The sequence below is a fragment of the Phytohabitans kaempferiae genome (assembly GCF_042433955.1).
Taxonomy (GTDB): Bacteria; Actinomycetota; Actinomycetes; order Mycobacteriales; family Micromonosporaceae; genus Phytohabitans; species Phytohabitans kaempferiae.
Genome location: NZ_JBHLUH010000077.1, coordinates 1 through 57671, shown reverse-complemented (window position 1 = coordinate 57671; position 57671 = coordinate 1). Strand labels below are relative to the sequence as shown.

The window sequence follows — 57671 nt, the reverse complement described above, 5'->3', positions numbered from 1 at the left end:
GGCCAGCCACGACACCGGGGCGGCGCAGAGCGCGTACGACAAGCTCAACGCCGCCGAGGACGGCCCGCTCCGAAACCGGGCGCTCGGCGAGGTGCTGCCGCCCGGTTCGACGTTCAAGGTGATCGACGCGGCTGCCGCGCTCGAAGAGGGCCGCACCCAGCAGACCCGCATCAAGGCCGGCCCCTCGTACACGCCGCCCACCTCGGGCACACCGATCCGCAACTCGCAGCCCAGTATCTGCCCCGAGTCCGAGGTGACCCTGATCGAGGCGCTGACCGAGTCGTGCAATACGGGCTTCGCCCGGCTCGCGGTCGACCTCGGTTCCGACAAGATCAAGGAGAAGGCGCAGGCGTTCGGCTTCGAGACCACCGACCTCCGCGTGGGCAACCTCGACGGCGGTGGGCTTCCGGTCGCCGCGAGCCGTACGGGCGACATGGAAAACCCGGACGGCAGCGAAGACCCGGCCGCGCTCGCCCAGTCCGGCATCGGGCAGAACAACGTGCGGATGACGCCGCTCCAGGGCGCCATGATCGCGGCCACGGTCGCCAACGGTGGCGAGCGGATGCGGCCGTACCTGGTGCAGCAGCTCCTCGGCCCCGACCGCCGTACGATCGGCACCGCCTCGCCGAAGAAGCTCAACAACCCGGTCAGCGGCGACGTCGCCGCCGACCTCCAGCAGATGATGGTCAGCGTCGTCGAAAACGGCACCGGACGGCGGGCCCGGATCAGCGGGTACACGGTCGGTGGCAAGACCGGAACGGCACAGGATGGGGAGGATCCGCGCGACCACGGATGGTTCATTGGCTTCGTGATGCGCAACGGTGAACCGATCTCCGCGGTCTGCGTACTGCTGGAGAGGGCCGGCGAGTCGGGCGGCAGTGCCGCCGCCGCCGAGATCGGCGGCCGGATCATGCAGGCCGTGATTCGGGACCGAGGAGGCGACTGATGCTCAGTCGCGGCGTCCTGCTCGGCGGTCGTTACCGCCTCGACGAGCGCATCGCCAGTGGTGGCATGGGTGACGTGTGGCGCGGCACCGACGAGGTGCTCGGCCGCACCGTCGCCGTGAAGATCCTGCTCCCGGCCCTGCTGGAGGAGCCCGGCTTCGCCGAGCGCTTCCGTGGCGAGGCGCGCACGATGGCGACCATCAACCATCCGGGCGTCGTAGACGTGTATGACTACGGCAGCGACCAGCAGATCGCGTTCCTGGTCATGGAGTACGTCGAGGGAGATGCCCTGTCGCGCACGCTGAGCCGGGTCGGCCGGCTCACGCCGGCTCGCACCATGGCGTTGGTCGCCCAGGCCGCCGACGCGCTCCAGGCTGCCCACGAGAAGGGCATCGTGCACCGCGACGTCAAGCCGGGCAACCTGCTCGTACGCCCCAACGGCACGCTGGTGCTCACCGACTTCGGCATCGCCCGTTCGGCCATGGTGGGGCAGCTCACCGCGGCCGGCTCGGTGCTGGGCACGGCGTCGTACATCTCGCCAGAGCAGGCGGCCGGTGGCACCGCGACGGCGGCGTCCGACATCTACGCGCTTGGCGTGGTGGCCTACCAGTGCCTCTCCGGCCACCGTCCGTTCGAAGGTGACAATCCGCTCGAAATTGCCATGAAGCACGTGCGGGATCAGGCCCGCCCGCTTCCCGGCGACATCCCGCCCGCGATCCGGCGCATCGTCGACCAGTCGATGGCCAAGGACCCGGCCGCCCGCTTCCAGACCGCCGCCATGCTGGGCGCGGTCGCCCGCCAGGCCGCGGCGACGCTCGGCTCGGCGCCCCCGGCCCGCCCGGCCCCGCCCGGCCGACCCGCTTCCCCGGCGCCCACCTCGTCCCCAGGTCCCGGGAGCACCCCCGCTCCGCCGCACACCACGCCCGCGTACCCGCCGCCCGGAAGCCCGGTCGCGGCTCCGCCCGCACCGGTGTCCCAGCAGCCGTACCGGCCGGCGCCCCCGCCACCGGGCGGCTACCGGCCAGGCGCCTCGCCCGTGCCGCCCGGCCGGCCGGTGGTCCCGACAAACGCGCCGCATGCCCATCCCGCGCAGCAGTACGGCGGCTACCCGCAGGCCCAGCCCGAAGAAAGTTCCACGAATCGGCAGATCCTCATCGTGTTGGCGGTGGTGCTGGGGGTGCTGGTGCTGCTCTGTGCCGGCCTCATTTCCTACTTGCTGGGACAGCAGGAGCAGAACAATTCGAGCTCGGTTCCAACCGGGTTGCAGATGTGGGTGCGCCAAGACGCTTCGCAGGAGCGCCCCGTACCGTCGGGTGGGGCAGGTTCGGTGAGCCGCCTGGGTGACGCACAGACGAGCGAAGGACGACAGACGAGATGACTGCGCAGGCCCGCCTGCTCGGTGGCAGGTACCAGGTCGGCGAGCTGCTCGGCTACGGCGGCATGGCCGAGGTCCACCGCGGCCGCGACCTGAGGCTAGGCCGCGACGTCGCGATCAAGATGCTGCGCACCGACCTCGCTCGCGACCAGACGTTCCAGATGCGCTTCCGCCGCGAGGCGCAAAACGCCGCGTCCCTCAACCACCCGGCCATCGTCGCCGTCTACGACACCGGTGAAGAGATCGCCCCGACCGGCGAGACGCTGCCGTTCATCGTCATGGAGTTCGTCAACGGGCGCACGCTCAAGGAGGTGCTCGCCGCCGAGGGGCGGTTGATGCCCCGGCGTGCTCTGGAGATCTCCGCGGACATCTGCGCCGCGCTGGAGTTCAGCCACCGGCACGGCATCATCCACCGGGACATCAAGCCCGGAAACGTCATGCTGACCCAAAACGGTCAGGTCAAGGTCATGGACTTCGGCATCGCCCGGGCCCTGGCCAGCGGTGCCACCACGATGACGCAGACCAGCGCCGTGATCGGCACCGCGCAGTACCTGTCGCCGGAGCAGGCGCGGGGCGAGGCGGTCGACGCCCGCTCCGACGTCTACGCCGCCGGTTGCGTGATCTTCGAGCTGCTCTGCGGTCACCCGCCGTTCGTCGGCGACAGCCCGGTGAGCGTGGCCTACCAGCACGTACGGGAAGATCCGCGGGCGCCCAGCGAGATCAACCCGGAGGTCAACCCGGACATCGACGCGATCGTGCTCAAGGCGCTCGCGAAGAATCCGCTCAACCGGTACCAGAGCGCACAGGAGATGCGGGCCGACCTGCTCCGCGCCGCCGCCGGGCGCCCCGTCATGGCGACGCCGGTGCTCCGCGAGGCCGAGACCGTCGCGATGATGGGCCAGACCGCGGTCACCCGCCACATCAACGCCGCCACCCGTCCCACCGCTCGCGTCGGCGACCCGAGCCGACGGAGGGCGTCCGCCTGGGTGATCGCCGCGCTCAGCACGCTCGGTGTACTCGCGGTGATCGCTCTGGTGGCCGGCCTGTACCTCAACAACCAGGACAACGAGATACCGCAGACCACGGTGCCCAACGTAATCGGCCTCCCGAAGGCCAACGCCCTGGCCGCCCTCCGCAACGCCGAACTCGTCGCGACGGAAGGTGACCCGTACTTCGGCGACGACTGCGAGAAGGGCACGGTCGCCCAGCAGAGCCAGGCCGAGGGCGAGCGGGTCAACAACAACACCGAGGTCGTCTTCAACATCTGCCAAGGTCCACAGGAGATCTTGGTGCCTGACGACCTCGTCGGCAGCACACGCCAGGCGGCCGAAGCGCGGCTGCGCGACCTCGACCTGACGCCGCAGGTCGAGGAGGTCGACAACGAGGTGGCAAAGGACCAGGTCGTCGCGGTGCCAGACGCGAACAAGAGGGTGGCCAAGGATGCGGTGGTGGTCATCCGGGTCTCGCGCGGCAACATCGTAGCGGTCCCCAACGTGGTGGGCGACGATGCCGACAGCGCCGAAAACGAGTTGAGAGAGGCTGGTTTCGAAGTCACGCGCCGGGATGGCGACGCGGCGTCGTCCGCCAGCCAGATCGGCACTGTGCAGGCACAGAGCGAAGACGGCAAGGCGAAGAAGGGCAGCAGGATCGTGCTGACCATCTTCGTCGAGCCGGACGAGGAGCCGAGCTCGCCGCCGCCGACCTCGCCGACACCGTCGGAGTCGCCGTCGCCAGGCACCGGTGGCGGCGGGTCGGACGACGGCTGACCCGGCGCTCCGGTCGCTTCGGCTCGACCGACCCCTTGTGAACGGCCGGTTTTCATTAAGGGCATGGCCGGTCTGCGGGCGGGCCCAGACGACGACCGGCGGCACCGGCGCCGCCTCTTCTTGATCAGATCCGCCGCGTCTACAGGCATGGACAGATCAAGTTAAGTGCGATGGATAAGCCTGTGGATAACTTTGGTGGCCTGTGGATAACTCGCCCTACGCTGCGAAGGCGGCGCGCCTGCGTTCCTCCACCTCCGCAGCGAGCTCGGGCGCGCGGTCGAGCGCGCTCGGCAGGCCACAGGCGGCGAGCCAGTTTGCCAGCATGAGGTGGCCGCCCTCGGTGAGCACGGACTCGGGATGAAACTGCACGCCCTCGATCGGCAGGTCACGGTGGCGCATCGCCATGACCACGCCCGACTCGGTGCGGCCGGTCACCTCGATCTCGTCGGGCAGCGTCGACTCGACCACCGCCAGCGAGTGGTAGCGGGTCGCGGTGAACGGGTCGGGCAGCCCGGCGAGCACGCCCGCCCCCTTGTGGTGTACGTCGGAGGTCTTGCCGTGCAGCAGCTCCGGCGCCCGGTTGACGGTCGCGCCGTACGCCGCGCCGAACGCCTGGTGGCCCAGGCACACGCCGAAGATGGGCAGCTTGCCGCCGTACTCCCGGATCACGTCCATGCAGATGCCGGCGCGCTCGGGCGTACCCGGGCCGGGGGAAAGGAGGACGCCGGCGGCGCCGGCGCGGCCGACGGCGGCCAGGTCGACCTCGTCGTTGCGCCGCACGTCGCATTCGGCGCCGAGCTGGCCCAGGTACTGGACCAGGTTGAAGACGAACGAGTCGTAGTTGTCGATCACGAGGACGCGCATGCCATCACCTTGGTGTCGCGGGCTCTTCGGTGCTGTACGGAATATCGTGCTCGTCGTCGATGGAGGGCTCGTCACCGCCCCCCGGCTCGGCGGGGCCGCCGCCCGGTACGCCGGAGTCCTCGGTCACCTGCACGTCGTCGAAGGGGAGCAGCGGCTGGGCCCAGGGGAAGACGACGTACCACAGCAGGGCGCCGATCGCGGCGAGCAGCACCAGCGACGTGGCCAGCTTGGCCGGCCACGCGCGAAACGGCAGGTGGCGCCAGATCCACGCGTACACGCCCCGGCCCCTAACCCAGCTCCGCGGGCTGGCCGGCGGATCGAGCCTGCTTGCGCGTCAGCTCGCCGTGGACGATCAGCCGCTGGTAGTTGTCGAACTTCGGGTTGCACGTGGTGAGCGTGACCATGGCCTTGGTGGGCTTGGCGCCGGGCCGACCGGGCACCGGTGCCACGACCTCGACCTGCGTCGGCTTGACGATGCGGGTCTGGCTGACCTTGTAGATGTACCAGTCGGTCTTGGTCTCGACCACGATCGCGTCGCCGGGGTCGAGCTCGTCGAGCCGCCAGAAGGTGGCCCGGTTGCGGTGCCCGGCGACCGCGAAATTGCCCACTTTGCCGGGATCGGCGCTCGCCGGGTAGTGGCCCGGAGCGTACCGAATGTCCTTTTGTGTCACGCCCTCCACGACGACCCACTGCTTCTCCAGCCGGGGGATGTAGAGGCGGGCGATCGCGTTGCCGGCGAGCGGGGCGGGCGTGGCGCTCGGCGCGGCGGTGGGGCCGACGGTCGGGTCGGGCTGGTCCCACTGCTGCGCGAGCTGCTGGTCGAGCGTGTCCTGGTGGGAGCCGATGGCCGCGGTGGTGCCCCAGACCTCGTACGCCGCGAAGAGCAGCACGACCGCGCCGAACGTGATCATGATCTCGCCGGCGCCGCGGATGCCAGCGCGGATGCGGGAGCCGATCGTGGGGCGGGTCAGCTCGGAGTAGACGCTCTTGTAGCCCTCGTCGGTCTGCTCCGGCCGCAGCTTCACGACCCGCTCGCCCCGGCGCGGCTTGGGCTGCCCGGCAGTCGCGGCGCCGGCAGCCGGGTCGGGCTTGGGTGGCGCCGGCGGTATGGCCCCGAGCAGCCCAGTCGCGTCGGCCGGCACCGCCGGGATGATCGTCGTGGCCGCCTCGCTGATGTCGACCGGCGCCCGCGTGGTGGGCAGGTCGGCCGGCGGCCGTCCAGCGACGGGCCCCTGTGCCGGGCCGGGCGCGGCGCCCGGGGCCGGTGGTCGCGAGGCGGGCCGTGGTGAGGGACGCACCGCCCGCGGCGGCGGCTCGTCGCCGGTCACCCTAGGGATGATCGTCGTCGGTTCCTGCTCGTCCGGTGCGCGGTGCCGGCTCACCGGACGGCGCTCACTTCGGCTCCTCGCACGCGTCGGGCCGGCGTCCGCGCCTGCTGCCGGGCCACTCGGCCCGCTCACGCGCGCTGGCGAGCCGCGCGCTGCGCCCGCTGCCGAGCCTCATGGTCTGCACACTCACCGCGGCACCTCGACCTCGCTGAGGGCGCTGGAACCGTCGTATGCCGGCACGGTCACGCTCCCTTCCACGGTCTCCCGGTAGCCCAGGCCGAAGTGGTCGACAAGGTCACGGAACAGCTGCACGCCATCGGAGTCGTCGAGGGCGCCCCGCAGCTTGGCCGGGTCGCCGATCGCGGTGATCCGGAAGGGCGGGGAGTAGACCCGCCCGTGGAGCAGCAAGGTGTTGCCCACGCAGCGAACCGCGCTTGTGGAGATCACGCGGACCCCCATGATCGACATCGCCTCGGCGCCGCCGGACCACATCGCGTTGACCACGGCCTGGACGTCGCTCTGGTGTACAACGAGGTCATCGTTGCTGGGGTTGCCCGGACGGCTCTCGCCCAACCGGGGCGCATCATCTAGCTCAACGGTCAGTCCCGGCCCGCGCAGCGCGGTGAAGCCCGCGTCCTGGCGGCTCGCGTCGCCCCGGCTGCGCTGCTCGGCGATCGGCGCGTCCGTGCCGGCCAGCTCCTCCGTCTGCGCCTCGACCTCGTTGAGCAGGGCCGCACGCTGCCGGTCGCTCTCCTCGACCCGCTCCCGCCGGTCTTCGATCAGCTGGGCGAGATGGGGACGGCGATCCTCGCGCAGGGAGGTGCCATTGGCGGTGGTGGCGCTGGTGGTGAAGAGCAGGCCAGCCGCCACGGCGATCAGCGGAACCCCCACTGACCAGCCGAAACGCCCCCGCCTCGGGCGCCGGGAGAACAGCCCTGCGGCGGCCCGGCGCAGCGCCACGCGCCAAGAGGTGACACCGGATGTGTACTCCACCCGTCTCAGCCCCCTCGTGCTTCCGCGCGCCGGCTTGACTACTCTAGCGGTAGGTGCGAGCCTCGCCCGGCTGACGGCCGGGTGCAGCGGCGCTAATCTATGTACCAAAGTGTCGACAGGAGTAAGCGTCGTGCCCAAGTCGCAGGTCCGGAAGAAGAAGGTCTACACCCCGCCGACCGACGTTCGTCCGTCGGCAGCTCAGGCCGCCAAGAAGCCGAGCCCGATCTGGCTGCCGATCACAGCCGTGGGGCTGATCTTCGCCGGCATCGGTTGGCTCGTCGTCTACTACTTGTCGGAGACCGCCTACCCCGTCGCGTCCTGGGGCTACTGGAATCTCGCGGTCGGCTTCGGCTCGATGGTGGCCTCGCTGATCCTGCTCTCGCGCTGGCGGTGATCCACAAGTCCGAGGCAAACCCGTAAGGTGGTGCCTGGGCTGCGACTTTATTCACGTCACGTTACCGTTCGGTAACCGAACCAGTACGCTGCCCTCGTGGCGACGAGGCCACACCTTCTCCTCTGGGAGGGCACGTACATGGGCACCGTCCAGATCCTGACCACTGCCGTGGCGGGCGTGATCACCGTGGTCGCGGTCGTGCTGGCCGTCCGGGCGGTGTCGCGCATCCTGGCGGTGATCCGGCTGGGGCAGCCGGATCCCACGCGCTTCGGCGACAAGGCCACGCGCACCAGGCAGATGCTTACCGAGACGGTCGGCCACACGCGGATGCTGAAGTGGTCGGTGGTCGGAGCCGCGCACTGGTTCGTGATGGTCGCGTTCATCGTGCTGTCGCTGCTGGTGCTGGAGGCATACTTCGAGGTCGTCGACCCGAATGCCGGCCTCCCGATCATCGGCGGCTGGGCGGTCTACGGCCTGGCGACCGAGCTGATCGGGGTCTTCGGCCTGGCCGGCATCCTGGTGCTCATCGGCATCCGGCTGGCCAACCGGCCGACCCGCCCGCAGGGTCGTTCCCGCTTCACCGGTTCGACGATGTGGCAGGGCTACTTCGTCGAGTGGGTGATCGTCGCCGTCCTGGTCTGCGGCTTCGTGATCCGCGGCTTCAAGGCGGCCACCGGTCACATGGAGTGGCCGACCTGGGCCGCCCCCGTCTCGCACGCGCTCGGCGGCATCCTGCCCGACTCCGAGGCGGGGCTCTCCATCGTCGCCGCGGTGAAGATCGTCGTGTCGATGACCTGGCTGATCACCATCGCGACAAACGTGACCATGGGCGTAGCGTGGCACCGGTTCGCCGCGTTCTTCAACATCTTCTTCAAGCGCGACCCCGACCGCCCCGCCGGCTCGGGCCTCGGCGGCCTGCGCCCCATGACCTCAAACGGCAAGCCGCTCGACTTCGAGGAGGCCGACCCGGAAAAGGACCAGTTCGGCGTCGCGACGGTCGAGCAGTTCACCTGGAAGGGCCTGCTCGACTTCACCACCTGCACCGAGTGCGGCCGGTGCCAGTCCCAGTGCCCCGCCTGGAACACCGGCAAGCCCTTGTCGCCGAAGCTCCTGGTCCTCTCGCTGCGCGACCACGCGTACGCGAAGGCGCCGTACCTGCTCGCTGGCGGTGACGGCGCCGACCACTCCAAGGTCGACGCGCTCGCCCTCGCCGAGGCGCAGCGGCCACTCATCGGCGGCCCCGACGAGCAGGGCGTGATCGACCCGGACGTGCTGTGGTCGTGCACCACCTGCGGCGCCTGCGTCGAGCAGTGCCCGGTCGACATCGAGCACGTCGACCACATCGTCGACATGCGGCGCTACCAGGTGCTGATCGAGTCGTCGTTCCCGTCCGAGGCCGGCGTCATGCTGCGCAACCTGGAAAACAAGGGCAACCCGTGGGGCGCCCCGCCCAACACGCGCGAAGACTGGACCAAGGGCCTCGACTTCGAGATCAAGCGGGCCGACGGCGACACCGAGTTCGAGTACCTGTACTGGGTCGGATGCGCGGCGGCGTTCGAAGACCGGGCCAAGAAGACAGCCCGCGCCGTGGCCACGCTCCTGCACGAGGCCGGGGTCGACTTCGCCATCCTCGGCGAGGGGGAGACCTGCACCGGCGACCCGGCCCGGCGGATCGGCAACGAGTTCGTCTTCCAGATGCTCGCCCAGCAGAACGTGGAGACCCTCACCGAGGCGAAGGTCACCAAGATCGTCGCGAGCTGCCCGCACTGCTTCAACACGCTCGCCAACGAGTACCCCCAGCTCGGGCTGAACAACGTGCAGGTCGTGCACCACACGCAGCTCCTGGCCGAGCTGGTCGGCGCCGGCAAGCTGACGCCGGTGCAGCCGCTGGACGGCACGGTCACCTTCCACGACCCCTGCTACCTGGGCCGCCACAACCGCGTCTTCACGCCGCCACGCGAGGTGCTGGCCGGCGCCGCCGCCAACGGTGTCACCGAGATGCCGCGCAACCAGGAGCGGTCGTTCTGCTGTGGCGCCGGTGGTGCCCGCATGTGGATGGAAGAGCGGATCGGCAAGCGCATCAACACCGAGCGGGTCGACGAGGCGCTGGCCACCGGTGCGACCACGATCGCGGTCGGCTGCCCGTTCTGCCACACGATGATCAACGACGGTGTGACCGGCAAGGGAGCAAACGAGCAGGTGGAGGTCGTCGACGTGGCGACCGTACTCCTCCGATCGGTCAAGGCCGACGCATAACCGGCCCGGCTGTCGGGTTGCCGGCACAGGGCCCGGCGCGGGTCCGGTAGAAAACACGGGTGCGCGGTTGGGCCATCGACTTTCTCTCCCAACCGTGGCCGTTGGTGACGTTCGTGCTGCTGGCGGCCATCGCCCTCGCGGTGCACCGGCGGGTCGCGCGGGGGCGGGGCTGGCCGGCCTGGCCGACACTCGGCCTGCTGCTCAGCCTCGCGGTGGTCCTCACGCTGACGCTGCCGCCCGCCCCGCACATGCTGATCGGGGTGCCCGGCATCGACGGCGTCGACCAGTGCTTCCGCTCGCTCTCCGACACCGGTGGGCTGTGGCACGCGGTGGTCGCGACGACCGAGCGGGGCGAGCGGGTCGGCAACATCCTGATGTTCGTACCGCTGACCTTCTTCGGGCTGCTCGTCAGCCGCCGCCCGGTACTCGTGGCCGGCGCGGGTGTACTGCTCTCCGCCGCGATCGAGGTCGCTCAGTCGGTCATGCACCTCGGTCGCGAGTGCGTCGGCTACGACTGGGTCAACAACGCGATCGGCGCGGTGCTGGGCGTGGTGCTCGGCATCCTGGCCATTCGCGTGTCCTCCCGATAACGCGCTGACGTGGGAGAATCACCGCCGAGGTGAACCGACCATCGACGGGCTCTTATTTACCGCCATCCTTCCGCTGATCGGCTTCGCCGGCCTGACAGCGGGCAATGCCTTCTTCGTCGCAGCCGAGTTCGCCCTCGTCACGGTCGATCGGGCGGAGATCGGCCAGCGGGCCGAGGCGGGCGACCGCCGTGCCGTCACCGCGCGAAAGGCGCTGCACGAGCTGTCGTTCCAGCTCTCCGGCGCGCAGCTGGGCATCACGATCACCGCGCTGCTGACCGGCTATCTCGCCGAGCCCGCGCTGGCCAAACTCTTCGCGCCGGCGATCCGCCCGCTCGCCGGCGACTTCACCAGCTCGCTCACGCCGATCCTCGCGCTCGTGCTCGCGACGCTGCTGTCGATGCTCTTCGGCGAGCTTGTACCCAAGAACGCGGCCCTCGCCCGCCCGATGCCGGTGGCCCTCTCGACGGCCGGTCCGATGCGCGGCTTCTCGCTGGTCTTCGGCTGGCTGATCCGGGGCCTCAACAACGCGGCCAACTGGTTGGTCCGCCGCCTCGGCGTGGAGCCGCAGGAGGAGCTGGCAAACGCGCGTTCCCCGGAGGAGCTGGGGCTGCTGGCCGCCATCTCGGCGCGGGCCGGCGCGCTGCCCACCGAGACGGCGCGGCTGCTCCAGCGCACGATCCGGTTCGGCGAAAAGCGGGCCGCCGAGGCCATGACGCCCCGCGTCGACGTGGTGGCGCTCAAGAGCACCGCGACCGTGGCCGAGCTGATCGCCACCGCCCAGGAGACCGGGCGCACCCGCTTTCCGGTGTACGAGCAGACGCTCGACCTGGTGACCGGCGTGGCCGGAGTCCCCGACGCGCTCGGCGTACCCCCGGCGAGAAGGTCGACCACGACGGTGGCCGCGGTGGCGCGCGAGCCGGTCTACGTCCCGGAGAGCCTCAACCTGGACGGTGTGCTCGAAGCGCTCCGCGCGGCCGACGCCGACCTGGCGATCGTAGTCGACGAGTACGGCGGCACCGATGGCGTCGTGACCGTGGAAGACCTGGTCGAGGAGCTGGTCGGGGAGATCGCCGACGAGTTCGACCCGGCCGCGGTCGAAGACACCGTGCCGGCCGAGCTGACGGTGGTGGGCGGCGAGCGCACCTTCCAGGTCGAAGGGCGGCTCCGCGGCGACGAGGTGGCCGAGCAGATCGGCTTCCGGCTGCCCGAGGGGCCGTACGAGACGCTGTCCGGCTTCCTCATGTCGCGGCTGGGGCACATCCCGATGGCCGGCGAGACGGTGCTGGAGCAGGGCTGGGCGTTCACGGTCGTTGAGGTCGACCGGCACCGCATCGAGCAGGTCCGCGTACTGGCGCCGGAGGTGGCGCACCCATGACCAACGTCGTGATCACGGCCGTGCTGCTGCTCGGCAACGCGTTCTTCGTGGGCAGCGAGTTCGCGCTGATCGCGTCCCGCCGCACGGTGGTCGAGCCGCTCGCGGAGACCTCGGCGCGGGCGCGGTGGGCGCTCTCCGCGATGAACCAGATCCCGCTGATGATCGCGGGCGCCCAGCTCGGCATCACGCTGTGCGCGCTGCTGCTCGGCGCGATCTCCGAACCGGCGCTGGCCCACCTGCTCGAAGGGCCGTTCCACTCGCTGGGCGTGCCAGACAGCGCGCTGCATCCGGTGGCGTTCGTGCTCGCGCTGGGCGTCGTTGTCTTCCTGCACACCGTGATCGGCGAGATGGTGCCCAAGAACATCACCCTCGCCGGCCCGGAGCGCTCCGCGCTGTGGCTGGGCCCGGCGATGCTGGTGTTCTGCCTGGTCACCAAGCCGCTGCTGCTCGCGATGAAGTGGGCCTCGCGCAACGTGCTGCGGATCTGGCGGATCGAGGCGACCGACGCGGTCAAGACCGTCTTCACCGCCGAGGAGCTGGCCGGGCTGGTGTCGCAGGCGCGCACGGAGGGCCTGCTCGACGCCGAGAAACACGCCCGGATCACCGGCGCGCTCGCGCTCGGCCAGCGTACGGCGGGCGACGCGCTCCGCCCCTGGGCGCAGGTCACCACCGTCTCCGAGGACGTATCGGCGGCGTCGCTGGAGGTGCTCGCCACGCGTACCGGCCGGTCGCGCTTTCCGGTGGTACACGGGGCGACCCGGCGAGTGCTCGGCTTCGTGCACGTCAAAGACGTCCTGGGATACGAGGGACGGCGGCGCACCGCCCCCGTGCCCCAGGAGATCGTCCGCCCGCTCGCCGTGGTGCCGCCCGAGCGGACGCTGGCCGAGCTGCTGCTCGCCATGCGCCGCGAGCGGCGGCACATGGTGCTGGTCAGCGACGGCCGCGCCGCGCTCGGGGTGGTGACGCTGGACGACGTGCTGACCGCGGTGGTCGGCCCTCGGGCCGCCACCAGCCGTTGAGCTGCGCGATGCCCGTCATGGTCCGGACCGCCAGTGCGAGCCCCGCGTCAGGGCCCAACGCACCGCGGAGGGTGAGGCTGCGGGAAAGCACCCCCAGAGACGCTCCGCTGCGCTCCACGTCTCCCCGGGGACCCGCGCAGCGGTCTTGACCACGACGGGCATCGCGGTAGCCCAAATCCAGGTTTTGAAGGTGGGTCAGAGGAAGGAGGCGCGTATGTCCACGTCCGCCAGGTCGACGAACATGACGCGGTGTCCAAACTGGACCTGGATGTACCTCTTGTCGCCCCGGATGACTGTCCAGTCGCCCGGTGACGAGCCGTCGAAGGTCACCGCCCGGTAGTACTCGCTCGGCAGCACGTTTCCGACCACGTAACGCTGCCCAGCCGAGAGCGTGTACTGCAAGGGCGTGATCGCCTGGTAGGGCACGCCCTCCGGGTAGGCTGCCTCCTCGGGGTAGGCACGCCCGTACACCGGGATCGTCGCCCTCCCCGCCTTGGGCGTCACCACGAGGCCGGTGGCCCACTTGGCCGTGGGGGCCGAGCGGGGGTTGTGAAACCACGCCTTCTGCCCGAGGTACCAGATCGCCGTCCAGTCGCCCTGGCGGTCGGCCACCGCGTACGTCTGCCCGGCCGAGGCCCGCGCCCCGTGGTCGGAGACGTGCATCGTGGCGTTCTCGCCGCCGGGGCGGAGCCCGATGTCCCTGACCAGCGGCGCGGTGGCGTCCGGCGCGGTGTGCAGGACGACCGCCGACGAGCCGCGCGGCGGGCAGGGCGCGATCGGGTCGCCACCGCACCCCACGAAGGCCGGCTTGTTGGTCGCGAAGTCCGGGTCGATCGTCACCAGCCCGCTCCCCGGCCATCCCGTCGTGCGGAAGGGGGCCTTGAGCAGGTCGAAGTAGTGCGCCCAGTCCCAGTACGGGCCCGGGTCCCAGTGCATCCCCCGCACGGTCGAGGGGACGGTGCCGGGCACGTTGTCGTGGCCGATGATGTGGTTGCGGTCGAGCGGGATGCCCAGCCGCAGCGCGAGGTGCCGCACCAGCTTGGCCGACGTGCGGTACATCGCCTCCGTGTACCACGTGCCCTGCGCCGCGAAGCCCTCGTGCTCGAGGCCGATCGCCTTCGCGTTGACGTACCAGTTGCCGGCGTGCCAGCCGACGTCCTTGGCCTTGACGTGCTGGGCGATGTGGCCGTCGACCGAGCGGAGCGTGTAGTGCCAGCTCACGTACGTGGGGTCGAGCACGAGGTTGACCGACGGCTGGAAGTAGCCCTCGGTGTCGTGGATGACGATGTACTCGATCTTCTGCTGCTGCGGCCGGTTGCCCTTGTCGTGGTTGCCGTAATCGCTGCCGCCCAAGTCCTGGTAGGGCGCGGGGATCCACTCGCACGAGATGTCGGTGGGGCACTCTAGGCCGTCGGGGCGGGCCAGCTCGCGCAGGCCCAGCTTGGCCAGCCAACTGCGGGCGGGGCGCACGTCGCGCGCGGCCAGCGTCACGCGGTGCCCGTCGTCGGTCACCCGGCTCGCGCCGGCCTGGATCGTCGCGAAGACCTCGTCGGCGAAGGCCGCCGCGGCGTCGGCGCTGTCCGCGCCGCTGTACCTGGCCACCGCGCCATACCAGGCCGCGGGGTCGCTCGCGCTCCCCACCGGTCCACCAATGCTTTCCTGGTACGAAGCGAGGAGTGCCGCCCCGCCGGCGATGTTCGCCTCGGGGGCGGTGCGCAGGGCTTCCGCGGAGGCGCCGGTGATCGCCGCGGCGCGGTCGAGCGTCCGCAGCGCCTCCGGAGCCGGTGCCGGCATGCGACCGGAGTCGACCTCGCGGGCCGGGCGGCTGTCGTCGCCGCGCGGGTCCTCCCCGTCGTGGTCGTGGTGGTTGCCGCCGGGCAGTGACACGACGTGTTCGGCGTCGGTGAGGTGCATCGGGCCGTAGCCGCCGCTGGTGCTCGGCGTGCCGGCGTTGGCGTCCCAGCGCGACTCCAGGTAGGAGACGCCGAGCAGGACGCTTTCCGGCACGCCGTACTCGGTGGCGGCGGCCGCGTACTCCCGCTGCCTGGTGTCGCCGCCGGCAGGGCTGGACGCGGGGACAGAGGTGGCCGGCACGAGGGTCGCCGCCCCGACCACCACGGTAGTGAGGGCGATGCGCGCTGTCAGGTTGTGCATCAGGACCTCCGTTCGGGGGATGGGCTCACCCTGGCCCGCCCGCCGATAGGCGTCAATAGATTGCGCGAGATGTGGCGTGCTTGCAAAAAAGCTTCATCCTCCCGCGAGGAGATGTCCGTCTAGCCGCGAATCTCCACAATCGAGCACTCTTGCACAGAATGCACATGACGCGCCGGTGGGCCCGTGAGTTGTCGATCGTGCGACGGGGAGCGATCGGAGTGCCACTAAGTGTGTCCACTGTGAACTCCGAACCGTTCGAATCGGTGGAGGGCCAACCTCTGCGATGTGTTCCCGGCCATTGACCGGGACCGTTTCGATACACGCGGCGCTACCGGTTGGTATACGCAACGAAAGGGTTGTCCACAGCGCTTGCGCGGGCGAATGCGCCGCTCCTACCCTTGGGGATCGTTGAGCCGGAGGTCGGCCTCCCAGCGTGGGAGACCACGGCTCAGCCCGCCGAGTCGGAGTGAAACGAGCCGGGGACCCAAGCACCTCGGGGTGAATCCGCGATAAGCGGTAGGGCGCGCTCTCCCGCCCGAACCCGTCAGCTAACCCGGTAGGCGGCCCAGGGAGAAGGAGTAACGGCTCCGGTGGCACGCTATGCCGCGCGTCGCACCGTAATCACCGCTCTCGTCGCCATCGCGACCGTGCTTTCCACCGGCACTGTGGCACGCGCCCAGCCGACACCTGCCGAGATCGAAAAGCAGATCGACGAGGCGTGGGTCAAGCTCGAGCCGATCGCCGAGAAGCACAACGCGACGCGGCAGGACCTCGCGGTGAAGCGGGAGAAGGCGCAGGCGCTCGCCAAGAAGATCGCCCCCCTCCAACTGCAGATCGACCTCGCGATGGCGAAGGTCGGGGAGTACGCGGCCGAGCAGTACAAGGGCGGCAACTTCTCCGCGCTCAACGCGATCCTCACCACTGGGTCGCCCACGACGTTCGCCAACCAGCTGGAGATACTCGACGTCTTCGCCCGCCGCTCGCAGGCGGACATCCAGCAGGTGGTCGAGCTTCGCGAGCGCTACGCCGCGCAGAAGGAGCCGCTGGATGTGCTCGTCGGGCAGCTGACCGAGGAAGAGGCACAGCTGGCGGCGAAGAAGAAGCAGATCGACACCGAGATCACCAAGCTCGAGAAGATGCGCCTCGACGCGTACGGCGCGGGCGGTGGCGTCGGTGCACTGCGCCCGGCCGCCTGCCCGGTCTCGTACGACGGCAGCGCCGGCACCAAGGCGGCCAAGTTCGCCTGCGCCCAGATCGGCAAGTCGTACGTGTTCGGCTCCGAGGGCCCCAACTCGTACGACTGCTCCGGCCTCACGATGAAGGCCTGGAGCGCGGCGGGCGTCGGCCTGCCCCACAACGCGGCCCGCCAGCGCAACTCGGTGCCGTCGGTGAGCCGGAGCAACCTCAAGGTCGGCGATCTCGTCTTCTACTACAGCGACCTGCATCATGTCGGCATCTATGTCGGCGGTGGCTACATCGTCGACGCGTCCAAGCCGGGCGTGCCGATCAAGATGCGCACGATCAACGCCGCGCCGATCCACAGCTATGGACGACCCGGATAAGCGTTACCCGCCCCCCGTGGCCGCGCCTGTCGCGTGTTTCCCCCGTCACGCGACCCGCACCGGCCAGTAAAAGGAGATGCCCTCCCATCCATCCGGGGTGGGAGGGCGTTTCCTGCCGCTGGTGGGCTCAGGCGCTGTCGTTATCGCGAGGTCGGCCAGGTGCGCCAGTTCTTCCACGCGCGGCTCGGGGTCGGGCCGCGCTGGCCCTGGTAGCGCGAGCCGTAGACGGTCGAGCCGTATGGATGCTCGGCCGGCGACGAGAGCCGGAAGATGCAGAGCTGGCCGATCTTCATGCCCGGCCAGAGCGTGATCGGCAGGTTGGCCACGTTGGACAGCTCGAGCGTCACGTGGCCGCTGAAGCCGGGGTCGATGAAGCCCGCGGTCGAGTGCGTGAGCAACCCCAGCCGCCCCAGGCTCGACTTCCCCTCCAGCCGGCCGGCGAGTTGCTCGCCGAGGGAGATGACCTCCAGCGTCGAGGCCAGCACGAACTCGCCGGGATGCAGCACGAACGGCTCGCCGCTCGGCACCTCGACCTGCGAGGTGAGCTCGTCCTGCTGCACTGACGGGTCGATGTGCGTGTACAGGTGGTTGTTGAACACGCGGAAGAGCCGGTCGAGCCGCACGTCGATGCTCGACGGCTGGACCAGCGCCGGCTCGAACGGGTCGAGCGCCAGGTTGCCCGCCTTGATCTCGATGACGAGGTCACGGTCGGAGAGCAGCATCAACACACCATAGGGGATTCCCACCACGGTCGAACGTATGTTCGATAGAATGCTGCCATGGCATCCTGGTCCGACTTCCGCGCCGACGAGCCCCGCCTGGCGGAGGCTGTCCGCGCCCTCATGCAGCAGTACGGCCCTGGTCTGGGCTACCTGGCGACCGTGCGCGCCGACGGGGGCCCGCGGGTGCATCCGGTTTCGCCGGTGATCACAGACGACGGGCTCTACTGCTTCGTCGTCGACTCGCCCAAGCGGCGTGACCTCGAGCGCGACGGGCGATACGCGCTGCACTCGTTTCCGCCGGAAGACAGCGACGACGAGGCCTACCTCGCCGGCCGCGCGACCGTGGTCACCGACCGCGCCAAGGTCGCCCGCCTGGCCGGCCACCTCCGGGCGGCGCCACAGGTCGACTGGCGGCTGTTCGAGTTTTCGGTCGACGTCGCGATGGTCGCCCGCCACGGCTGCAACGGCGCCACGCCCTTCGCGGTCGAGCCGCCCGCCCGGCCCGCTGTGCAGGTGTGGCTCGACCCGTCCGCGGCGTCGGCCGAGCCCTCAGCCGAGCCCGCGCGCACTATGGTGCACGAAATGCGTCCCAGCCACTCAGCATGCGCGACGCCTGGTCGGGTGTGAACTCGTACATGCAGGCGTCCGTGCTGTAGTCCATGTAGTTGTGGATAGGGTCCTCGCCGGGGTCCTCCGTGCACGTGTCCCGCCCTTCGGGGCAGCCGCGTGCCTGGGATGCCTCGGCGGGCGTGTCGTCGACGAGGTCGCCGTCTTCTGTGCAGCCGTTCTGGAAGGTGTGGAAGAGGTTGAGCCAGTGCCCCACCTCGTGCACAGCGGTGTCGCCCTCGTTGTAAGGGAGTGACGTCCCGCCCGGCAGCGACTCGCCGAGGATGACGACGCCGTCGCTGGCATCCAGGGCCGGCTGGGGGTAGGTCGCCCAGCCGAGGAGGCTGTCGCTGAGGTCGGCGACGTAGATGTTGAGCGTCTCCATGCCGCCGACCCGCAGCGCCGCCTTCATCTCCCGCTCGGCCGCCGACTGGTAGATGATCGGATACCAGGCGGGGTTGACGACCCGGTCGATCCGCACCAGCTCGAAGGCAAACTCGGTCACCGCTCCGTAGGCCGCGTTCAGCACGTCGATCTGCGCCGTGACCATCGAGTCGGGGATGTTGCCCCCTTCACGCGTGGCGTCCGCGGATATCAGGTGCACGATGACCGGGATCGTGACCGTCGCCATGGTCCGCGGCCTGCCCGCCAAGCCTCTTCGCGCGAGCGCCTGCTCGGTGAGGCGCTGCAGCTCCTGGACCTGGTCGGCGGTGAGGTGGTTGGGATCGTGCAGCCCCGCGGCGGCCTGCGGACCCGGCCGCGCCCGGGCCGCGCTGAGCGTGTGGTCGACGTCTGGCCGCGCCTGGGCCGGGCTGAGTCCTGGGGTGATGTCGGGTCGGCTGAGTGCCGGGTCGACGTCGGAGGGCGCCTGGGCCGTGTTCGGCCCTGGGTCGAGGCACTCATCCGCCGTGGTGGCGCGCGACGACGGCGCGGGCGCGCCGACGAGTGCCAGCGCCGCGACGATGGCACCGGCTGATCGCCATGCCCGCATCACCGCTCCTCCCAGCTCGTACGAACGTAGGAGGCACGCTACATCCGATCGACCGACTTGAAAATAGGTGAGAGTGGATGGCTTGCGTGATGCGCGAGGGTGCGGGTGGGTTTGCTGAGGTGCGTGCGCCATCGTTGACCGACCAGGTACAGTGGTCTCCGCTTGCGGGTGTAGTTCAATGGCAGAACATCAGCTTCCCAAGCTGACAGTGCGGGTTCGATTCCCGTCACCCGCTCCAAGGTTTCAGCAGCTCAACGCCCTGATCAACGATCAGTCGGATCTACCAAGTTGGATGTTCGGGGCTGATTGTTGGGGATTTGTGGGGGATCTTCAGCTAGCCTTCTTGATCTTGGGTTCCTCGGCCTTCCTCTTTAGTGGGATGAGGGCGGCGGTCGCTTCGGCGGCCCTCTTGCCGATTGTGCCGATGAGGTGGCCGTAGGTCGAGCGGATGAGTTCGGGCGAGGTGTGCCCGACCCGCATGGCGATGATGGTCTCGGAGACGCCGGCTTCGAGCTGGAGCGAGATGTTCATGTGCCGGAGACCGTGGAGCTTGAGGTGCGAGAGCCCGGCCTCCTTGACCAGCCGGACGAACTTGAGGTGAGTGACCTTCGGGTCGAGCGGGCGTCCGTCTTCGCGGGTGAAGACCAGTGGGCCGCCTTCGTCCGGAGGCGTCGCGTATGCCTTGCCCCACTCGCGCCGTTCCCGGTCCTGGGTCTCCCGCCACTCGCGCAGGACGTTCACCGAGACGTCGTCCAGGTCGACGATCCTGTCTTCGCCGGCGCGGGTCTTTGGCTTGCTGCGGTAGCGGCCGCGCTTGCCTTCCTTCTCGGCTCGGCGGGCGTTGCGGTAGCTCTTGTCGGTGATCTGCCAGGCGACGACGATGCGGCCGTGGTCGAGGTCGACGTCGTCCCACGAGATGCCGCACAGCTCACCGCGGCGCATGCCGGCGAACGCGGCCAGGTGATAGAGCGGGTACAACCGCTGGCCCTCGATCGCGTCGAGGAAGGTGCCGAGCTGCTCGGCCGTCCACACCTTGACCTTGGGCATGACCACCTTGGGTAGCTCGGCGTCCGGCGCGGGATTGCGGGGGATGAGGCCGGCGCGGGTCGCGCTCTTGAGCGCCCCGGACAGCGTGTTGTGGATCCGCCGCATCGTGTGCGGCCCCAGCGTCCTCGGCACCCGCACCAGGCGCGGCACTCGGGGCCGACCGGAGTGCTTCACCTTGTTCTTCGCTTGGGCCTCGGCCCGCCGCTGGGCGTTGATCTCCTCGGCGGCCTTGATCTCGGCGACCCGGTCGCGGCGCATCGCGTCGTAGGCGGCGGTGATGTGCGCCGCGCGTAGCTCGACGAGCTTCATGTGGCCGAGGCGGGGGATGAGGAAGCGGGTGATGCTGTCCTGGTAGTCCTCGACTGTGCCGTCGCGCAGCTCGCCGCGCTCGACGCGGGCGGCCAGCCACTTGGGCAGCCACTCGCCGAGGGTCAGCTTCGGGTCGAGCGGGCGGTTGCCGGCCTTGAACTCGCGCAGCACCTCGGCGCGGGCGTCGAGTGCTTCCCTGGCGGTCTCGAAGCCGCCTTTGACGTCGCGCTGGCGAGTGCCGTCGGGCCCGGGAGGCAGCTCGATCTCGTACTGCCAGCGGTGCTGCGCGCACTTGTCCGGGCCGCATTTGGCGGTGCAGCGCTGGTAGATGCCGGGGATTTTGCGTCCCCGGTAGACGTAGGGTCTGTTCACTTCTTCTCCTCTCGTGGTGTCCTCGGCTCTCTCGGTAGGAGGCCGAGGTTCTTGGCGCGGTGGGACCAGTTCCTGAGCTGGCCGTCAGTGGCGTCGACACCTTGGGCTTGGAGCTGCTCGGCGACGTACCGCCAGGGTTTGCGGGCGGGCAGGCCGCCCTTGGCCTTGGCTTCCCGGTAGAGGGCGGCGACCTCGGCGATAAAGTCGTCGCCCCGCTCGGCCGGTCGCCCTGGGCCGGTCGGCCGTGGCGGGGTCTGCGCTCGTGGCGCGGTCCAAGTGGTGGATGGTCGTGAGGCTTCGATGAACTCACCGATGCGAAGGGAGCGGATCACGGCCGCGGTGAGGACGCCGTCCTTCGCCGCACGCAGCTCCAAGCCGACCGGCTTCGCCGCTCCGTCGACCGTCGCCCAGTGCACCGTAACCCGCCACTCATGCCCGTGGGGGTCCGTGTGCGTTTGGTGTACCGGCCCCAATGTGGCTCCTCTCGCTATCGCCTCCCATCAATATAGCGTAAGTAGCGACAGAGGTGGAGTGGTATATCACATGGGCCCGAAGGTTCGTCGACCCCAAGGGCGGCGAGCACGGAGGCGCGAGTGACGCGCAGGTAGCGGCCGAGACGCAGCACCGGGACGGGAAAGCGGCCCTCGCGGGCCAGGCGGTAGGACTCGTCCCGCCCGACACCGAAGGCGCGTCCCGCGGTCGGGACGTCCACAGTGACCGGCCACGCCCGGATCTCGTCCGGCGTCGGCACGCGCGTACTCATCACGGTTCCTCCCCGCTCTACGGCTAGGTCCTTGGCCGTAGCGTCCGCCGCTGGGGTGGGCGACAGCGCTGCCCCTAGCGCGGGCGGGCCTCACCGGGACGGGGTGTGACCAGCAGGCTGGGGTTGACGGGAGTGCTACGGGCAGCGCACTTCCGCTTCCGCCTCGGGCTGTGGTCGTGGTGTTGCGTAGCCTGTGCTGCGTCGCATCCAGCGCTGGGATGAGGAGTGCGAGCACATGGCCCGTACATGGCTGTCGATCCGGGTGGAGCTGGTCTCCGGCCGTGGCGAGGAGTTCTGGCCGCGTCCTGGTCGCGTCTTCGCGGCGGCCAGGTCGCACTCGTTCGGGCAGCTCGCCGACGCGATCAATGTGTGCTTCGCCCGCTGGGACCTGGCGCACATGCACTCGTTCACCGTCGCCGACGGCACTCAGATCACCCCGCTGGACCTGTGGGACGGCGAGGCGCCGGAGGGCAGCGTGGACAGCGAGAAGGCCAAGCTGAGCCGGCTGGTGGCGGGCGAGCAGTTCGCCTTTGTGTTCGACTTCGGCGACGACTGGTCGCACCTGTGCACTGTGGCCGCCGAGCGCATCGACCCGATCGACGTGCTCGGGCTGCTGGAGCTACCGACCGAGCCGATGCCGTACTTCGGCTGGGGCGACCTTCCCGACCAGTACGGCCGCCGCTGGGACACCGACGATGGCACGTCACCGGTGCCGAAGCGGCCGACCCGCGCGCTTGCCGAGCTGCCGCCGCTGCTGCCCTGGTGGGGCCCACGCCAGCGCGGCCAGTAGCGCGGACCGGCGGTCGTCAGTTCGGCAGCGGCGTCCAGGCGGTGGGATCGTTCAGGTAGAGGCCGCAGGCACAGTCGAGCGCTTCCTCAGGGCTGCCGGCGCGACGCCCGCTAGGAAGGACGGAGTCCTGGTAGGCATCGCGGCTGGCCAGGTAGATGGCGAAGCCCCAGATGCTGGCCGAGCCGCCGTAGCGCAGCCGGAACAGCGGCAGGGTGACGCCATTGGGCAGATGCCCTTCGACATAGGCGAAGTTGCCGCGGTAGCGCACCCGGACCTCGCTCAGTGCAGGCCAGCGCTGCTGAGCATGCCGGGACAGGCACTGACGCAAGCTGGTCTTGGTCGACACCGGTGGCGGCTGGGGCATGGTCCGATACTGCCCGATCCTGCTATTGGGGGACGGCTGCGATCAGCTCAACCGGCGCGACGCGCACAGATCGGTGAGGAACTCGGCCAGGTCCTCATCGGACTCGAACATGCCCGGCACGATTAGCTCGTCGGCTGAGACGAGTGGTCGGACGCCCTGCTCGCGCACCTGCTGCTCGACCGGCACGTGCTCCTCGCCGGATGGCTGCACAGCGACCTCCTCTTATCCGGTCTCAGCCATGCGGTGCCCAGAGGAGGAAGAGCCCAAGCGGAAGTTACTTCCGGCTACTTCCGCTCTTGCGGTCCGAAGCGGAACCGGAAGCGGAAGTGGATCGCACTGAGAGCCCAAGGTCTCCGGAGCGTAGTCCGTCAGCCTCGACGGATCTTGAGTAGCGCGGGAGCAAGTTGGAGTTCGTGTAACACCTCCTGCCGACCGGGCGCGGTCAGCAGGAGGTGTTACGGCGTTGCCGACCGTCGTAGCGGGCGCTACGGGCAGCGCTGCCGCCCACCCCAGGGCCTCACCGTTCTCCGAGGAACGATGCTCGGCGCCGGCAGAGGGACAAGATATGTATGGGCAGGTACCGCAAGGATGGGCGCCAGGCCCCCGACGGCGCGCCGGGCGTGACCGCGCACGCCTGCCGCAGCGCCGGATGCGGCGGATCAACCCGAGCTTCAGCGACGACGAGTACACCGAAGTTCTCACCGCCGCCCGCAGGGCGGGGCTGACACCGACCGGATACTGCGCGGAAGCGGCACTCGTCGCCGCCCGTAACCAGCACACCGTGACAACGCCCGCCGCGACCGAGCACGAGGCCCTGGCCGAGTTGCAGGCCGAGCTGTTCGACGCCCGCACCGCCGTCAACCGGGTAGGTGGCAACCTCAACCAAGCAGTCGCCGCGCTCAACAGCGTCGGCAAGGCGCCCGCCTGGCTGCATTCCGCGGTCGCCACCTGCGTCCGCACAGTCCAAGCGCTGGACGAGGTGGTATCGGCGGTGCACCGGCGGCTGCGATGATCCCCGCTATCCACCCGCGCGGCACGAAGGTCGGCGGCCTGCTGCGCTACCTGTTCGGCCCAGGCAAGCGGGAAGAGCACACCAACCCGCACCTGGTCGCTGCCTGGACCGACGCAGGCCCACTCGCCACCCTGGAACCACCGACCAGAGCCGACGGCAAGCGCGACGTACGCCAGCTAACCGATCTGCTGGAGCAGCCGGTCACCGGCGGCCGCAACCCGCCCCGCCAGACGGTGTGGCACTGCTCGATCCGCACCCATCCCACCGACCGCACCCTGAGCGACAACCAGTGGGCGCACATCGCCGGCGAGGTCATGGCTGCCGTCGGGCTCGCCCCACACGGCGACCACCGCGCCGTTCGCTGGGTCGCCGTACGCCACGCCGACGACCACATCCACCTCGTCGCCACCCTCGTCCGGCAGGACCGGCGCACCGCGTGGGCGTGGAAGGACAAGCTCCGCGCCCAACAAGCCTGCCGGGAGCTGGAGGAACGCTACGGCCTCTACCGAGTCGCCCCACCCGGCGCCGGCTCGCGCGGCTGGCCACGCCCAGCCGAACTCAACAAGACCGCGAGGCTCGGCAGGCGGGCAGCGCCACAGGAACTGCTCCGACGACAGATCCGCACGACCGCCACGACTGCGACCGGCGAGGCCGACTTCTTCGCCCGGCTGGCCGCAGCCGGCGTCGAGGTCAAGCTGCGGCACAGCAGCCGCAACCCCAGCCAGGTGACCGGCTACGCGGTCGGGCTACCTGACCACACCACCGCGGCCGGCGACAGCATTTGGTACGGCGGTGGCCGCCTCGCCGCAGACCTCTCACTGCCCCGGCTCCGTGCCCGATGGGCCAGTTCGCCGAACAGGCCGACGCCGCGCCCACGCAACGCGGCGAGGATCGCGGCGGACGCGTTCCCGCCGCATCCCGGTCTGTACCGGGACACGGCCGACGCCGCCCGCAGCGCTGCCGGACAGATGAACGCCGCTACCGCCACGGACATCGCCGGCGCAGCCGCCGACGTTCTCTCCGCCGCCGCTCATGCCTGGGAGAGTGATCGGGACGGCCCGTTGACTGCGGCGGCCGAGGCGCTGGACCGAGCGGCCTACGAGCAGCAACGGCCTCCACGCGCGCCGAATGTGTCTTACGCCGGGCAACTGCGGTCGATGGCCCGGCTGATCTCCGTCATGGGCGCGGTCAGCGAAGACACGGACACGACCGCCGCGCTGCACCTGATCCTCAACATCGCCGCCATCGCCGAGTACCTGGCCGACATCCGCGAAGCCCAGCAGCGACTGCACCAATCCCAGGCCGCCCGGGCGGCAGCTTCGCTCCTGAGCCGGTACGCCCCGCCGGCCCGCGTCGGCCGGAGCGCGCCCAGCACGAGCCGCAGCTACGTGCGGCCCGACCACTATGTGGCACCAACGCGGTCCGATCGACGCGCACGGTAGCCAGGCCTGTCGATCACCGTGCGGGGCATTGCTTGCCACGCCTGCCGCCCACCCGATCCGGTGGGCGGCAGGCTCGGACTCATCCTCCGTGGCCGTCCGCGTCGAGGGCTCCCGTCGTGTGGGTGAGGCCGGCGAGGAAGGCGCGGTAGTCACCGAACAGCAGCTCTGCCAGGTCCTCGCACTGGGACGGGTCGATGGCGATGGCGTGCTTGTCCGCGTATGCCGCGATCCGCTGCGCGCCCACGGTGACCGCGGTCCGCGACGCCTCGCTGTTGAACGGGATCATCTTCATGCGGAGACCTCCTGCTTGTTGGTGGTGCCTGCGGCGTTGGTGATGAGGTCGAAGGAGCTCATCTGGTCCAGCGCGATCTCGCGAAGCTGCTGGAACGCGGTCACGTATCGCTTGGCGGCGGCCGCTTCGACTATCAGCCGACCGCCGAGGTGGTGGACCAGCGCGATGGGCGGGTACGGCCGCTGCATCTCGCACACCGTGAAGGCCCCAGCGATGCCCGGATGCCAGCCGACGCGGGCGGGCAGGACACGGACCTTGACGTGTGGCCGCTGCTCGACCAGCCGAACCAGGTGCTGCATCTGTTGCTCCAGCACCACGCGGCCACCGACAGGACGGTGCAGGACCGACTCCTCGATCAGGATCTCGAGCCGGGTTGCTGGCTTCTTGTCCTCCAACGCCTGCTGCCGCTCGATCCGCTGGCGTACGAGCCTGTCCACCACCATCGGTTGGAGTCCCGTGCGCCCGAGGGTCGCTTCGGCGTAGTCGCGACTCTGCACCACCTCGGGGAGCAATGTGTTGGCGTAGATGCACAACTCCGCCGCGCGATCCTGAAGCCACCAGTCGTCCACAGGCATTCCGCCGGTGCTCACGGAAGCGTCGTTGCGGTCGTCGGTGGGCTGCCACTCGTTGATCCGCCACGCCTGCTGAGCCATGTCGACCAAGGCAGCGCGCTGCGCATCGTCGAATACCCCGTAGACGTCCAGCAGAGCGACTACATGGTCGCGGCGGAACGGCCACTCTGCTCGCTCATAGCGCGCGAGCGTGGAGAACTCCACGCCCAGGTACGCGGCGATGTACTTGAGCGTCAGCCCGCGATCCTCCCGCAACTGCCGCATCCGGTCGCCCAGAAACTGGGAGCGTACCGTCTGGACGAACTGTTTTCGCTCCGTCGGCATCGTGCGACACCATCCCTTCGTCAATTCCTCGAATGCACGGACATTTGTTCAACCAGCTCGGCGATCAGCTGAGCCGAATCCGCCGCCGGTAAAGTCGCTGCCCACAGCCGGTCGAACGCATCCGCGTACCAGCCGGCGGCCGCGCCGTCCTCGATGGCGACGCCATCCCGACGCTGGCTACACGCCGCGATCGGGAGAAACGTCTGAGGCAGGTCGAAGACGGTGAATGAGCTGTCCATGCCCAGCAGGTAGCCGGCCTCCGTGGGCAGCACCCCCACCTCAATCGAACCGGCACGCCCAACGGCTGCCAGGTGTTCGAGCTGGGCGCAGAGCGTGTCGACTGCGGCACCGACCCGGCGGTGCAGCGCGATCTCCGCGATTACCGCCCGCAATGGCGTACGGCCAAGGACTTGCTGGCGCCGTTTTGACGCCTGCATCCACCAGGTCAGGTGCTCTTCCGGCAAGGTGGGACCGTGTTCACGGCGGACCACTGCCTCCGCGTAGCCAGCCGTGCGCAAGAGATCGGGAACGACAGCCGCGCTGTAGCACCGGATCCGTTCAGCGGCCGACTCCAGCCACAGACTGTCCAACATCGACACGCCCAGCGCCGGAGCGTCGAAGTGGTCCTCCCACTGTGGCAGCCGAAAGGCGTCCCGCGCCAAGCCGACGAGGTGTTCACGCTCGGCGTGTTCGTATACCCCGTAAAGATCCAGTAGCGTGGTGAGACGGTTTTGGTGAAAGGTCCGTGTTCCATACTCAAGATCTTTTACCTCGGAGTAGTCCACCCCGAGTTGCTCGGCCGTGAACCGGCGGGTGAGCCCTCGATCTTCGCGCAACGCCCGCATCCGCGTGCCCAGGAGACGGGCCCGCAACGAAGGGACGGGCTGTTCTTTTCTGGTTGGCACCCGGCACCTGCCATTTCGGCGACCAATTGGACGCATGCCTCCTTGGACGCCCGGCCGGATGGAGGCACGTGTCACGTCCGGCCGGGGCCTTCTCCAACGCACCGGGCCGAACGACGTGGGACCCATACCGCACGCCTTGTCGTCTCGGTGCCAGCACGGACGCTATGGCGTTCAAAGAGGCTGTTGGCTCACGCCGGGTGAAGGACACACCTGGTGTACCAAGAGGGCGAGGAACCCGCTTACGCTGGCAAGCTTGCCGCTTCAAGAAGCGGTCGAAGCTCTGCATGAACAGCGGGCTTGGCCCGGTTCCTGAGCTGGGTGAGCGTCCCACGGACGATGGAGCTGTAGCGCAACTCCTCTGGGGACTCGCGATGGATTCGCTGAATCATGTGTACGGCTGCGACATCGTTTCGCTTATGCAGGTAGCAGCGGGCGGCATCCAGATGGAACGTGAGCCGCCGTTCGACTGCTGAGGTCTGCTGGACGTCGGTGTGCTCGACCAAATGGAGCGCGTCGCCAAGGCGTCCAAGCTCGACAGCGGTTGAGACCCGGTGCAGCGCGACGTTCGTCGGCCCGAACACCATGCGGAAGTGGTTGGTTTCGCCCGTCTTCGCCGCAACCGTTCCGGCGACGCCCAGGAGCTGCTGCGCCTCGCCGGTGTTGTCATCGCGGGCAGCCTCGGTCGCACCTAGGAGGTGGAGTCCACCGAATACGGCCAAGCGCTTCGCGGACGGCCGGTCCAATCGAGGCTTCAGCTCCGCGATCGCCTGGTGCACGACCGCGCGCGAGTGCTCGGTCTTGCCCTGTGCCGACAAGATCATGGCGAGGTTCCATGCCGCAGCGCCAGCGAGGTCCGGATCATCGGCATCTAGCGCACTCGACACCGCTCGATCGGCGGCCACAATGGACAGCTCGTACTCGCCGACACGCTTGGTCCAGGTCCGGGTGAGTTGATACAAGGTGCTGGCAAGTCGCAGAGCCTCGCGCCGTTGACGGCCTTCGAGCCCACACACAGCGCTCTGAGCATGCCGGAGCAGTTCAGGAAGCTGCTGGCCCACCGCGTCATAGCGAAAGGCCGACGGTGCCTGCCAGGTCCGCCAGGCGTGTTCGATACAACGTGTCAAATCCGCAAGGTCTACCGGTTCCGCAACACTTCGCCCGCGGTCCATGAGCGCGGCGTACACGGCGTTGGCCGAGGGGTGCCCGCGGCGGCCGTCCGGCATGAGGGCCAGGGGAACTCCGGTCAGCTCCCGCAGATCCTTGATGCGTAGCGCCTGTGCAAAGAGGACGAGCAGGGAAAACCGGGTGACGAGCCGATCGCCGGACTCGATCTTCTTCATCATGGATAGAGATATGCCGACCAGGCCCGCAAGTTCTTCCTGGGTCAGTCCACAGCGGCCCCTGTGGCTGGCGATCCGTTGGCCTATCGCCCACTCCTGGCTCTCCACGCCACACCACCTTCACGCATCCACACGAAAACGCGGCCAAGTGCTGCTCTTGGTGAGAGGCTACGCCCGCCGTGGAAGACTCGGGCAATGGCCACTCACCCAGTCGGGCGCCGCTTGGTGCTATGGGACATCGACCACACACTGATCGAAACGCGCGGACTCGGTACGCAGCTCTATCGACAGGCATTCGAGGTGGTAGCCGGCCGACCGTTGGAGCACGTGGTAGAGCCCACCGGGCGCACCGAGCTGGCGATCTTCGCTGAGACCCTGGAACGGCACGGCATCGAGTCGAGCGCCAACCTCGAACGGCAGTACGCGGCGGAACTGGTGCGGCAGTACGAGTCTCACATCGATGAACTCTGCAGCCAAGGCCGGATACTGCCCGGCGCGGCTGATGTGCTCGTTGCCCTGGCCGAGCTGCCATGGCCGGTCCAGACCGTGCTGACCGGCAACCTCCGGGGCGTGGCTGTCGTGAAGCTGCGCGCGTTCGGCTTGGGCCAGCACATCGACTTTGACGCCGGCGCCTACGGGGAGGACGACTCTGAGCGGGCGAGGCTGGTGCCCGTCGCTCAGGAGCGTGCTGGAGCGCGATACGGGACGGCTTTCACGCGGGACAACACGGTCGTCGTGGGTGACACAGCCAACGACGTGCGCGCGGCGCACGACGGCGGAGCGGCGATCGTGGGCGTAGCGACTGGCCGCGACAGCGCAGACGAGCTACGGGACGCTGGAGCGGAACTCGTAGTGCCTGACCTCACCGACCTGAACCGCATACTCGCTGGCCTAATGCGATGAGACGGTAGGTGCCGTCAGCCCGCAGATCGGTTAGCGCCGCCGTGGTGACGCGCCCTGTCGATGGTGCAGCGCCCTCGGCTGGCCGACCGGTGCGGATACCGGTGGGCGAGTGTCGCGTAGTACTTTGACACCACCGCGCCTACCGGATCGCCCTCTATGGAAGCTCGTCGGCGCATGCCCGAGCCGTCCACTCGGACACGCTTTTCCACCGATCGTGGGCTATGTCGCAGGTAGATCTCGGACGAGGCTAACTGGGGACATCCATTGACTGGATTGGGTGGTAGCTGTGCCTTTCGATAGTCCGGACATGAACCTCGGCGTGCTGATGGCGGACGTTGAAGCAGGAAAGGTGCAGTTGCCCGACTTCCAGCGAGAGTGGAAGTGGGAAGATCCGCGGATCGCGAGCCTGCTTGCCACTGTCTCGCTCGGATACCCCATCGGTGTGGTGATGATGTTGGAGACCGGTGGGCCTGACGTCAACCTGGCGCCCAAATTGATCTCTGGCGTTCCCGAGGCCGGCACCGTTTCGCCGGAGCAGCTCCTGCTTGATGGCCAGCAGCGACTTACCTCCCTCTACCAGGCGGTGAGGGCGCAACGGCCGGTCAACACGTTCGACCCGCGCGGCAAGAAGCTGCAGCGGTGGTACCTGATCGACATCGAGAAGGCCCTCGGTGACGACGGGGATCGCGAAGAAGCCATCATCTCGGTCCCGCCGGACTTGAAGCTGCGCGACGACTTCGGTCGGACGGTCACTGCCGACTACTCGACGACTGAGCTGCAGTGCAAGAACGATGTCTTCCCGCTCTGGCTCGCCTTCGACATGCCGAAGATCTTCGAGTGGAACACGCAGTACGTCGGTGGCGACCCGACGCGGGCAGCTCGGTGGAATGAGTTCTTCCAGCGTGTGCTCAACAACATCATCAGCTACACCGTGCCGGTGATCGTGCTGAAGAAGTCCACACCGAAGGAGGCGGTCTGCACGGTCTTCGAGAAGGTCAACACCGGCGGAGTGCCGCTGAACGTCTTCGAGTTGCTCACTGCCACGTTCGCCGGCGACAAGGCATTTCCAGACTTCCGGCTCAACGATGACTGGCACGAGCGCAAGAAGCGCCTGGACACCAAGCCTGTCCTGCGTGGTGTGGAGAACACTGACTTCCTACAGGCCGTGTCGCTGGTGACGACGTACGCGCGGCGCATGGACCACCTCGCGCAGGGCAGAGACGCGGCTCAGGCGCCAGGCGTGTCCTGCAAGCGGCGAGACATCCTGCGACTCAAGTTGGCCGACTACATCGAGTATTCCCCGAGGGTGGAGGCTGGCCTCCTGTGGGCGGCTGGCTTCCTGGCTCAGCAGCACGTCTTCAAGTCCGCGGACGTGCCGTATCGTTCGCAGTTGGTGCCACTCGCGGCCATCAAAGCGATGCTTGGGCCTGATGCTGACACTCACTCGTGGGGCGCAAAGCTACGCCGCTGGTACTGGTCCGGCGTGCTCGGTGAGCTGTACGGCGGTTCGACCGAGACCCGGTTTGCCCGAGACCTGGAGCAGGTCGTGGCGTGGATCCGCGACAGCGGGCCGGAGCCGGGGACGGTATCGGAGGCAAGCTTCCAATCGTCGCGTCTCTTGACTTTGCGCACCCGCAACAGCGCTGCCTACAAGGGCATCTACGCCCTCCTCATGCGGGAGGGCTGCATGGACTGGATCTACCAGCAACAACTCAACATAGCGAGCTTCCTCGAACTTAACGTGGATATCCACCACATCTTTCCAAAGGCGTGGTGTGATCGCGTGAAGGTGGACCGCGCCAAGCGCGAGTCGATTGTCAACAAGACCGCTCTGTCCGCCAAAACCAACCGGAGAATCGGCGGCAGATCGCCGGCTGACTACGTGACGAAGATCGAGGCTGCTGCCGGCATCAGCGGAAGGGACCTGGACGCAATCCTCGCCACACACCTTGTAGATCCCGCCGCGCTGCGAGCCGCCGACTTCGAGGCATTCTTCGCCGCTCGACGTGAACACCTGTTGGCGCTGATTGGCGAGGCGATGGGCAAGAAGGTCATGGATGCGGAGGCGGAGAGCCCGGCCGCGTTCGAGGACGAGGCCGAAGACCCGACCGACAGTGAACTCGTCGATGCTTGAGTCGGCATGGTGCGATCTTCTGTCCGGAACTATGCAGCCAAATGGGCGTGCTGGAGATCAGCAACGGTCGGTAGCCTGATGACTCTCGGCGTGTAGGGACGGGCGTCGACCTGGCTGCATGGGGAGGGGATCGCAATTAGGGACGACTCGCCGCGCTGGCGGGAGATCAACATCAGTCAGTGGCCGCACGAGCGGGCGGGCCTCCGGCACGTCAAGATCCTGCTACCGGACACCGACCCGTACTTCGCCTGGGCCAACGTCGAGTTTCTCGCGCCCGACAGCTCCATGAACGAGGTCGACCTACTGGTCGTGACGCCCAGCGGCCTTCAGCTCGTGGAGCTCAAGCACTGGCAGGGCGAGATCAGCGGTGATGGCGTGCGGTGGCGGATTCGCTCGCCGAACGGAAACACCCGCATCACCGACAACCCGCTGATCCTCGCCAACCGCAAGGCCAAACGGCTGGCCAGCCTGCTGGAGCACTACAACCGGCAGTCACCGAGACGGGTGAGAGTGCCGTTCGTCCGTGCGGCGATCTTCCTACACGCGCACGGCATGCGGGCTCGCCTGGACGAAGTGGGCCGGCAGCACGTGTACGGCCTGGCCAACGATGCCAGGAGCGGCCTGCCGAGCATCCTGGAACTGCTCACCAAGCAGCCCACCGACTCCCGCGACCTGGTCGACCGCACCCGGGCGCGAGAGATTGTCGCGCTGATCGAGGCTGCCGGGATCCGCCCGTCCGTGGCCGACCGCACCATCGGTCAGCTCCTGCTCCAGCCGAAGCCGTACGCGGAAGGGATGGGTTGGCAGGACTTCCTCGCCGACCACAAGATCGATACCTCCCTTGTGCGCCGTGTGCGGTTCTACCTCACTTCCAAGGCGAGCGCCGACGACCGCGACATCATCCAGCGCGCCGCCGAGCGGGAGTTCCGTCTGCTGCAGGGCATCCACCACCCTGGTATCGCGCACGCGACCGACCTAGTCGACCACGAGTTCGGCCCGGCGGTGGTCTTCGAGCACGACCGCGATGCCGTGCGACTGGACCACTGGCTGGCCGAGCAGGGTGACAAGCTGACGCTGGAGCAGCGGCTCAACGTGGTGCGCGACCTCGCCGAGATCGTCCAGTACGCCCACTCCCGCCACCTCGTGCACCGCGGCCTCAACCCGCGCTCGATCCTGGTATGCGACGCCAGCAAGACCCGCCCGCGGCTGGTGGTGACCGACTGGCAGACCGGCGGCCGGATCGGCACGACCACCACCCAGGCGACACTCCTCGGCGGCACGCAGCACCTTGATCAACTCGCCGACGACGTGAGCCGGCTTTATCAGGCACCAGAGCTGACCACCAATCCAAACGCGCCCGGCCACCTGCTGGACATCTTCGCGCTCGGCGCGCTGGCGTATCTGATCATCGCTGGGCAACCGCCGGCACGCACCGCCGCGGAGTTGCACGCGACGATCACCGAGCTTGGCAGCCTGCAGCTCAGCGCCGCTGCCGACGGCGTACCCACCATGCTCGACTACCTCGTGGCCGACGCGACAATGGGCAACACCGCGGACCGCACGGTAAGCGTGACCCAGTTTCTGGAGCACCTCGACGAGGTCGAGGACGAACTGACCACACCGGAGCCCGCCGAGGTGGTCGACCCGCTAGAGGCACGCGGGGGTGAGGTGCTCGACAGCGGGCTGGTCGTGGAGCGTCGGCTCGGCTCCGGCGCCACGGCGACCGCATTGCTGGTGCGGCGGGAAGGCGACGACCGGCCGCTTGTGCTCAAGGTGGCCCGCGACGAGGACAAGCGGCAGCGTCTGGAAGACGAGGCCGCCCGGCTGCGCGGCCTCAAACACTGGCAGGTCGCCCAGCTCGTACAGGGCACGGTCACTGTCGGTCACCGCACAGCGCTGCTTCTGGAGTACGCCGGCGAGCCGACCCTGGCCGAGGAGCTGCAGTCCCACGGCCGGCTGAGTCTGGACCTGCTGGAGCGATACGGCCGCGACCTCCTCGACATCGTCGCGTTCCTGGACGGCCAGGGCGCCACACACCGCGACATCAAGCCAGCCAACCTCGCCGCCCGCCCACGGCCCAAGGACAAGCAGCCCCACCTGTGCATCTTCGACTTCTCGCTCGCCGCGACCCCGGCCGAGCAGATCGGTGCGGGCACGCCCCAATACCTCGATCCTTTCCTCGGCCCACCACGGCGGACCCGCTTCGATCTGGCCGCCGAACGCTTCGCCGCCGCCGTGACGCTCTACGAGATGGCCACCGGGACGCTGCCTCGCTGGGGCGATGGGATCGCCAACCCGGCGACTATCGCCGACGAGGTGACGATCCGACTCGAACTCTTCGACCCGGACGTTGCCGACCGGCTCAGCACCTTCTTCCGGCGTGCCCTGGCAAGGGAGACCACTGACCGGTTCGACACGATCGAAGAGATGGCCGACGCGTGGCGGCTCATCTTCAAGGACGTCGCCCCGGCCGCGCCCGTCGAACACCTTCCCGCAGAACCCGCACAGCCGGTCACCAAGGACACCCCCCTCGACCTGGTCGGCTTGACCGCGCGGGCACGTTCCGCGCTGGAGCGCTTCGGGGTACACACCGTTGGCGAGCTGGTCGACTACGACGCCATGGCGCTGTCCCGGCTGGAAGGCGTCCCGCAAGCCACCAAGACGGAGATCCGCAAGCGGGCCAAGGAACTCCGGCTGCAATTCACCCCCACACCTGCCGAGGAAGCGGCTGCTGAGAAGCCGGTCCGTGCCAGCGGCATCGACAGCCTCATCGAAACGCTCATCCCCGCAGAGACCGCACGAAACAAGGCCGAGGTCGCGGCGCTGCGCGTGATGCTGGGCGTCGCACCGGCCGGCGATGCCGGCCACCTGCGCTGGCCAAGCCAAGGCCACGCGGCACAAGCGTCGGGAATTGCTCAGCCACAGCTCAGCCGGGTGATGTCGAAGCACGTCGCGCGCTGGGCCCGCGACGAAAACCTTTCCCTGGTACGGAACGAGCTGGTCACCCTGCTGGATGAGCGGGGCGGCGTCATGTCCGCGACCGAACTGGCACACGCTCTCATCGGCTCTCGTGGCACCTTCGCCACCGAACCGCGCCGCACCGCCCAGGCGATCGGGCTGGTCCGCGCGGCCGTCGATGCTGAGCTGTCCATGGGCGGAGACGCCCGCGTGGGCACGCGGAGGCTCGGCACCGAAGTGTTGGTCGCCCGCGAACCGGACGACCCCACCGCCATCCACAGCGCCGCGGATCTGACCAGGTATGCCGTGCAGCTCGCCCGCGTCGCCCGGCAGCTCGTCGAAGCTGACCCACTGCCCACGCCGGCCCGCGCCGTGGAGCGGCTGCGTAACACCACCCCACCCGCCGCGATGCCGCAGCTATCGGACACCCGGCTGGTGCAGCTCGCCGCCGCGGCCGCAGGCGACGTGGCGGTCAACGCGCAGCTCCAGCTGTACCCGGTGGGCCTGCCCCCGGAGCGGGCGTTGCGGCTGGCCGCCGGCAGCCTCGCGCTGACGCGCAACCAGACCCTGACGATCGACCAGCTCCGCGCCCGCGTGGCCGCGCGCTTCCCACACGCCGGGCCGCTACCAGACCGGCCCGCGCTGGACCGGCTGCTCGCCGCCGCCGGCGCGGCTGTCGAATGGGACCAGCAGACCAGGGTGTACCGGCCGATTTCGGCCGCCTCCAGCAGCCTCTTCGCCACATCAACCCGGCAGGCCACCGTCGGCGCACTCGGCACGCCCGGTGTCGACCCGGCCGAGGAGGCGCAGACCCGCCTACGGACGGCGGTGGACCGGGACGCATTTCTGGCCCTGCTCGTACACCCATCGCACCTGACCGCCGCGCGCCGCGCACTGCTCGAACAGCTTCCGCTGACCGAGGTCGACGTGACCCGCATCCTGGTCGAGACGCTGCGTTCCATCGGCGTACCGTGGCAGCTCGTCGTCGACTCCGACGCCCAACCAGCGGGCGCGCCTGACCGGCGCAACCTGGAGACTGCGGTACGCCACGAGGTAGCGCCTCGAGTCGCCGCCGCCATAGACGACGTACGCGGCCCGGTCCTGATCACGGAGGCGGCACCGCTGGCCCGGTACGCCTGCATGGACCTGATCGCCCGGCTCGCCGACAACGCGGTGCCCCGGCCGGCCGCCCGCCTGCTGCTTGCACCCGCCCGGCGCGCCACCCCGCTCCTTGACTCCGAACCGATCCCGGTCACCTCGGCGGCGCAATGGATGTGGTTGCCTGAGGTCTGGTACAGCCCCGCCACGAAGGACGCATCGTGACCCAGCACTTGCCGATGAAGGCCCTGCAACGCCAGCTCAAGGCCCTCGTGGACGACCTGCGCGAGCAGTCCACGGCCGTGCCGGAGCTGCGCGAGCTGCTGGAGGAGCAGTACCAGCACGCCTTCGGGCACCGCACCGGCGCGACGTACGAGGAGTGGCGCGAGGAGCAGCTCGACCAGGCGGCGGTGGCGTGGCTGCTGGGCACGGTCTTCGTGCGGTTCTGCGAGGACAACCAGCTCATCTCGGGTGTATGGCTGGCTGGTCCGGGCGGGCGGACCGAGGCGGCGGTCCAGGCGCAGACCGCGTACTTCCTCAAGGAGCCAAAGCACAACGACCGGCACTGGATTCTCGCCGCCTTCGATCACCTGCGCGACTTGCGCGCTACGGCCGGAATCCTCGACACGCACAACCCGGTGTGGCGTTTTCCCATCTCGGCTGACGCGGCGTCGGCGTTGCTCGACTTTTGGCGGCGGGGCCCAGGCGCGCACTCCTTTGTGGATGACAAGCTCGACACCCGCTTCCTTGGCGACCTCTACCAAGACCTCTCCGAGTACGCGCGCAAGCGCTACGCCCTGCTCCAGACGCCGGAGTTCGTCGAGGGGTTCATCCTCGACCTAACGCTGACCCCATCGATCGCCGAGTACGGCCTCGAAGAGACCTCGGTCATTGACCCGACCTGCGGGTCGGGCCACTTCCTGCTCGGCGCTTTCGCCCGGCTGCACAAGCTGTGGAGAGAGCGCGAGCCTGCGACGGATCCTCATGTACGGGTACAGCGGGCGCTCGACCAGGTCACCGGCGTGGACATCAATCCATTCGCGGTTGCGATCGCCAAGTTCCGGCTTCTCGTGGCTGCATTCCAGGCATGCGGCCAACGGTCGCTAGAGACGGCTCCTGGGTTCAGGCTGCGGCTCGCTGCAGGAGATTCCCTCCTCCGCTGGGGTGCAGACTCGTCGCACCAGGGTGACCTTCTCGCGTCGCTGGAGGGGCGAGAAGAGTACCCCTACTTCACTGAGCACGGACCGCTACTCGCCGACTATCTGCGTCCCGGCCAGTACACGGTGGCCGTCGGCAATCCACCCTACCGTCCGGTCAAGGACAAGGTCCTCAACGAACGGTATCGGCAGCATTACAAGACGTGCGCAGGCAAGTACGCACTCTCAGTGCCATTTGCCGAGCGCTTCTTCCAGTTGATTCGACCCAGAGACGAGTCGGGGCGTTCTGGATTCGTGGGGAAGATTACGGCGAACTCATTCATGAAGCGCGAGTTCGGCAAGAAACTGATCGAGGAATTCTTCGCACATGAGGTCGAACTAAGCCACGTTATCGATGCTTCGGGTGCTGACATTACGGGTCACAGTACGGCAACGGTAATCCTGGTGGGACGTAGGCGATTGCCAAACAGGCCGACTCTACGTGCAGTTATGGGCGTCGTCGGCAAGCGTGCGGAAGAGGGTGACCCGCCCGGTGGTCCCGTGTGGCAGGCAATTGTCGACAACATTAACCACCCAGGTGCCACTACCCCATATGTTACGATCGCAGATCTACCGCGGTCGGCATTGTCAAGGTACCCATGGAGCTTGACCGGCGGTGGCGCAGGGGACGTTAAGGCCGCGATCGACTCCGCCGCGGCACGCAGGCTCAGTGCCGTAACGCAGCACAGCGGATTCGTCGCAATCACCGCCGAAGACGACGCCTTCTTTCTTGGCGGAGTGGGCACTGCTCGACGGATGGGTGGCCTGCCGGTGAAGCCCATGGTGGAGGGGGACGCCGTCAGAGATCACTCGATTAATCCAAAAGCTTCCTCGGTTTGGCCCTACGACGCGAACCTGAGACCGGTGGAACTTGCGACGAATGGGCCGCTTACAAGACTAGCATGGCCCAATCGGCGAATCCTTCAACGGCGCAAGCGTTTTGGCCGATGGATCGAAACAATCGACTCTCTGTGCTGGTACGAATATGGCGAACTCTATCGAGAAAAACTACGGACGCCTTGGTCGATCACGTATGCGTTCGTGGCGACACACAATCACTTCGCACTGGATCGAGACGGGCGGATATTCAACCGTTCCGCTCCCGTAATTAAGCTGCCGGAAAATGCGAGCGACGACGATCATCTTGCATTGCTCGGCTTGCTGAACTCCTCAACCGCCTGCTTCTGGCTCAAGCAGGTCAGCCATTGTAAGAACAATGTGACGGTGTCGAGCGGTATACCCGATCAGCCGTGGTCGTGGAACTGGGAGTTCACGGGAACAAAGCTGGAGGAATTTCCGATACCGCTTGAAGCGCCGCTTCGGCGCGCGCGGCGAATCGATCAATTAGCGCAAGAGTTGGTGGCGGTCCTTCCGAGCGCGATCGCATCAGCGGGGACGCCGACGCGCGACGGGCTGAATAAGGCGCGCGCAGAATACGACCGTATACGAGGCGAGATGGTTGCGACTCAGGAGGAGTTGGACTGGGAGGTCTATCGGCTCTACGGGTTGCTGGACCAAGACGTGACAGCGCCCGAGGAGTCCATTCCGCGGCTCAACCTCGGCGAGCGGGCCTTCGAGATCGTGCTGGCCCGCAAGATAGCAGCCGCCGAGGCGACGACCGAGTGGTTCGCCCGGCACGGGTCGACGCCGATGACCGAGATTCCGGCGCATTGGCCGCAGGCATACGCGGTGGTGGTGGAGCGGCGGATACAGATCATCGAGGAGCGGCAGGATATCGCGCTCATCGAGCGGCCAGAGTGTAAGCGGCGGTGGCAGGAGAGCAGAGAGAACCGGGCCTGGGGGTGGCCTGAGCAGGAAGAGGCCGCAATACGGGATTGGCTGCTTGACCGGCTTGAAGCAGAGCCGTTGTGGCGGGAAGCCGGGCGCGCACGTGTCCTCTCCGTCGCGCAGCTCGCCGACCGCATCGGACCGGACGAAGACTTCCGCAGCGTCCTTGCACTCTACTGTGGACGCGAGGACTACAACCTAACCGCCGAGCTGACCAAGCTTGTTGCGGATGAGACGGTGCCCTTCCTGGCTAGGTACCGGTACAAGCCGAGCGGGCTACGCAAGCGTGAGCAATGGGAGCGCACCTGGGACCTGCAGCGCCGGGAAGACCGTGGCGAGAAACTTGACGAACCAATCCCCGTGCCGCCAAAGTACACGAGCGCCGACTTCGCCAAGACCTCCTACTGGCGCAATCGGGGCAAGCTCGACGTGCCCAAGGAACGCTTCATCCTGTACCCGAAGGCGGGTCGTGACGCGGACAAGACACCGGTGATCGGATGGGCCGGGTGGAACCACCTTGATCAGGCGCAAGCCCTCGCCACGCTCTGCATAAGCCGCAAGACGGAGGAGGGCTGGCCGGTTGAGCGGCTGCTGCCGCTCCTGGCTGGCCTGGTCGAGCTGGAGCCGTGGCTGAACCAGTGGCACAGCGACCCCGTGCCCGGCTACGTCGGCAGCCCGGCCGCCTTCTACACCAGCCTGATCGACACCGAGCTCGCCGCGTTCGGTCGCGGCCGGGCCGACCTCGCACCGGAGAAGTTGCCATGACCTTGATGCGCGACGTCATCAAGATCCCGCCACGGGTCACCGACTCCGACTTCGTGATGCGGCTGTCCGAGGGCGTGGCCCACGCCCGGCAGACCATCAAGGATTACGTCGTCACCGACAGCCTGAAGAAGAACTTCACTCAGGCGCTCGATCTGGTTGGCCAGGCGGTGCAGACGGGCCGGTCGCAGGCGGCGTTCCTGCACGGCTCGTTCGGTGCCGGTAAGAGCCACTTCATGGCGATGCTGCACGAGATCCTCGTCGGCAACCCGGACGCCAGGGCCAAGACCGAGTTGTCCGAGCAGATCGATGCTGCCGACGCATGGCTTACCGGCATCCGCGTGCTGCCGCTGACCTTCCACATGCTCGGCGCTCGGTCGGTAGAAGAGGCCGTATTCAGTGGCTATCGGACGCAGATCGCCCGCCTGCGTCCGGATGCACCGCCGCCGGCGCTGCACCGCTCCGACGCGCTGCTGGAAAATGCCGCGCAGTATCGCGCGGACATCGGGGACGACAAGTTCTTCGAGCGCCTCTCCGGCGGATCAGCCGGCGGTGGCTCGGCCGGCTGGGGTGCATACCGCGGCGGGTGGACCGCAGCGACCTACGCGGCCGCGGCGGCCGCCGCGCCGGGTACGCCCGAGCGAGACCGACTGGTCAGCGACCTGACCGCCACGCTCTTCTCCGGCGCCGTGCACAGCGGGGAGTACCTGGACATCGACACCGGGCTCGCAGTGCTTACGCAGCATGCCAAGTCCCTTGAGTACGACGTGGTCGTCCTCTTCCTCGACGAGCTGGTGCTGTGGCTCTCGCAGCACCTGTCAAACCTGGAGTTTGTCAACCAGGAGGGCGGCAAGCTCGCCAAGTTCGTCGAGTCGGCCGACGCGCACCGTCCCGTACCACTGGTGTCGTTTGTGGCCCGGCAGCGTGACCTGGCCGCGTTCCTCGGCCCGCACGTGCCTGGCGCGGAGCGCCAGGCGTTCTCGGACGTGTTCCGGCACGGGCGCGGCCGGTTCCAGGAGATCCCGCTGGAGGAGCGCAACCTGCCGCTGATCGCCGAGAAGCGGCTGCTGGAGCCGAAGGACAACGCGGCGAAGAAGGTGCTCGACGACGCGTTCGCAGGCATCAGCCGGCGGCCCGAGGTGTGGGACACGCTGCGGTTGGGCGCGCAGTTCGAAGACGCGGGGATCGGCTCGGACGAGGCGGTGTTCCGGCGGCTGTACCCGTTCAGCCCAGCGCTGGTGGCCACGCTCGTCGCGCTGTCGCAGGCATTGCAGCGGGAACGCACCGCGCTGAAGACCATGCTGCGGCTGCTGGTCGATCGACGGGACACGCTGCAGGTCAACGACCTGATCGGCGTAGCGGAGCTTTTCGACGAGCTGGTTGGCAAGGGTGAACTGCCGGACGAGCCGGCGCTGCGCAAGCACTTCGAGACCGCGCGGACGCTCTACCGCACCCACCTCCGGCCTTTGCTGCTGCGTCGGAACAGCCTGGACGAGACCGGCGCCGCCAGTGCGGGCGACGAGCACCCGTTCCGGATCGACGATCGCCTGGTCAAGACGCTCCTGCTCGGTGCGCTGGTGCCCGACGTGCCGGCGCTGAACAACCTGACGGCGGCCAAGCTGCACGCGCTCAACTACGGCAGCATCGCCAGCCCGCTGCCGGGCATGGAGCCGCAGATCGTGCTCGGCCGGCTGCGGGAGCTGTCCACCGAGGCGCCGGAGATTCGGGTCGGTGAAGGTCCCGATCCGGTGACCAGCCTTGAGCTGTCCGATGTGGACTATCAGGCGATCCTGGACCGGGTCCCGCAGACGGAGGATACGCCGGGCGCGCGGCGGCGGCTGCTGCGTGAGCTGATCTGCGGCGAACTGGGCGTCAAGGCCATCGACTCGGTGACTCCCGAGCTGAGCCACCCACGTGAGTGGCGGGGCCGGCGTCACCAGATCGATCTCGTCTTCGGCAACGTGCGGGACAAGGACGAGCTGCCCGAGGCGACGCTTCGCCCCAATGGCGACACGTGGCGGCTGGTGGTGGACTACCCGTTTGACGCGGCCGGGCACAGCCGGCGGGACGACCTCGCCCGCGTGGACTATCTCCACCGGTCTGGAATGGAGTGCCGCACCGTGTTCTGGCTGCCGTTCTACCTCACCGAGGATCGGCTCGGCGGAGTCAGCACGCTGCTCAAGCTCAACTACGTGCTCGCCGGTGGCGGCGACGAGCGGCTCTACGCGCTGGCGTCGGACATGTCCGCGCCCGATCGGCAGCAGGCCAAGCTGCTGCTGGAGCAGCAGCAGCGGGCGCTTCGCGACCGCTTGCTGGACTGCCTCAAGCAGGCGTACGGGGCTGCCGCGGCCCAAGCGGCCGACGTTGAGTTCGACTCGGAGCCGGTGTTCCGTTCGCTGGACCGTGGTCTGCGCATCGACAACCTCGTCGGTGGCACGCTCAAGGCCGCATTCGACCACCTGACCGGGCAGATGCTGACCTGGAGCTACCCCGGACAGCCAAACCTGCCGGAGGACGAGCCGCTGGTCCGCCCGACCGACCTGCGCAAAGTCCTGGAGCACGTGCGGCGAGCGGTCGCCGACGAGACGCGCGGCGTGGTCGTCGAGCAAAACGATCGGCAGACGGTGCGGCGGATTTGTAACCCGTTGCGTCTCGGCGAGCTGGTCGAAAACAAGTACGTGCTGAACATGACCACCTCGTTCTGGACCCCGCACCTGTTGCGCGGCGCCGCTGGCGAGGGCTACACCGACCGGTTCCCGGTGCGGGTGTTGCGCGAGCTGATCGAACAGCCTGCCCGTGGCCTGGACAAGCCGCTGCAAAACCTGATCATCGCGGCGTTCGCGCTCGACCAGGATCTGGGCTGGTACCAGTACGAGGGAAAGGTGGCCGAGCCGCCGCTGGAGCACATCACCGACGAGCTTGAGCTGCGCCACCCGCCCTTGCCGCCGGAAGAGGCGTGGCAGAAGGCGGTACGCAGGCTTGCCGGCCTCTTCGGGCTGATGCTGCCGCCGCTGCGGTCGGTCGCGAACGTCGCCGATCTCGCCCGGCAGGTGCGGGAAGTCGCGCGCGGCCAGTCCGGCACCAACCGTGAGCTTGTGCGGCTGCTGGAGCGGCACGCCCAGACGCTGGGCTTGGATCTGGGCGCCGAGGAGGGGCGGCTTGCCACCGCGCGCCGGGTCGCCACCCTGCTAGAAGAGCTGGCGCAGGAGACCGACGAGGTTGTGCTGGTCGAGCTGCTCGCCAGCGCCGACCTGGGCGTGGACGACACGACTGCCAGCCGGTCGATGACGACCGCCCGACCGGTGGGCGCGGCGCTGACCCGCAGCAATCAGTGGACGCTGCTCGACGCGATCGCCGGCCTCACAGATGACCGCGCGGAGCGGGCCCGCATGGTGCGTGAACAGCTCGCCGACGCCGCCACGCGGGACCAGTTCCAGCGCGATCTGATCGCCGAGCTGGACGCCGCAGTCAAGGCGGCCAGCGAGCTGCTCGCCACCACGCCGACCGTCACCACGACGACAGGCACCTCGACAACGACCGCAACCACGTCGACCACCGGATCGACTATGACCGGCGGGACGGCCACCGTGTCGACCGCGACCGGCGACGCGACCGTCGCGGACGCCGCTGGCCTGGAACGGGAGATGGCGAAGATCTCCAAGGCCATGGCCGACAACCCAGGGAAGCGGGTGCGCGTCACCTGGCGGGTCGAGCCGTGACCGACACGCGCGCGGTGCCGGTCGCCACCGAGGCCCAGGTACGCCGGCTGGCCCAGGACTGGCTACGCCGCGCCCGCGACGGCCAGGTGCTCGCGATCCAAGCCAGACCGGTCTGGAACGCCCCGGACCTGCTGGACATCGGCGGGCAGCCGGTGCGCGTGGTGGCCTGTCCTTCTCCGCTGGCGATGCGCGCCGCCCTGGTCGACCAGAAGCCGGACGAGCGGTTGGTGATCCTCACCGACTGCGACGAGGACACCCTCGGGGTCGGGCTACTCGCACACTGCGCGAAACTGCGCCCAGTCAGCATCGAGCCATGGGAGCTGGTGCGCGCCCAGTTCGCGGTGGCTGACCTGGATCCGGCCCTGGTCAAGGAAGGGACCTGGCTCGCCGAGGCGCTGGTCGAGCACACGCCCGATCAGGGCTGGCCCCCGATCACCGGCAGCGTGCTGACCCGCGGGCATGCCATGCGCAGCCTCAGCGCGACGCTGCTCAACGTCAGCGGCGGCGACCTGGACAGCGCCGGCATCCTGGACTGGACCGTCAACAAAAGCGTCGACGTCGTTCAGTACGCCGCACTGCCCGCCTGGCTGCGCGTCAGCGTGGCCACATGGCTCGCTGACACCGCGGGCGCACCGGCCCGCTGGGCGATGGCGTGCGTCGACGCCGGCAACGGCACCGACGCCATCCCGCTCGGCCTGCTCGCACGGCTCCTCTGGGCGCCCGACGTTCCGCTGTCGACGGCGGTCACCGCCGCACGGGCGCGTTTGGAGCACCTTCTCGGTGGCACTCAGCCCAGCAGCGCCGATGCCGTCGCCTGGGGCGAGGCCGCACAGGCATGGGTCGAACGTGCCGTCGACGGGCCGGACCGGCAACTGGTGGTCCGGGTCCTCGCCCGCGCGGAGGAGATCGCACGCGCGGTCCAGGCGGAGGCCCTGCTCGTCCGCTCCGACCTGCTGCCCGCCGCGCTCAACGCGCGGCTACACGACTTCGCTGACAAGCTCCGCGCGGCGCTGGCGAAGCCGCAGCCGGCGGCGCTGGCTGCCGTCGAAGATGCGCTACGGACGCTGCGCCGCCACCGGCTCGCCGCGACCGGCGACCGGGCAACGCTGGCAGAGATGGCCGTACGGCTGCTGCGCTGGCTGGCCATGCCCGAGCCACCGCAGCCGGTCACCCTCGCGGAGGCCGTGGCGCGGCAGGTCACCGAGCACGGCTGGGTAGACCGCGCCCGGCTGGATGTGTGGGCGGGCGACCCCGACCCGTACGTGGCCTCCGCGTACCAGAACCTGCACGCTGCGGTCGATGCACGCCGCGCCGCCCACGACCAGCGGTTCGCCACGCTCCTCTCGGCGGCGACCGTCGCGGACACCGCACCGGGCGGGATGCTGCGGGTCGAGGACGTGCTAGCACGAGTGGTACGGCCGATCCTCGACGCCAAGCGGCGCGTCCTGCTCCTGGTTGTCGACGGCATGAGCGTGTCGGCCAGCACCGAATTGGTGCAGTCGGTGGCCGAGCAGGGCTGGGTCGAGTTGACTCCCGGCGGCGGCCCACGGGTCGGGGTCCTCGCCGCCCTCCCGACACTGACCCAGGTCAGCCGGGCGTCACTCTTCGCCGGACGGATCACCGTCGGCCAGCAGGCGGAGGAGCGCGACGGCCTCGCCGCCGCGCTCGGCTCCGGCGTACGGCTGCTGCACAAGGCCGACCTGCGCGCCGGCTCCGGCGCCAGCCTCGACCGGAACGTTGTCGACGCGCTGGCCGACCCCAAGCTCCGGCTCGTCGCCGCAGTCGTCAACACCATCGACGATGCGCTGGAGAGCTCCGAGCCCGGCATCACCGAGTGGACCACGCAGACAGTTCGCGCCGTGCGTGACCTGCTCGCGCACGCCCACGACCGGATCGTCGTGCTGCTGTCCGACCACGGCCACATCGTGGACCGTGGCCCGGAGATGCAGTTGCGCTCCAACCCGACCGGCGGATCGAGGTGGCGGTCGGCCGACACCCCGGCAGGCGAAGGCGAGCTGCTGTTCGAAGGGCCCCGCGTCGCCTTCGGCGGCGGTCGCGTCGTGCTGCCATGGCGGGAAACCGTGCGCTACGCGCCGCGCAAGGCCGGCTACCACGGTGGCGCCAGTGCAGCCGAGGCCGTGATCCCGCTGACCATCCTTTCGGCCACCGCCGAGGACGCCGTACCGGGATGGGAGGGCGCCCCGGTCGCCTCACCGGCCTGGTGGCGCGGCCCGGTCGCGCCCGCGCCTGAGGTCGCAGCGGTGCCCACCACGCCGGGCACGCTCTTCGAGTCCGTTCCCGTCTCGCCCGCACCGACCGCGGCGGCGGGCGCGGTGCCGGCGGTGGTCTCCGCCCTCCTGGACAGCGACATCTACCAGAAGCGGCACAAGCTCCTGGGACGGTCGAGCCTGCCGGACGACCGCGTGTCCGCACTGCTCTCCGCACTGGTGGATGCAGGTGGCCGAGCGCGTGTCGAAACGGTGGCCGCCGAGGCAGGCATCCCGGCCCACCGGATCAACCTCACCATCACTGCCCTGCGTCGGCTGCTTCAGGTAGAGGGCTATCCGGTGCTCGACATCGACCCGGACGGGCAGACGCTGGTGCTCGATGAACGGCTCTTGCGCGAGCAGTTCCAGCTAGGGTCGGCACCGTGACGGTCGAGATCAGCCAGCGCCGACGCCGGGAGGTCATCGACGCCCTGCGTCGGGGCACCGTCCCCCGCAACGGCCTCGACGTACTCGCCGTCGGCCTCGACCGGTTCGAGTCCGCCGTCGACGCGGAGCTCGGCACGGTGATCGACGGTGGATCCGTCTTCAAAGCCGTCCGTGGCGAGTACGGCGCCGGCAAGACGTTCTTCACCCGCTGGCTCGCCGAACGGGCCAAGCGCCGCGGCCTCGCCACCGCCGAGGTCCAGATCTCCGAGACCGAGACACCGCTGCACCGCCTGGAGACCCTGTACCGGCGGATCACCGAAAACCTCACCACCGAGGAGTTCCCGCCCTCGGCGCTGCGGCCCGTCCTCGACAACTGGATGTTCACCCTGGAAGAGGAGGTGCTCGCCGCCGGTGCGGTGGCGGAGAGCGACGCTAAGGGCCTGGACACGGCCGTCGGCGAACTGCTGGAGAAGCGGCTGGGCGGGATCGCCCGCACGACCCCGACCTTCGCCGCGGCGTTGCGCGGATACCGCACCGCCACGGCTGCCGGCGACGTCAGCACCGCTGACGGCCTGGCCGCATGGCTCGGTGGTCAGCCCAACGTCGCCGCCGCGGCACGTCGGGCGGCCGGTGTGAAGGGCGAGCTTGACCACTTCGGAGCGTTCGGATTCCTGCAGGGCCTGCTGACCGTGTTGCGTGACTGCGGCCATCCCGGGCTGCTCGTCGTCCTGGACGAGGTCGAGACGCTCCAGCGGATGCGGACTGACTCGCGCGACAAGGCGCTCAACGCACTGCGCCAGCTGATCGACGAGATCGACAGTGGACGGTTTCCCGGCCTGTACCTCGTGATCACCGGAACGCCTCCTTTCTTCGAGGGCAATCAAGGCGCGCAACGCCTGCCCCCGCTGGCCCAGCGCCTGGCGACCGACTTCACGACCGAAGCCCGGTTCGACAACCCGCGAGCTGTGCAGATCCGCCTGCCTGGCTTCACCCAGGACGGGCTCCGCGAACTCGGCGTCCGGGTGCGCGACCTCTTCGTCGCCGGTTCTCCCGACGCCGCCCGGGTTGCCCCGTCGGTCGATGACGCCTACCTCGCGACGCTGGCTCAGGCAGTCACCGGGCAGCTCGGCGGCAAGGTCGGGATCGCCCCGCGAGTGTTCCTGAAGAAGCTGGTCGCCGACGTGCTCGACCGGGTCGAGCTACACACCGACTTCGACCCGCGCAGGCACTACCAGCTCACCCTCGGCACGAGCGAGCTGACCGATGTCGAACGCAACGCGGCCGGGCTCGCCGTCCGGAGCGTCGACGACATCGAGCTCGACCTGCCGTGAACAGGCGACCTAGCGCGGCGGCGCCGTGACCGGCATCGACCGGCTCCACCCGAGCGTCGTGCACCACATCGTCAACACCCTCGGCTGGCCGTCGCTTCGCCCGCTGCAGGAGATGGCGATCGAGCCGCTGACGGACGGCGCGGACGCGCTGCTGCTGGCCCCCACCGCAGGTGGCAAGACCGAGGCGGCCGTCTTCCCGATACTCACCGCGATGATCGAGAACGGCTGGCGTGGCCTGTCGGTGCTGTACGTCTGCCCACTCCGCGCACTGCTCAACAACCTCCACCCACGCGTGGACGCGTACGCCAGATGGGTCGGTCGCGACGCCGGGCTCTGGCACGGCGACACCACCCAGACCCAGCGTCGCCGCATGCGCGTCGAGCGACCGGACATCCTGCTCACCACACCCGAGTCGATCGAATCCCTGCTCGTCTCGTCGCTGGTCAACCCGTGCGAGTTCTTCGCGGATGTGCGCACTGTCATCGTCGACGAAGTGCACGCCTTCGCCGGCGACGACCGCGGCTGGCACCTGCTGGCCGTCCTGGAACGCTTAGGCAGGCTGGCGGGACGCCCGCTCCAGCGAATCGGCCTGTCGGCAACCGTCGGCAACCCCGAACAGCTCCTCGGCTGGCTACAGGGCGCCGGCGCGGCAAACCGCCCAGCGGTCGTGCTGGCTGGCACTTCGCCTGCGACCGCGCCCGCCGCGGAGGTCGGTCTTGACTATGTGGGCAGCATGCCCAACGCGGCCACCGTCATCAGCGCGCTGCACCAGGGTGAGAAGCGGCTTGTGTTCTGTGAGACGCGCAGCCAGGTCGAGGCGCTCGCGTTGGCGCTGCGCGGCAAATCAGTGACCACGTTTGTCTCGCACTCGTCGCTGTCCGCACAGGAGCGCCATGAGGCGGAGAAAGCGTTCGCCGAGGCCCGCGACTGCGTCATCGTCTCGACATCAACGCTGGAACTGGGCATCGACGTCGGCGACCTCGACCGGGTCATCCAGATCGACGCGCCGCGCACCGTGGCTTCGTTCCTTCAGCGACTCGGCCGCACCGGCCGTCGGGCCGGCAGCAGCCGCAACACCCTGTTCCTCGCGACCAGGCGCGACGCGCTGCTGCGGGCCGCCGGACTGCTGTCGCTGTGGCGCGACGGGTTCGTAGAGCCGGTACAAGCACCACCCAGCCCTCGGCACATCAGCGCGCAACAGCTACTCGCTCTCTGTCTGCAAGAAGGCCGAGTCGGCGAGAACGTCTGGCGCGAGTGGTGGGGCGACCTGCCCATCTTCGACGACACTGCCTCCGAGGTCGCACGATGGCTGGTCGAGACCGGACACCTTGAGCACGACGGCGGGATGCTGTTCATCGGGCCCGAGGCCGAGCGGCAGTACGGCCGGCGCAACTTCATGGAGCTGCTCGCCGTCTTCACCGCCGCACCACAATTCGTCGTCCTCTATGGCCGGCACGAGGTCGGCGCCGCCGATCCGCTCATGCTGATGCGCAAGACCGAAGGCCCGCGGGTGCTCGCCCTCGGTGGTCGAGCCTGGCGGGTGACGCATGTCGACTGGAACCGCCACCGCTGTTACGTCGAGCCCAGCGACCTGCCAGCTCGCAGCCTGTGGCAGGGCGCGCTGCCGCCCGAGTCATACGAGCTGAGCCAAGCCCAGCGCTCCGTACTGCTAGGCAAAACGCCGGACGTCGAGCTGTCCCAGCGGGCGGAGAAGGCGTTGGGCACGCTTCGCCAGGAGTCGAGCCACCAGGTCTGGGAGTCCGGGACGGTGATCGAGCGCCGCGACGACGAGCTGTGTTGGTGGACGTGGGCCGGTGGCCGAGGCAACGCGACGCTGGCCGCTGCCTTGGAGCACGTTGTGGAAGCGGACGAACGTCCTGAGAACCACTGCTTACGGCTGCGCGCGGAGATCGGGCGTAAGGAGTTCCGAACCGCGCTTGACGAGGTCATGGCGGGCGAACTCCCCCCGCCGGTTATTGCCGAGGAGGCGGTACGCGGACTGAAGTTCGCCGAAGCCCTGCCCCCTGACCTGGCCGCGTCCACTCTCGCAGCCAGACTCAGTGACGAGCCAGCCGCGCGCCAGATCGGAAGCGCTGCGTTGAGGTGGTCGTCGCCGCAGTAAATTTCTGATGATGCCCGAGAGCGTAGGGACCGGCATCACCAGCGGTTTCGTCCAAACCCTCACACGAAGACTTGTCTCGCGCGTCTGCTTGGAGCCAGCGTCATCACCCTGTACGGGCAGCTCCGGTCGGTCAGCAACACATATGCCTCCTGCGCGCGGTTTGCCGCGTCCTCGGCCTGTTCCGCAGGGGACAGTCCCTTGCCTTTGTTGCGGAAGAGCGCGCCGTAGAACGCCGAACAGAAGACGGTGCTCTCATGCCACCCGATCTTGGCAGAGGTACCTATGTAGGTGACTTCGCCCTGCAGGCAGTCGCGCACTGCCTTCTGCCAGACGCCGGTACCGGTCTTGCATCCGTCAGCGAGGATCGCGCCAGCCGAGATGCCTCGGCCCTGGTCGGCAGCACGCTCACCAAGATCTTCGAGTGAGATGTTGGTCTTCTCGTCGCTGCTACTGAACGTCGGCGAGATGCTGTGATCGCCATGCGCCATCACATGCAGAACATCACAGGACGCAGTGAACGCCGTGAGAACCGTGTCAGGATCGCGAGATCGGACGAAGTCGACGTCGATCACGGGTTCGTCGTAGTCCACGTTGATGTTCTCGATCGTCGATTGGACGAACGCCATGGCCTTGTCGAAGTAGGAGTCGAGGCCGATGTCAAGCAAACCCACGCGGCGCCTTCTCATGACACCCTTCCCGCCGAGGCATCAGAAGTCCTGAGTGGACATACGGGAGTCTGCCCAATCGGGCGCTGAGCTGCCGTCGACATTCGGCTCTGGTCCGTGTCCGACCGGCTAATTTCTTCGATCAAGGCGCTGTGTGGTCGGGCAACCCGGTCTGGGCGAGGGATCTATGCCGGCAACTCTTCAGATGATCTTTTCCACGTGCAATCATCGATACGTTATGTAACTGGTCGATGACGCAAGGTGGTGGTGGCGTGCGGACTGACGCGATGGCGCAGCCTGCCCCCTGGGTTATCGATCGGTTCGGCGACAAGCTGGCCGCAGAGTTGTGGCATCGAGTACCGATGGCTCTGGCTGCTGCGGTGCGGAGGGCGTTGGACGCGCATGTCGCCTCGCAGATGAATACCAATCACGCTTTCGGTAGTGCAAGATGGCCGTTGCAGTACGAGGAACTGGTTACGCACCTGCAGGCTCTGCCAAATGCTATGCCGATCCGCCCAACGCGCGCGTTCTATCAGCTCATCATCGTGGGCGGACATGTCCTACTTCCGTGGCACTACGGCAAGCAGGCGGGTGTCGATATGCGTGAGGTTCGCCCAGGAAAATCGCTGGGCCTATTGGCTCGATCGATATTGGCGCACTTCGGGCCGGAGCCGCGGTACCAACAGATGCCGTTGCCGTCGATGCCTAAGGATGACGATGAACCAGACGTCGCACAGATCAGCGAGATCCTGGCAAACATGAATCCACCACCGAAGACCATCGTGGTTGGCTATGCGTGTAACGCGCATCAAGGGCTGCTTCGCGTTTGCCTTGGTGATGCTGCGCTAGGAATGGATGGCGAGTTCCAGTGGTATCACTGCGATGCGTTGCCGATGCCGGCGGTGCATGTCCCCGAACCTCGTCGTGGTGAGGTCTAGCTCGGCGCCTTCTTACGGGCGGTAGGCTCTGGCCTTTTCGCGGCCCGCAATCTGCCTGCACGCCTATCCACGGTTCCTGCCGTCCATGGTGTCGGATCCGAGACAGTCGTGCGATGGGGATCTACAAGGTGCTCCCAGCAGTGGTAGAGACGATCTGAGGAGTGTGGCGGCTGGTGGGGCGCGGCCACCCGTCGACCCATCCACCGAAACTCGCTCGGCTCGTTTGCCTTGACCAATGCCTTTGAACCAGGGAGCACCCTTGACGGAAGAACTCCTTCGTGAGCAGCGCTACTTCGAGGCAGCCGCGGTGGAGCGCGAACGCATGCGGGCCGCCCTTGCTCTCGCGCCGGCGGCGGCAGTCAATAGCGGAGCCGCCGTTCGCCTCCGTCGCGAGACCGACAAGCTGATCGAGAGGCTCGGTGAGCCGGACGACCCGGTGGCGTTCGCACGGGTGGACAGTGACGACGGCGAGACCTTCTACATCGGCCACTACGGCATCCGCGACGAGACCCGCAACGTCCTGGTGGTCAACTGGAAGGCACCGGCGGCAGCACCGTTCTACAAGGCGACACACCGGGACCCCCACGGGCTACGGCGGAAGCGAAACTTCACCTGCATCGGCAACCGGGTCGTCAGCTTCGACGACATCGTCTTCGCGGAGCTGTCCGCCTCGGTCGCCGATCTTGAGGCCGGCGACGTACCGGACGACGCCCTGCTGGCGGATCTCAACCGTGACCGTACCGGCGCGATGCAGGAGATCGTCCGCACTATCCAGGCGGCGCAGTACGAGCTGATCCGCACCCCGCTCCAACAGTTGCTCGTCATCCAGGGAGGCCCCGGCACGGGCAAGACCGCCGTGGCACTACATCGGGTTTCCTGGCTGCTGTACGACAACCGGGAAAGTCTGGCCGCTGCGGACGTCTTGATCATCGGTCCTTCGTCAACATTTACCCGGTATACGCGCACTGTGCTTCCAGCCCTGGGCGATCTGGGCGTGGAGCAACGGGCCATCGGCCAACTGCACCCGCCGGTGAAGCAGGGCCGGTCGGAGCCCTCCCATCTCACTCGCCTGAAAGGCGAGGCGAGGATGGCCGGACTGCTACGACGGGCCCTCTATGCTCGGATTGCTTCGCTGCCGCCGACCGGCCGATGCACGCCACGGTCGGTGGGCGTCCACTGACCCTGACATCGACTGATCTGCACCAAGCCGTTACCACGGCGAGGGTCACCGTGGGGACCTTCGCCGAACGCCGGCAGATCTTTCGTGGACTCTTGACCGATCATGTGGCAGAACAGCTCAGGACCGCTCCCGAAAGCGTCCGCGCTGTTGTCGATCCTCTGCTGGAGCGCATCTGGCCAAGCTTCACGCCTGCGGCCGCTCTTCGAGACCTCTTCGGGTCGCGGGAACGCCTCATCGCGGCTGCAGGCGATGATTTCACCGCCCGCGAGATAGCCGCACTGCACCGCCGGCCCGCGGAACGGATCACCGATGAGACGTGGACCGATGCAGATCTTCCACTGCTGGATGAACTGGAAGACCTAATTAACGGTGTCAGCGAGCAGTTTGCTCATGTCATCGTCGACGAGGCCCAAGACCTCTCACCGATGCAGCTGCGTTCGGTTTCCCGCCGCTCGGCGACAGGCTCGATGACGATCGTCGGAGATATTGCCCAATCGACCGGCCTGTGGGCACGCGACGACTGGGATGACGTGCTGGCGCACCTGCCGTCGGATCTGCCGCAGAGCATCCAGACACTCAAGTACGGGTACCGAGTGCCGAGGCAAATCTTCGAACTTGCCGCTCCGCTGCTGGCGATCGCGGCGCCGGCGGTCGAGCCGCCCACTATCGTCAGGGACGGCCCCTCTGAGCCATCTCTCCAGCGTGTCAGCGATACAGACCGAGCGAGGACCGTTGTGGAAGCTGCCAGCTTTCACGCCGCGAAGGGTCGCTCTGTGGGCATCATCTGCCCCGGCCGTTGCCGGGAGGAAGTCGAAGCAGAGCTTCGTGATCAAGATATCCAGTGGTATGCCGCGGGCGGCGACCTCGGGCGTATCAATCTTGTCAGCCCTCAGGAGGCGAAGGGGCTGGAGTTCGACGCAGTCGTGGTCGTCGAGCCGGAGCACATCTGTGACGAGGACGAGAGGGGTCATCGTCTTTTGTACGTCGCGCTGACCCGGCCGACGCGCTACCTGCACGTCGTCGCCGTAGGCGCACATCTACCCCTCCCGCCGGTCTCGCAGGGCAGCTCAGCGCCGGATGCCCTGGGGACATCGCAAGTGGTGGCCACGCTGCCAGAGCGACGACCGGAAGTCGAAAGATTAACAAGCATCTTGCCGCTGGACGCCAAGCGGCACGCATTCGATGTGGCTGCGGAGCCGCCGATGTTTCGCCCGCCGGCTCAAACGGCGATCGATGCGTTCGCGCTCGACCTGGCCGAGCAGCTTCGCTCCAGCCTTGCGCCCAACCTCTGGCCAGCCGTCCTCGAGCGCATGCGACGGCTCCTCAACCTCGAATGACGAGCGACCATGATGTTCACCGATGCGCGCGTTACGCCGCTAGCGAGGACGAGCGAGGTCGCCAACAAACTCGCTCTCGCCGTGGTGGGGTGCGGGCAAGCGTTCAGTTTGTTGATGCGTTCAGTAACACTGACCGGCCTCCAAAACCGAACACGCTGCGGATTCAGTTACCGGTCATAGAAGGCCCTGGGATAGAAGACGATCCAGCTCGCCGTGCCATGCTCGCCTACGAGACGCTCTGAGATCAGCCAGGAACTCGTCAAGCTCCTCGTCTGACTCGAACAGGTCGGGCCGAGCCAGCTCATCCACGGACATGACGGGGCGTACACCCTGCTGACGCGCCAGCTCGTGGGCGGAGATGTGCCTAGCCTTGCTCGACGTAATGGTGGTCACCTTCTCTCTACTCGACGCTCGTCCCCATCCTTCTCTGCTGGTCCCTTTGGTGTCTGGCGTCCAGGGAGGGTTCATCGACCCCCGGTTCGAGATGAGGAGAATCCCGCGGCCTGCGGGGAGGCCGGTTGTGGAAAACTCTGCACACCTAGTGGGTGCCTGTATAGGATTTTTTACGTGGTCCAGGCGATGGCTAGCTCCGGTGATCCGCTGCGAGGGTTGCCGGCCCTCTTCACTCGTGCCCAGGCGCGGCGGGCTGGCCTAACAGACCGGGAGCTCTACCGCCTGCGCGACGATGGCATGGTCGAGGCGCTTGGCTACGGACATTTCCGGCGTACCGACATCGGTGCTCTGGGGGACCCCGACCTGTTGGAGATCGCGCAACGTGCCCCGCGGTCAACGTTGTGCCTGACCACAGCGTTGGCTCAGCACGGCCTGACGGATGAGATCCCAGCCGCGACAGATGTGGCTCTTCCCCGCGGGCAGCACCGCCCGGCGACAACGGCCCCGGTTAGGTGGCACTCCTTCGATCCGGAGACATTCGACGTCGGGCGCACCGAGATGCCACTCGACGAAACAACATCCATCGGTCTGTACGGGCCCGAGCGCACCATCATCGACGCGATCCGACTTCGGCATCAGGAGGGACCAGAGTTGGGATATAACGCCTTGAAACGGTGGCTGGCTCGCCCAGGGGTGATGCCATCTGACCTGCTGCAGATGGCGGCCCACTTCCCCGCGACGGGCAAGGCGTTGCGAGAGGCGTTGGAGATTCTCCTGTGAACGACCGCCCTACCCGGGCAACAACCGCCGGTCGGGCCTATCTGGACCTGCAGAACCTCGCCCGACGTCAAGGCAGGCCCACGGACGAACTTCACCAGATCTATGGCCTCGAAGGCTTCCTCGCCAGGCTGGTCGCCTCACGTCACGCCGACAAGCTGGTGCTGAAAGGTGGAGTGCTGCTGGCCGCGTATGAGACACGCCGCCCGACCCGCGATATCGACCTGCAAGGTCGATACATCTCCAATGATCTCGATCAGGTCTTGGCAATCGTGCGCGACATCGCTCGGATCACGCTCGACGATGGCCTGCTGTTCCACGCGGATCAGGCCAGAGCCGAGGGGATCCGCGAGGAGGACGTCTACAGCGGGGTACGCGTCAGCCTCACCGCCGAGTTGTCCGCCGCCAGGCTGGCGCTCCACGTGGATATCAACGTCGGTGACCCGATCTGGCCTCCACCTCAGCAGGTGGCCCTGCCACGCCTGCTCGACGGCCAGATCGTTCTCGTCGGGTATCCGCTCCCGATGGTCCACGCGGAGAAGATCGTCACGGCGATCCAACGAGGTGTCGCCAACACTCGCTGGCGGGATTTCGCCGACATCTACACCCTGGCGCGCCGCCACGACATCGATGCTGCCGAGTTGGCCATGGCCATACAGCGGGTGGCGGAACATCGTAAGGCACGGCTGGCGACATTGGATCAAGTGCTCGATGGATACGCAGCGGTCGGCCAGGCGCGGTGGGCCGCCTGGCGGCGTAGGCAGCGACTCGACGATCGGCTACCACAGCAGTTCGACGTGGTGCTGGCGACCGTGACGGCGTTCGCCGATCCAGTGATCAGTGAAGCCGTGACCCGCGGCAGTTGGAGTGCGGCCGAGCAGTCATGGAGGGGTGACGGCTAACGCTGCCGGCGGTTAGCGGCGCGAATCCCGGGTCGGTCAGGCTGTCACGATTTGGACCGTGACGCCAGCTCCGACTGGTCTTCCAGGATGCTCGGCGGTGCGGAAATGCCACAGCGAGGTGCCGCCGCGAGAAGCCCGTTCGTCGGGCGGTGGGCTGGCAACCGCCCGACGAGCGCTGGCTATGCGGACCGGTCCTCTATCGTCACCTCCGCCTTGAGGATCTTGACTAGGAGTGAGGCACGCGCGTTCGACAAGGCGTGGCCATCGCGGCGAAGCTGCTCGGTGAGGGCGGTACGGGTCAGCGGACGGCCCTGAGCAGCGAGCGCGTCCCGGGCTGCGGCCGCCGCAGCGAGCACGTGGACGACGTCGGTGACCTCGGCTGGATCGAAGAGGTCGGACCGTCGTGGCTCTGCGGACCGGTCCCGGACACCGGTCCCCGCGGTCCCGGACCGTGACTCCGGGTCCGGGACCAAGCGTGTGACTACGGGACCGTCCCCATCACCGTTGACCGCGCCAGGCGGCCGGGCGACCGCCGGTGTGGGACGCTCCTCGGACACGCCGACTTCGTCCGGGACCTGGAGCGCCATGGACGGGACAGCCCCGAGGACGTGAGCGCCATCCGGGACCGAGGACTCCTTGCTCGACACCGTCCGGATCGGCTCCGCTTCGGTCTGCGTGTCGACGGATCGCCCGGCGTCAGCCCGTCCGAGGGCGATCTTGACCATCACCAGGAAGCCGACCGCAGGCACCGCCGCGGCGATCCAGCCGATCACCGACCGCTCGGCCTCGACGACCTGGGCCGAGATGGACATCGCCACCGCGCATACCAGCACCGTGGCGGGGAAGGCCACCGGCTTGTGTTGCCGCTTCCGGCGCCGCATCTCCAGTCCGGACGCGATGGACATCAGCTCCAGCACCACCGCGTCCGCCCAGGCCAGCCACCCACCCTGGCCATGAGCGGCGGCGACGTTGTGTACGTGGGTGAAGCTCGCCGCTCCGGCCGCTCCACCGATCGCGAGCATGATGACGACCTGGACCACGCCTTCGACCCGAGCCGCCTTCATCGGCCGAGCCCTCGCGGGAAGTCGAATGCAGACAGCTCCCGTGCCAGCCGGTAGACCGCGATCGCCGAGCCAGCGGGCCCGTTGAGCAGGTACACCCGGCCGCCGTCGAGCGAGGCCAGCAGCACCGCACCATGCAGGATGCAGCCAGCAGTGCTGGCCCCGGCCCGGTCCACGATGCGCACCGCGTCGACGGCGCCATCGCACGAACGTGGATCGTCAGCCTGGGCAGCTGGGCAACGCGGCGACGCGGAAGACGTACGCGGCGATGTTGGGTAGGTGGGCACTGGCATATCGATGGACCTCCTTCTTGGAGGCCCCGAACCGGCGCCGTCTCCCCTTCAAACTGAGGATCCAGGTTCGAATCCTTGTTGGGATTCTGTTGGGGAACGGCGCCGGACCCATCCACGTGGCCCCGGAGGCCGCCGGATGACCTTGACAAGAACTGCCAGGTCAGAGCGGCTTCTCGGGATCGATCCGGATCAAAAACATCGAAGCTAACCAATTTCCCAAGCTGACAGTGCGGGTTCGATTCCCGTCACCCGCTCCAAAGGTTCGAGCCCTGGTCATGACGTGCATCCCAACCAGGGCTTTCGATTTCCCGGGATCACGGATCATGTTGTGGGCCATCCACGGGCCACTAGCGCAGCCGGGCCACTACGCCGGCCGCACCGTGCGCGCCTACCTGACCGAACGCCGGCTGGTCGGCTACGTGCACCCGATCATCGGGCGCGCATTCGCCGACCCCGCCCGGATGAAGCCGAATCCGTGGCCGATACTCGCTGCCGTTCGCGAGTTGGGCGCCGAGCCCGAGGAGTGCTTGCTGATCGGTGACTCGACGAGCGACGTCGACGCCGCCCAGGTGCCCGTCATCGGCTACGCCAACAAGCCCGGCAAGCGCACTCGCCTCGCCAAGGCCGACGCCATCATCGACGGCATGGCCGAGCTGGCGTCTCTTCTCGCCGCCGACGAGCTATGGCGCTAGCTGTGTCCGTGGTGGGTCGTACGGGTCTGTCGGTGCATCCGGGAGTAGAAGAAGGCTGCCAGGCCGATGAGAGCTAATGCGCCGGCGATGGCCGTAGATACCGTGAATATGCGTTCGGCTGCGGCGATGTCGGCGGCTTGCTTTTCTAGCATCTCTGGGGTCGGGTCTTGGTAGGGCATCGAGGTCTGAGCTAACTCGAAAATCGACGGTGACCGGACGCGGGGCAGCGTCCCGCGTCCGGAAGCGGCGTGGGATGGGTTTTGGTTGAGGTGGTGGTTATGCGGCGAGGTCGAGGGT

Annotated in this window: 47 protein-coding genes, 1 tRNA gene and 1 riboswitch (1 of these 49 running past the window's edge); of the genes, 28 read left to right on the top strand and 20 right to left on the bottom strand. The window is 68.2% G+C overall.

Translation table 11 applies throughout. From position 1 onward, the window contains the following. The 3 genes in view from ACFFIA_RS35025 to pknB are tightly spaced (each overlapping or abutting the next) and all read left to right on the top strand, a layout consistent with a single transcriptional unit that may run on beyond the window. Nucleotides 1-946, top strand: partial view of a peptidoglycan D,D-transpeptidase FtsI family protein gene (locus ACFFIA_RS35025; RefSeq protein ID WP_377259691.1) — the 3' portion only. The gene continues 557 nt to the left of window position 1, outside the view; 946 of the gene's 1503 nt are visible here — the last part of the coding sequence; its start codon lies beyond the left edge, outside the window; it ends in the stop codon at nucleotides 944-946. Beyond that, complete coding sequence (locus tag ACFFIA_RS35020; protein WP_377259688.1) at nucleotides 946-2322, top strand: serine/threonine-protein kinase; 1377 nt, start codon at nucleotides 946-948, stop codon at nucleotides 2320-2322. The genes ACFFIA_RS35025 and ACFFIA_RS35020 overlap by 1 nt, the downstream gene beginning before the upstream one ends. Then, nucleotides 2319-4085: a Stk1 family PASTA domain-containing Ser/Thr kinase gene (gene pknB, locus ACFFIA_RS35015; RefSeq protein ID WP_377259685.1), complete on the top strand. Its 1767-nt coding sequence runs from the start codon at nucleotides 2319-2321 to the stop codon at nucleotides 4083-4085. The genes ACFFIA_RS35020 and pknB overlap by 4 nt, the downstream gene beginning before the upstream one ends. A 216-nt stretch (nucleotides 4086-4301) precedes the next feature. On the opposite strand, the gene ACFFIA_RS35010 is transcribed toward pknB, so the two are convergent. The 5 genes from ACFFIA_RS35010 to ACFFIA_RS34990 all read right to left on the bottom strand — a co-directional run bounded on the left by ACFFIA_RS35010 (nucleotide 4302) and on the right by ACFFIA_RS34990 (nucleotide 7270). Then, on the bottom strand, nucleotides 4302-4949 hold the full coding sequence (locus ACFFIA_RS35010; RefSeq protein WP_377259682.1) for an aminodeoxychorismate/anthranilate synthase component II: 648 nt from the start codon (nucleotides 4947-4949) through the stop codon (nucleotides 4302-4304). 4 nt (nucleotides 4950-4953) lie between these two features. After that, nucleotides 4954-5226, bottom strand: coding sequence for a hypothetical protein (locus ACFFIA_RS35005; RefSeq protein ID WP_377259679.1), 273 nt, complete (start codon nucleotides 5224-5226; stop codon nucleotides 4954-4956). A gap of 10 nt (nucleotides 5227-5236) precedes the next feature. After that, nucleotides 5237-6277, bottom strand: a complete 1041-nt coding sequence (locus ACFFIA_RS35000; protein ID WP_377259676.1) for a class E sortase — start codon at nucleotides 6275-6277, stop codon at nucleotides 5237-5239. Between the two features lie 64 nt (nucleotides 6278-6341). Next, entirely contained in the window at nucleotides 6342-6467 is a 126-nt protein-coding gene (locus ACFFIA_RS34995) for a hypothetical protein (RefSeq protein ID WP_377259673.1), read from the bottom strand. Further along, nucleotides 6464-7270, bottom strand: a complete 807-nt coding sequence (locus tag ACFFIA_RS34990; RefSeq protein ID WP_377259670.1) for a DUF881 domain-containing protein — start codon at nucleotides 7268-7270, stop codon at nucleotides 6464-6466. Before ACFFIA_RS34990 ends, ACFFIA_RS34995 begins: the two co-directional genes overlap by 4 nt. A gap of 130 nt (nucleotides 7271-7400) precedes the next feature. Here ACFFIA_RS34990 and ACFFIA_RS34985 point away from each other — a divergent pair, with 130 nt between their 5' ends. The 5 genes from ACFFIA_RS34985 to ACFFIA_RS34965 all read left to right on the top strand — a co-directional run bounded on the left by ACFFIA_RS34985 (nucleotide 7401) and on the right by ACFFIA_RS34965 (nucleotide 12904). Next, nucleotides 7401-7664 (top strand): cell division protein CrgA, encoded by a 264-nt coding sequence (locus ACFFIA_RS34985; RefSeq protein ID WP_377259667.1) that lies wholly within the window; start codon nucleotides 7401-7403, stop codon nucleotides 7662-7664. Nucleotides 7665-7802: 138 nt separating this feature from the next. Next, nucleotides 7803-9920 carry a (Fe-S)-binding protein gene (locus tag ACFFIA_RS34980; RefSeq protein WP_377260283.1) on the top strand — a complete coding sequence of 706 codons (2118 nt, stop codon included), beginning with the start codon at nucleotides 7803-7805 and terminating at the stop codon, nucleotides 9918-9920. Nucleotides 9921-9979: 59 nt separating this feature from the next. Next, nucleotides 9980-10510 (top strand): VanZ family protein, encoded by a 531-nt coding sequence (locus ACFFIA_RS34975; protein ID WP_377259664.1) that lies wholly within the window; start codon nucleotides 9980-9982, stop codon nucleotides 10508-10510. Between the two features lie 40 nt (nucleotides 10511-10550). Beyond that, a complete protein-coding gene (locus ACFFIA_RS34970) occupies nucleotides 10551-11885 on the top strand; it encodes a hemolysin family protein (protein WP_377260281.1) in 1335 nt (444 codons plus the stop codon). Further along, nucleotides 11882-12904 (top strand): hemolysin family protein, encoded by a 1023-nt coding sequence (locus tag ACFFIA_RS34965; RefSeq protein WP_377259661.1) that lies wholly within the window; start codon nucleotides 11882-11884, stop codon nucleotides 12902-12904. The genes ACFFIA_RS34970 and ACFFIA_RS34965 overlap by 4 nt, the downstream gene beginning before the upstream one ends. Before the next feature lie 195 nt (nucleotides 12905-13099). Here the strand turns inward: ACFFIA_RS34965 and ACFFIA_RS34960 are convergent, their stop codons facing one another. Further along, complete coding sequence (locus ACFFIA_RS34960; RefSeq protein ID WP_377259658.1) at nucleotides 13100-15058, bottom strand: N-acetylmuramoyl-L-alanine amidase; 1959 nt, start codon at nucleotides 15056-15058, stop codon at nucleotides 13100-13102. A gap of 444 nt (nucleotides 15059-15502) precedes the next feature. Further along, nucleotides 15503-15636, top strand: a riboswitch (cyclic di-AMP (ydaO/yuaA leader). 12 nt (nucleotides 15637-15648) lie between these two features. Between ACFFIA_RS34960 and ACFFIA_RS34955 the strand changes: the two genes are divergently transcribed. Continuing rightward, entirely contained in the window at nucleotides 15649-16620 is a 972-nt protein-coding gene (locus ACFFIA_RS34955) for a C40 family peptidase (RefSeq protein WP_377259656.1), read from the top strand. A 140-nt stretch (nucleotides 16621-16760) separates the two neighbouring features. On the opposite strand, the gene dcd is transcribed toward ACFFIA_RS34955, so the two are convergent. After that, nucleotides 16761-17342: a dCTP deaminase gene (gene dcd, locus ACFFIA_RS34950; RefSeq protein ID WP_377259653.1), complete on the bottom strand. Its 582-nt coding sequence runs from the start codon at nucleotides 17340-17342 to the stop codon at nucleotides 16761-16763. A 57-nt stretch (nucleotides 17343-17399) separates the two neighbouring features. On the opposite strand from dcd, the gene ACFFIA_RS34945 reads away from it, so the two are divergent. After that, entirely contained in the window at nucleotides 17400-17969 is a 570-nt protein-coding gene (locus tag ACFFIA_RS34945; protein WP_377259650.1) for a pyridoxamine 5'-phosphate oxidase family protein, read from the top strand. Here ACFFIA_RS34945 and ACFFIA_RS34940 read toward each other — a convergent pair. Then, nucleotides 17911-18939 carry a zinc metalloprotease gene (locus tag ACFFIA_RS34940; protein WP_377259647.1) on the bottom strand — a complete coding sequence of 343 codons (1029 nt, stop codon included), beginning with the start codon at nucleotides 18937-18939 and terminating at the stop codon, nucleotides 17911-17913. The genes ACFFIA_RS34945 and ACFFIA_RS34940 overlap by 59 nt on opposite strands. 164 nt (nucleotides 18940-19103) lie before the next feature. Between ACFFIA_RS34940 and ACFFIA_RS34935 the strand changes: the two genes are divergently transcribed. Then, nucleotides 19104-19177, top strand: a tRNA-Gly gene (locus ACFFIA_RS34935). Between the two features lie 92 nt (nucleotides 19178-19269). Here ACFFIA_RS34935 and ACFFIA_RS34930 read toward each other — a convergent pair. Further along, nucleotides 19270-20667: a tyrosine-type recombinase/integrase gene (locus tag ACFFIA_RS34930; protein WP_377259644.1), complete on the bottom strand. Its 1398-nt coding sequence runs from the start codon at nucleotides 20665-20667 to the stop codon at nucleotides 19270-19272. Further along, nucleotides 20664-21083, bottom strand: a complete 420-nt coding sequence (locus tag ACFFIA_RS34925) for a hypothetical protein (RefSeq protein WP_377259641.1) — start codon at nucleotides 21081-21083, stop codon at nucleotides 20664-20666. Before ACFFIA_RS34925 ends, ACFFIA_RS34930 begins: the two co-directional genes overlap by 4 nt. 582 nt (nucleotides 21084-21665) lie before the next feature. Here ACFFIA_RS34925 and ACFFIA_RS34920 point away from each other — a divergent pair. Beyond that, nucleotides 21666-22220, top strand: coding sequence for an IS1096 element passenger TnpR family protein (locus ACFFIA_RS34920; RefSeq protein ID WP_377259638.1), 555 nt, complete (start codon nucleotides 21666-21668; stop codon nucleotides 22218-22220). A 16-nt stretch (nucleotides 22221-22236) separates the two neighbouring features. Here ACFFIA_RS34920 and ACFFIA_RS34915 read toward each other — a convergent pair whose 3' ends face one another. Both ACFFIA_RS34915 and ACFFIA_RS34910 read right to left on the bottom strand, forming a co-directional pair. Further along, a complete protein-coding gene (locus ACFFIA_RS34915; protein ID WP_377259635.1) occupies nucleotides 22237-22566 on the bottom strand; it encodes a hypothetical protein in 330 nt (109 codons plus the stop codon). A 60-nt stretch (nucleotides 22567-22626) separates the two neighbouring features. Next, nucleotides 22627-22794 carry a hypothetical protein gene (locus tag ACFFIA_RS34910; protein ID WP_377259632.1) on the bottom strand — a complete coding sequence of 56 codons (168 nt, stop codon included), beginning with the start codon at nucleotides 22792-22794 and terminating at the stop codon, nucleotides 22627-22629. Between the two features lie 439 nt (nucleotides 22795-23233). On the opposite strand from ACFFIA_RS34910, the gene ACFFIA_RS34905 reads away from it, so the two are divergent. Next, complete coding sequence (locus ACFFIA_RS34905) at nucleotides 23234-23596, top strand: hypothetical protein (protein WP_377259629.1); 363 nt, start codon at nucleotides 23234-23236, stop codon at nucleotides 23594-23596. After that, nucleotides 23593-25038, top strand: a complete 1446-nt coding sequence (locus tag ACFFIA_RS34900; protein WP_377259626.1) for a relaxase/mobilization nuclease domain-containing protein — start codon at nucleotides 23593-23595, stop codon at nucleotides 25036-25038. The genes ACFFIA_RS34905 and ACFFIA_RS34900 overlap by 4 nt, the downstream gene beginning before the upstream one ends. A gap of 79 nt (nucleotides 25039-25117) precedes the next feature. On the opposite strand, the gene ACFFIA_RS34895 is transcribed toward ACFFIA_RS34900, so the two are convergent. The 4 genes from ACFFIA_RS34895 to ACFFIA_RS34880 all read right to left on the bottom strand — a co-directional run bounded on the left by ACFFIA_RS34895 (nucleotide 25118) and on the right by ACFFIA_RS34880 (nucleotide 28579). Continuing rightward, a complete protein-coding gene (locus ACFFIA_RS34895; RefSeq protein ID WP_377259623.1) occupies nucleotides 25118-25330 on the bottom strand; it encodes a hypothetical protein in 213 nt (70 codons plus the stop codon). Continuing rightward, on the bottom strand, nucleotides 25327-26226 hold the full coding sequence (locus ACFFIA_RS34890; RefSeq protein WP_377259620.1) for a helix-turn-helix domain-containing protein: 900 nt from the start codon (nucleotides 26224-26226) through the stop codon (nucleotides 25327-25329). The genes ACFFIA_RS34895 and ACFFIA_RS34890 overlap by 4 nt, the downstream gene beginning before the upstream one ends. Nucleotides 26227-26246: 20 nt before the next feature. Then, complete coding sequence (locus ACFFIA_RS34885) at nucleotides 26247-27071, bottom strand: helix-turn-helix domain-containing protein (protein ID WP_377259617.1); 825 nt, start codon at nucleotides 27069-27071, stop codon at nucleotides 26247-26249. A gap of 299 nt (nucleotides 27072-27370) precedes the next feature. Next, nucleotides 27371-28579: a helix-turn-helix domain-containing protein gene (locus ACFFIA_RS34880; protein ID WP_377259614.1), complete on the bottom strand. Its 1209-nt coding sequence runs from the start codon at nucleotides 28577-28579 to the stop codon at nucleotides 27371-27373. An 87-nt stretch (nucleotides 28580-28666) separates the two neighbouring features. Between ACFFIA_RS34880 and ACFFIA_RS34875 the strand changes: the two genes are divergently transcribed. The 8 genes from ACFFIA_RS34875 to ACFFIA_RS34840 all read left to right on the top strand — a co-directional run bounded on the left by ACFFIA_RS34875 (nucleotide 28667) and on the right by ACFFIA_RS34840 (nucleotide 49136). Continuing rightward, nucleotides 28667-29374, top strand: coding sequence for an HAD family hydrolase (locus ACFFIA_RS34875; protein ID WP_377259611.1), 708 nt, complete (start codon nucleotides 28667-28669; stop codon nucleotides 29372-29374). Nucleotides 29375-29681: 307 nt separating this feature from the next. Next, nucleotides 29682-31508 carry a GmrSD restriction endonuclease domain-containing protein gene (locus ACFFIA_RS34870; protein WP_377259608.1) on the top strand — a complete coding sequence of 609 codons (1827 nt, stop codon included), beginning with the start codon at nucleotides 29682-29684 and terminating at the stop codon, nucleotides 31506-31508. 114 nt (nucleotides 31509-31622) lie between these two features. Beyond that, nucleotides 31623-35789, top strand: a complete 4167-nt coding sequence (pglW, locus tag ACFFIA_RS34865) for a BREX system serine/threonine kinase PglW (protein WP_377260279.1) — start codon at nucleotides 31623-31625, stop codon at nucleotides 35787-35789. After that, nucleotides 35786-39313 carry a BREX-2 system adenine-specific DNA-methyltransferase PglX gene (pglX, locus tag ACFFIA_RS34860; protein ID WP_377259605.1) on the top strand — a complete coding sequence of 1176 codons (3528 nt, stop codon included), beginning with the start codon at nucleotides 35786-35788 and terminating at the stop codon, nucleotides 39311-39313. Before pglW ends, pglX begins: the two co-directional genes overlap by 4 nt. Next, complete coding sequence (locus ACFFIA_RS34855) at nucleotides 39310-43029, top strand: DUF6079 family protein (RefSeq protein ID WP_377259602.1); 3720 nt, start codon at nucleotides 39310-39312, stop codon at nucleotides 43027-43029. The genes pglX and ACFFIA_RS34855 overlap by 4 nt, the downstream gene beginning before the upstream one ends. Beyond that, nucleotides 43026-45683 (top strand): BREX-2 system phosphatase PglZ, encoded by a 2658-nt coding sequence (pglZ, locus tag ACFFIA_RS34850; RefSeq protein WP_377259599.1) that lies wholly within the window; start codon nucleotides 43026-43028, stop codon nucleotides 45681-45683. Before ACFFIA_RS34855 ends, pglZ begins: the two co-directional genes overlap by 4 nt. Continuing rightward, nucleotides 45680-47014 (top strand): BREX system ATP-binding protein BrxD, encoded by a 1335-nt coding sequence (gene brxD, locus ACFFIA_RS34845; RefSeq protein ID WP_377259596.1) that lies wholly within the window; start codon nucleotides 45680-45682, stop codon nucleotides 47012-47014. The genes pglZ and brxD overlap by 4 nt, the downstream gene beginning before the upstream one ends. 25 nt (nucleotides 47015-47039) lie before the next feature. Next, the gene (locus tag ACFFIA_RS34840; RefSeq protein WP_377259593.1) at nucleotides 47040-49136 is read left to right on the top strand and encodes a DEAD/DEAH box helicase; all 2097 of its coding nucleotides are present in this window, start codon (nucleotides 47040-47042) and stop codon (nucleotides 49134-49136) included. 59 nt (nucleotides 49137-49195) lie between these two features. Here the strand turns inward: ACFFIA_RS34840 and ACFFIA_RS34835 are convergent, their stop codons facing one another. Beyond that, complete coding sequence (locus ACFFIA_RS34835; RefSeq protein ID WP_377259590.1) at nucleotides 49196-49807, bottom strand: hypothetical protein; 612 nt, start codon at nucleotides 49805-49807, stop codon at nucleotides 49196-49198. A 266-nt stretch (nucleotides 49808-50073) separates the two neighbouring features. Here ACFFIA_RS34835 and ACFFIA_RS34830 point away from each other — a divergent pair, with 266 nt between their 5' ends. From ACFFIA_RS34830 to ACFFIA_RS34810, 5 genes are all read left to right on the top strand, one after another. Continuing rightward, a complete protein-coding gene (locus ACFFIA_RS34830; protein WP_377259587.1) occupies nucleotides 50074-50739 on the top strand; it encodes a hypothetical protein in 666 nt (221 codons plus the stop codon). 259 nt (nucleotides 50740-50998) lie between these two features. Next, on the top strand, nucleotides 50999-51919 hold the full coding sequence (locus tag ACFFIA_RS34825; RefSeq protein ID WP_377259584.1) for a helicase domain-containing protein: 921 nt from the start codon (nucleotides 50999-51001) through the stop codon (nucleotides 51917-51919). Nucleotides 51920-51969: 50 nt separating this feature from the next. After that, the gene (locus ACFFIA_RS34820; protein WP_377259581.1) at nucleotides 51970-53256 is read left to right on the top strand and encodes an ATP-binding domain-containing protein; all 1287 of its coding nucleotides are present in this window, start codon (nucleotides 51970-51972) and stop codon (nucleotides 53254-53256) included. A gap of 567 nt (nucleotides 53257-53823) precedes the next feature. After that, nucleotides 53824-54429 carry a type IV toxin-antitoxin system AbiEi family antitoxin domain-containing protein gene (locus ACFFIA_RS34815; RefSeq protein ID WP_377259578.1) on the top strand — a complete coding sequence of 202 codons (606 nt, stop codon included), beginning with the start codon at nucleotides 53824-53826 and terminating at the stop codon, nucleotides 54427-54429. Next, on the top strand, nucleotides 54426-55328 hold the full coding sequence (locus ACFFIA_RS34810; RefSeq protein ID WP_377259575.1) for a nucleotidyl transferase AbiEii/AbiGii toxin family protein: 903 nt from the start codon (nucleotides 54426-54428) through the stop codon (nucleotides 55326-55328). The genes ACFFIA_RS34815 and ACFFIA_RS34810 overlap by 4 nt, the downstream gene beginning before the upstream one ends. A gap of 179 nt (nucleotides 55329-55507) precedes the next feature. Here ACFFIA_RS34810 and ACFFIA_RS34805 read toward each other — a convergent pair whose 3' ends face one another. Together ACFFIA_RS34805 and ACFFIA_RS34800 are read right to left on the bottom strand one after the other, a co-directional pair. Then, a complete protein-coding gene (locus tag ACFFIA_RS34805) occupies nucleotides 55508-56392 on the bottom strand; it encodes a DUF2637 domain-containing protein (protein ID WP_377259572.1) in 885 nt (294 codons plus the stop codon). After that, on the bottom strand, nucleotides 56389-56574 hold the full coding sequence (locus ACFFIA_RS34800) for a hypothetical protein (protein WP_377259569.1): 186 nt from the start codon (nucleotides 56572-56574) through the stop codon (nucleotides 56389-56391). Before ACFFIA_RS34800 ends, ACFFIA_RS34805 begins: the two co-directional genes overlap by 4 nt. Nucleotides 56575-57005: 431 nt before the next feature. On the opposite strand from ACFFIA_RS34800, the gene ACFFIA_RS34795 reads away from it, so the two are divergent. Then, on the top strand, nucleotides 57006-57374 hold the full coding sequence (locus tag ACFFIA_RS34795; RefSeq protein WP_377259566.1) for an HAD family hydrolase: 369 nt from the start codon (nucleotides 57006-57008) through the stop codon (nucleotides 57372-57374). Here ACFFIA_RS34795 and ACFFIA_RS34790 read toward each other — a convergent pair. Continuing rightward, on the bottom strand, nucleotides 57371-57671 hold a 301-nt coding region (locus ACFFIA_RS34790), incomplete at its 5' end, for a hypothetical protein (RefSeq protein WP_377259563.1). The genes ACFFIA_RS34795 and ACFFIA_RS34790 overlap by 4 nt on opposite strands.

Coding starts and splice junctions, on each gene's coding strand:
- ACFFIA_RS34920 (WP_377259638.1), top strand. CDS start 21,666: ATGGCCCGTACATGGCTGTCGATCCGGGTGGAGCTGGTCTCCGGCCGT.
- ACFFIA_RS35020 (WP_377259688.1), top strand. CDS start 946: ATGCTCAGTCGCGGCGTCCTGCTCGGCGGTCGTTACCGCCTCGACGAG.
- ACFFIA_RS34805 (WP_377259572.1), bottom strand. CDS start 56,392: ATGAAGGCGGCTCGGGTCGAAGGCGTGGTCCAGGTCGTCATCATGCTC.
- ACFFIA_RS34885 (WP_377259617.1), bottom strand. CDS start 27,071: ATGCGGGCGTTGCGCGAAGATCGAGGGCTCACCCGCCGGTTCACGGCC.
- ACFFIA_RS34895 (WP_377259623.1), bottom strand. CDS start 25,330: ATGAAGATGATCCCGTTCAACAGCGAGGCGTCGCGGACCGCGGTCACC.
- ACFFIA_RS34945 (WP_377259650.1), top strand. CDS start 17,400: ATGGCATCCTGGTCCGACTTCCGCGCCGACGAGCCCCGCCTGGCGGAG.
- pknB (WP_377259685.1), top strand. CDS start 2,319: ATGACTGCGCAGGCCCGCCTGCTCGGTGGCAGGTACCAGGTCGGCGAG.
- ACFFIA_RS35010 (WP_377259682.1), bottom strand. CDS start 4,949: ATGCGCGTCCTCGTGATCGACAACTACGACTCGTTCGTCTTCAACCTG.
- ACFFIA_RS34890 (WP_377259620.1), bottom strand. CDS start 26,226: ATGCCGACGGAGCGAAAACAGTTCGTCCAGACGGTACGCTCCCAGTTT.
- ACFFIA_RS34870 (WP_377259608.1), top strand. CDS start 29,682: ATGAACCTCGGCGTGCTGATGGCGGACGTTGAAGCAGGAAAGGTGCAG.
- dcd (WP_377259653.1), bottom strand. CDS start 17,342: ATGCTGCTCTCCGACCGTGACCTCGTCATCGAGATCAAGGCGGGCAAC.
- ACFFIA_RS34965 (WP_377259661.1), top strand. CDS start 11,882: ATGACCAACGTCGTGATCACGGCCGTGCTGCTGCTCGGCAACGCGTTC.
- ACFFIA_RS34960 (WP_377259658.1), bottom strand. CDS start 15,058: ATGCACAACCTGACAGCGCGCATCGCCCTCACTACCGTGGTGGTCGGG.
- ACFFIA_RS34980 (WP_377260283.1), top strand. CDS start 7,803: ATGGGCACCGTCCAGATCCTGACCACTGCCGTGGCGGGCGTGATCACC.
- ACFFIA_RS34795 (WP_377259566.1), top strand. CDS start 57,006: ATGTTGTGGGCCATCCACGGGCCACTAGCGCAGCCGGGCCACTACGCC.
- ACFFIA_RS34905 (WP_377259629.1), top strand. CDS start 23,234: ATGCGGCGGATCAACCCGAGCTTCAGCGACGACGAGTACACCGAAGTT.
- ACFFIA_RS34855 (WP_377259602.1), top strand. CDS start 39,310: ATGACCTTGATGCGCGACGTCATCAAGATCCCGCCACGGGTCACCGAC.
- ACFFIA_RS34900 (WP_377259626.1), top strand. CDS start 23,593: ATGATCCCCGCTATCCACCCGCGCGGCACGAAGGTCGGCGGCCTGCTG.
- ACFFIA_RS34875 (WP_377259611.1), top strand. CDS start 28,667: ATGGCCACTCACCCAGTCGGGCGCCGCTTGGTGCTATGGGACATCGAC.
- ACFFIA_RS34940 (WP_377259647.1), bottom strand. CDS start 18,939: ATGCGGGCATGGCGATCAGCCGGTGCCATCGTCGCGGCGCTGGCACTC.